The sequence below is a fragment of the Halorubrum sp. GN11_10-6_MGM genome (assembly GCF_005435165.1).
Lineage (GTDB): Archaea > Halobacteriota > Halobacteria > Halobacteriales > Haloferacaceae > Halorubrum.
In genome coordinates this window covers 57,672-108,661 of the sequence record NZ_SGUC01000008.1, presented here as the reverse complement: position 1 = coordinate 108,661, position 50,990 = coordinate 57,672, and the positions used below count along the sequence as shown (strand labels likewise).

Sequence of the window (50,990 nt, the reverse complement as noted above, 5' to 3'; positions counted from 1 at the left end):
CCGCGTCCACGCACGAACAGAAGTGTTCGTTGCGCTGTGCCTACGGCTCGTTATTGCCATCACCAACTACGAGCGCGGAAACCTACCGGGCTGTGAGAAGCTATGAGATGGATTCTATGACACGCTCCGAGACAGTAATCGGGGTGGATAGTGAGGGAAGTTCGTGGAGACGAGTGTCTGGGGAATTCATTGTGCCTAACAGTAAAGCAGTAGTTCTCAGCGACCCTGAGCCTGCTCCTTAACAATTAACCTAATTAACTAAATATAAAAGTATAGTCTTGCCTCGGTCTGAAGAATCTCATCTACATGCGAACAGCCGCTGTGACGACCGAATGAGTCGCTCTGATCTAGCGCTTCCGGACGCTATATATCAGCTTCTCTGTGAGTAAGAGTATGAAAGTACTCGGCGTCGCCGGACCGTCCGACTCCGGAAAGACAACCACTGTCGCAGAGCTCGCGTCTCGCCTCAGTGCTCACGGGGCGGTGGGAACCGTCAAGCGCCTCACTCACGAGCCAGACATCGATACCGATGGGAAAGACACCGCCAGACATCGAGCGGCTGGCTCGATGTATACCGTTGGTCTCACCGACGACGGAGGATGGTTCGGTACCGGCGACCAGCGAACGCTTAGCGACGTGCTCGACGACTTCGCAATCGAGTGTGACTACGCCATCGTCGAGGGGTTTAGCGACAGTCACCTGCCGAAGGTGTCGCTCGGCGATAGACCGGTTACAGCCCCGGAAGTAGTTACGGCAGCCAGCGCTGACGATCTTGACTTCGACGAGGTGACGGACATCATCGAAACCCTCCCCTCCTACGAGACACCGGCGTCCCTCGTGACCGCGCTCCGTGGCTCAGTCGGTACAAGCGCTTCCGGAAGTATCGCGACGAGTACCGTACTGGAGGCTGAACTGGCTTCCACTGATAACGTGGAAACACAGGTCGAAGCGGCGGAACGCCGCCTCCGTTCGACGGACGGCGTCCGTGACGCGCGCGTCCACCGTCAGCAGTCTCTCTTCGACGAACATGACGATCTCGTCTACGTGGTAGCACTGGCCGACGGCCCAACAAGAGCGAACGAGGCGATCGGCGAGGCGCTCGATCAACTGGTTGAGACAGTCTGACTGCCCCACGTCCGCGGCTCTCTCAAGAGAAGAGCAACCCACGGAAAAGCGGTACCTGCGCGGTGGCGACTCGGTCGATAATACCGCCGAGACGCCGTCGAGTTCGTAAGCCGAGTGGCTCAGCTATCCCACCACCTGCCGGGTTGTCGCCGCTAGCGCCTCATAGAACTGTTCAGATGTCTTGTCCTCAACACGCTCCAAAAACGCTTCAGTCCACGTGTTGAGATGTTCGTCACAGAACTGTTCGAGCCGCTCATCGAACCCTTCTTCCGCCAGGTACGCGGCGAACTCTAACTCCGTCGCGATATGGTCTGGAAGGTCAGAATGGTCCTGAGCGGGCTGAACGCCAAACTCTCGATACCAGCGCGCGACCGCCATCGTAGCGGGCCCCTTGACTGGACCGAGTTCGTCGGGGTCGTCGCGGTCGCGGTAGACGCTCTCGTACGGCGGACACGGCGGTCCTGCCGGGCCGATAAACAGCCGCGTGTGTTCGGTTCGAAGGTCCTTGAGGTCTACCGATCCGAGGTCGCCGAACACCGGTTCCAACTCGCCCGCTTCGACGGCCGCGACGAGCCGGGGGCTGGGCTCCCGCCAACACTCGGCGAGGACCGCGTATGTCGCCGCTGCGTCCGACTGGAACGCGTCGCTTTCGTCGGTCCGTTCGGTCGACCGCTCACGTTCGGTCGACGCGGTAGTTTGGTCCGTCATTGGTCTTGTTTTCCGCCGTCAGTCGCGTACGATGGCTCAGCGTCAACTCGCTGAATCGGCACGTACTTCAGGCCGAGCGTGACGATAAACGCCCCGAAGGCGATAATGCCGAGGGTGACAGCGATCTCAACGAGCGTCGGGGTGTAGGCCCCTGCCGTCGCCCAGATATCGGTCGTAATACCGGTGTACTCGCCGCCGAGCGAGATGCCGGGCGCAGAGTCGATGTTGGCGACCTCGTACCCCGTGAACACGAGGCGAATCCCCTCGAACATCGTCCCGACGACCGCGAGCACGCTCGCGGTAAAGATGACTGATACGCGCTTTCGGAGAGGCGGGAGTGCCAGCATAGCGAGTGGGACTGCGCCACCAACGACGGTCCACAGCCAGAAGTACACCGAGTCTCCGATCAGGAAGTTACTCATGATGGCCCAGAACTCGAAGTGATCCGCCCAAGCGTGTGGTAGCCGCTCGGCCGCTAAGAGGTACACCACGTGGAACGCGAGGAAGATCCCGAGGATCTTGCCGAGGCTCGTGAGCTCCTCTCGGTCGACCTCGAAGTTCGTGTACCGGTCCGCGAGGACCGACACGACCAGCAGCAGGCCGAGCCCGGATACGAGCGCTTTCGCGATGAACACCGGGGCGACGAGCGGGCTGAACCAGTCGCCGCGACCGACCTGCGTCGCGAATATCCAGCCCGTCACCGAGTGGAGCGCGACCGCGGTCGGAAGCGCGACTGCTGCCGTCCAGAACATCAGCGTTCGATCGCGCTCACGGCCCGCCTCGGTGTCTTTGAAGCCGAGCGCGAGGGCCGACCCGCGCGCGGCCAGGTCACGTCGGGTCAAGAGCCACAGGTACCAGAGGTTTAAGAGTCCGTACAGCAGGACGATACCGAAGTCCCACACCATCGGTGACCGGAAGTCCGGCGAGGTGAAAAACTGGTATATCCGCCCCGGACGACCGATGTCCGGCAGGATGAGCAGCCCCGCGACGATGATACACGCGAGGCTGACCAGCACTCCGAGCCGGGCGAAGCCCTCGTAGCGGTGCGAATGGAAGAACTTCGGCGCGCTACTGATGATGAGTCCGCCCGCCGACAGCCCCACGAACAGGACGAACATCATGATGTACAGCCCCCACGAGAAGACGTTGCGCATTCCCGTGGCGATCAGCCCCGTCGTGAGCTGGTACCCCCACGCAGCGATCCCAGCGGCCATGAGCGCGACGAGCAGGCCGATCCAGAGCTTGCCCTTTCCGCCGAACGAGGGGATCGCAACGCGCGACGATCCGGTCTTCGCTGCCATCAGTCGTCACCTCCCGATTTCGCAGGCGTAGCGTACGGAATCTCGCCACCCTCAACCGAGTGGCTGCTACCACTCGACTCGCCACCAGCACTGTCGGCTTCCTTCGACGGAACATCGTCGTCACCGTCGGACCACGGCGAGACGTCGTCGAGTTCGCTCTCCATCTTGTCCGACGTCTGCGGGCGTCCCGGACTCATCTCACCGCTGATGTAGTACGTGTTCGGGTCCGTCCCGCGGTCTTCGAGCAGCTGGTCCGTCTCGTACTTGTCGATGTACTTCGAGACGGTGCTGCTCTCGTCGTCGAGGTCACCGAAGATGCGGGCATCGGCCGGACAGTTGACGACGCAGGCCGGATCGAGCCCCTCGTCGACGCGGTGGCTACAGAACGTACACTTCTCGACGACGCCCTGCGGTCGGGCCTCCACGTCACCGGTTCCCTCCTCTGGCATGTGTTCGGGTTCGTCCCAGTTGAACACCCGAGCGTTGTACGGACACGCCGCCATACAGTAGCGACAGCCGATACACTTGTCGTAGTCGATCTCGACGATGCCGTCGTCGCGGGTGTACGTCGCGTTGACCGGACAGACCTTGACGCACGGCGCGTTCTCGCAGTGTTGACACGCCGTCGGCTGGTACTGCATGTCCAGTGACCCACTCCCGCCGTCTTCGGGGTAGCCGCCCGAGGGAGTGTCCATCTTCTCACCGCCCTCGGTGAGAACGCGGTTCCAGAACTGCCCCATCGGAACGTTGTTCTCCTGTTTACACGACACTGCGCACGCTTGACACCCGATACACCGCTCCTGGTCGATTACGAGCCCGTGTTTTGTCATCGTCAGTCACCTCCTGTGGGAGTCGCTTTGGCACCGCTCCCGCGCGGGTTGTCAGATCCGTATTTATCGGTGTCGACGTCGTCGGGTGCGGATTCGACCGCCACCCGCACGTCGTAGAACGCCATCGTCTGGCCGACCTCACTGACCTCGTTGTGCGTGAGGTCTTGGAGGTGACCCTCGACGAAGTCGCGGCTCCACCACCCCTGATCGGTGTTGACCAGACCGGGCTGGAATGCGTCGTTGTACTTCGCTTTCACGACCATCTCGCCCCGGTCGTTGTACACCCGGACGTACTCGCCGTCGTCGATGCCCCGTGCCTTCGCGTCCTTCGGGTGGATGTCAAGCTGCGGTTCGGGATTGATCTCGCGAACCCAGTTCAGCATCTCGTACTGCGAGTGGATGCGGAAGCGACTGTGCTTCTGCATGAACATCAGCGGGTACTCGTCGGCCTGCTCGTAGTCGTCGGCCGTCCGGTCTTCGAGCGGTCGCGGCACGTCGAACGTGACGCCCTCTTCGCTCGGGGCGTCGTCGTCGTACATCTTGATGCGTCCCGTTTCGGTGGGGAACGCATCGGTGTACTTGACGATCGGAACGCTCTCTTTCTTTTGCGTCCCCTGCTCGAACAGCGTGTCGAAGTCGATGTCGTCGTCTCGGCCGGCGAGCTTCCGAAGCATGTCGCGTTTCGTCTCCGGGAAGCGATCGCCGTACCCGAACCGCTCCGCGAGTCCGCGGATGGCGTAGTAGTCGTCTTTGGCCTCCCACATCGGTTCCTGTACCTTGTGGCGGTAGCCGAGATGCGGATGGGACCCCCAGCCCGAGCTGATGTCTTCCTGCTCGAACCAGTGGGGGACCGGGAGGATGATGTCCGCGTGCTGGACCGTATCCGTGTGGTGCATGTCCGCGACCACGTACATCTCGAGGCTTCTGATGGCCTCTCTGAACCGCTGGCGGTCCGGGAACTGGTTCCCCATCATGTTCGACTCGATGGAGTAGACGGCCCTGATTTTGTGCGGGTCACCGTCGATCATCGCGTCGGGATACTCGGGGAAAGTCAGCGACGGTCCGGGGTCGGCGTCGCTCGGACTCGCCCAGTCACCGGCAGCAAGCGTCGCACCGCCCGAGTGGTGGGCGTGGATGTTGCCGTGACGACCGTAGTCGCCGGTCATCCCCATCAACATGGCGTACGCCTGCCCGAAGATGTGTCCGTGTTTGTATCGGCCGAGTGCGTAGCTCGGCGCGATACCGCCAGGACCACGGGTCGCCAGCCACCGGATCGCAGTCCGGATGTTCTCGGCGTCGACACCGGTCGTCTCTGCGACCTTCTCGGGAGCGTAGTCCGCCACGTGGTCTCGAAGCCGCGTCAGTGCCGTCTCGCACTCGACGCCGTCGACGGTGAACTCTCCGAAGAGCGCGTACGCGCCGCCGGTTTCGGGTTCCAGTGCGACCGGGCTACCGCTCCCGCGTTCGACGGCGACGACCTGATTCTCGCCGCCGTCTTCGAAGACATCGCTCGCCTTGAGCAACTCCCCGGTGTCCTTCCGGATCAGCGCCGGAGCAGTCGTCCGTTTCCGGAGGAAGTCCTCGTCGTACGTCTCGTCCTCGAAGACGGTGTGCATCATCGCGAGCGCGAGGTGCACGTCCTTGCCGGGCTCGACGGGGAGCCACAGGTCCGCCTTCGACGCCGTCGTCGTGTACACCGGATCGACGACGACGAGTTTCGCCCCGTTCTCGATCGCGTCGAGGATTTTCGAGGCGTCCATCTGGAACTGACTGGAGAAGATATCCGATCCCCAGACGATGATCGTGTTCGCGTTCTCCCAGTCTTCGGCTTCGTTCGTCGGCGGGAGGAAGGCACCGACACCAGTGACGCGGTTGAAGCCGCGACCGACGTTGGTGTCGATACCCCAGGCGGACTGGGTCGCGCCGAAGAGCGAGGCGAGCCGCTTGAACGATTTCCCCGACTGCCCGTAGTTCCCCGACCCCTCGTGGAAGAGGACGCTCTCGGCGCCGTGGTCGGCTTTTAACGACTGCATCTTGTCGGCGACGAGGTCGAGCGCCTCGTCCCACGAGACGCGCTCGAACTCCGCGTCCGGACCGCGTCCCTGTGGATTGGGCTTGTCAGGCGACCAGTCCGCCCGCTTCATCGGGTACTTCAGTCGCGTCGGGTCGTACACGCGTTGCGTGTGCGACAGCCCGAGCACGCAGGCTCGCTTGTACTGTTCGTCTTCCGGTGGATGTGGTTCGATCTTCTTCACCTGACCGTCGCGAACGTGAACGTCGATCGGACACTTCCCCCGACAGTTGGGCGAACAGACGGTCTGGACGACGTCGTTTTGACCGACAAAGCTCTCGAACCCGGAGGTCGACGGCTGATCTTCCTCGCTCTCGACCAGCGTCTGGAGAAATCCGCTCCCCCCGACTCCGAGGGCGGCAGCGGCTCCACCGGCCTTCAGTACGTCTCGTCTGTACGCTTTCCCGTCAGTCATCCTCGAACCCCTCCGGCTTCGTCGGGCGTTCGTCCTCGCCGAACTCTTCTAGTACTGCTTCGTGGTACTTCTCGTGGAACTCGGCGTCAGTCAGCTCTCCATTTGAGACCCGAATCGCATCACGAGCCATCTGCACACCGAGATCAGTGTCATATTCGACATCATCTAACATCGCTTCAGCTTCATCTTCCCACTCATCAATCGGCGTCAGTCTCGGCTGCTGTGGGTCACTCATGGCTCTAACTGTATGTTGTGAGTAGACCGCGATACGACTCGCGCTGTATACTACAGCATCTTATATACACCGCGAGTTATTGGCGAACAATTATTATATTATAGCACAGATAGAATACTACCTTGGTATTTCACACGCCTTATCGTCGCAGATCGATGACCGTCCCGAGAGCCGGACGGCTTACCTGAAGGCGGCGAGCGCAAGTTTCGACTCCACCGAGCTCAGCCGCTGCGACATCGCCGACTTCGTGATGTCTAGGTCCGCAGCGAGTTCACCGACGCTCGTCTCCCTCGGCGTCTCGTAGTAGCCCGACGAAACCGCCATCGCGGCCGTCTCCCGTTCGGTCTCGGTCAGCGTGGAGAGGTCGAGGGTGACGCGGTTCGACCGGTCGCCGTCGACGGAGTCGACCCGGGTGAGACGGCGCAACGAGAGGTCGTCCGTCGCCTCTCTGAGATCGTCTATCAGCGCGGAGAGGTGGTCGCGGTCCGGGAGGAACGCCTGAATGACAACGGCTTCGTCGGTGACCTCCGTGATCTTCGGAATACAATCGTAGTCAAAGAAAATTGGGCAGAAACATTCTGATGTGATCTCGGTTTTCGAGTGACGGATCTCGGTATCAGTCGGGCCTCCCTCCGTCTCGTCGTCGTGATCGCGCGCTGTTTCCGTGTGACACTCTCCGTCGGAAGACTGCCGGTCGATCCGGTCGGCGTCTCGGCCGTAGACCTCGACGGGACAGGCGACCGCGCCAGACGCAGATAGCTCGAACTCGACGTAGAGGCGACGGGTCTCTTCCGTGTCGCCACTCTCTCCGTTCGACGATCGCTCTGTCAGTCCCATAATCGGTGCGTACGACGAACGAGCATAAGACGTTGTCTCGGGTTATCGGCCTTTAGAACGGCCGAGAAGACGAGACGAGTGAACTGGTTGCTCACTCTGTATCCACAATGTCGTCGATCCACGTTAGCACTGCCACCGCCTTCGGAAACCCGATTGTTGGCACAGCCAGCAGAGCGACGTGTCGTAACGCCTCGGGATCGACACCCTCCTCGAGCGCTCGCCGGACGTGGGAGTGGACAGCTCCCTCCGACCCAGAGCCGGCCGCCAGCGCCAGTTTGACGAGGCGTTTCTCTTCGCCCTCGATCGGGCCGGCTTCCGAACAGGCTTTGCCTAAATCGGAGTACTCGTCCCACACCTCGGGAAATTCAGCGGCGAGTTCACCCGCCGTCGACGGGAGTTCGTCGGTGTCTTCGATGGCATCAGACATACACGGACATCTAGAGAGCACAGATAAAAGCGACCCGAGAATTTCCATGACGTGACGATACTGCCTCGGTCGGTTCGACAGATTCGAGCCGTCACTCCCCTTGACTAGACGCCATTGTCGGATCCAGTACCCGCCCGTGAGTCATCTCTTCGCCTATTTGCCGAACGATTGTCGCCTCAGCGCCGTGGAGGCGTTGTGAAATCGCCGACTTAGACACATTAAACTCCGCTGATAGGTCTGCGAGTGTCGCTTCCCGTGGCTCGGCGTAGTATCCAGCTTCAACCGCTCGAAGCAATGTCCGACGCTGTACCTCTGTCAGCTTCTCGGGGGAAATTGTTACCGTTGAGCGCTCCTTGGCGCGGATATCACGAACTCGTATTCCGTCAATATCGAGATCCGCAATCGTACCTAAGACGGCCGCAATATCGACACTCGGATCGGTCTCTATTAGAACCGTATGCCCACCGTCGCCCGCACCGTTCGTTGCCATTGGTAAACCCGTACGAGTACATTCCGCTGAAAAGAGTAAACTCGCTCCGCTAAATTATGTTAGTCATTATATATTCTTATGAATGACGAGACGGCCAAAACACCACCGTCGTGTGACGGAAGCTGCCGATGATCTCGGTGGATGGATTGTACTCTGCTGTAGAAACTCTCGCCACACAGCGCCTACTCGAATCGCTCGCTCGGACCGGGCGGTACAGCAGTAATTCGTTAGAGCACGCTTGATAGGTTTAAAACCCTGTAATATTCAGGAATACGGCTTGGCCGCTCGAGATATTACACACGAACATGTGCCGAGACCATGGTGACTATAGGGCGCCTGAAGGCTCAGAGGCCTGTCTCGAGTCTATAGCGTTCCACGACTGGCCGGCGCCCATCGAGGGCACCGCCCACGATATTACGGTCGACGACGGCAAAGTGCGGCAATTCGCCCCGCAGCCTAACCACGTGATCTACTAATGGCTACCCTTCAAAACGCGCTCGCACGGGTCGAGGATCCGGCCCTTGATGACGACATTGTTTCGCTCGGTCTCGTCGGAGACATCGAATTCCATGGAGATACCGCCCACGTACCGCTCGCACTCGGTGCCCCGCACTCGCCGGTCGAGACACAGATAACCGAGGACGTTCGAGCCGCCGTTCGGGACGAGGGATACGAACCAGTTCTCTCGGTCGAGATCGACGATACGACGCCCGCCGGCCAGATGGACGGCGCACCGAACGTGATCGCTGTCTCCTCCGGGAAGGGCGGCGTCGGCAAAAGCACCGTTTCGGTGAATCTTGCGACGGCGATGGCCGAGCGGGGGGCCAATGTTGGACTGTTCGACGCCGACGTGTACGGCCCTAACATCCCGCGGATGCTTGGCGTACAGGATGAACCGGGGAGGGCGGAAGACGACGAGACAATCAGACCGGTCGAGAGCCACGGACTCAAGCTGATGAGCATCGGCTTCCTCGTCGGTGACGACGATCCGGTCATCTGGCGGGGCGCCATGGTCAATAAGGTACTCACAGAGCTACTACACGACACTAAGTGGGGAGATCTCGACTACTTCGTCGTCGACTTGCCTCCGGGAACGGGGGACGTACAGCTGACCTTGCTCCAGCAGATAGGGGTCTTGGGTGCGCTCGCCGTGACGACGCCGCAGGACATCTCGCTGGATAACGCCCGAAAGAGCGTTCGGATGTTTGACAAACATGATACGTCGGTACTCGGCGTCGTCGAGAACATGAGCGGGTTCGTCTGTGACGAGTGCGGGACTCGACACGACGTGTTCGCGACCGGCGGGGGCCAGCGACTCGCCGACGAGTTCGATCACCCGCTCCTCGCCGAGATCCCGCTCGACCCCGCGATCCAACAGGGGTGCGAGGTCGGAGAGCCCGTCGTTTCCGACGGTAACTCGGAGCCGGCACGAGCGTTCCGAAAGCTCGCTGAACGGACGATGGACCAAGTCGGTCGAGAGCGGCGACGTTCGCACGCCAACGGTGCCGTCGAAATTGGGCAGAACCAGTAGGCAACGGCACGCTGAAGCTCGCGCTCAGTCGAAGGTCTCCCTTCAGATCTGGCGTCGTAATTAGATATGACCGCGAATAACTTGGAGATTGTCGAAATATAATCTTAAGCAATTACTTCTCACGAAGTAGTAACTTGAGAAGGTTATATTCAACTGGTGTCTGAAGGCTTTCCCATGCAATCGCGATCCCGTCGATCGGTCCTCGCGACACTCGCGGCCGGGGGCGGAGTCGGGGCTGCTGGCTGCCTCGGTGGCGGCAATTCTGTCTCCGTTCTCGCCGCCGGGAGCCTCGCGGTCGTCCTCGACGAACACCTCGGACAGCGGTTCGAAGAGGAGACGGGACTCGCCGTTCGCGGGGAATATTACGGCACCAACGCGGTGATGCGGATGGTCGAGGACGACCGGAAGTACCCTGACGTTGTCGTGAGCGCTGACGCCAGGCTATTACGCGACCGACTCTACGACACTCACTCGGCATGGGACGTGTCATTCGCGTCCAACGCCATCGGGATCGCCTATGCTCCCGACACACGGTTCGGGGAACGACTAAATGCGGGCGATCCGTGGTATGAGGTTGCGCGTGAGGCCGACAGCGGTAATTTCGCGATAAGCGATCCCGATCTTGATCCCCTCGGATACCGCGCCATCCACGCGTTTCGACTCGCCGAGCGGGAACACGGGCTCGACGGCTTCGCCGAGACCGTCACCGAGGCCGCCTATCGGGAGCCGGAGGAACCACAGCTGCTCGCCGGCGTCGAAACGGGGAACCGCGCCGCCGCGGTCGTCTACCGGAACATGGCCGCGGACCACGGGCTTCCGTTTCACTCGTTCCCGGACGCGTACAACTTCTCGAACCCGGAGTATGCCGACCGGTACGCGGAGGTCTCATACACGACGGACGACGGGTACACGGCGACCGGTGCGCCGATCGTGTACAACGCGACGGTGCTCGAAAGTGCGGACTCGCCGAACGCCGGGCGCGAATTCGTCAGATTCCTTGCGAACGCCGATAAGGCTCTCCGTGAGAACGGGTTCGAGACGGAGGAATTCCCGAGAACGCATGGAGAGGCTCCAATCGAGGTGAGCAGCGAATGAGCCTTGTTGATGTAACTCGCTCAGCCACGAAATCACGACGTGTACCCCCGCTGCTGGTCTTTGGAGTTCTCGGAGTGGTTCTGCTCGTGTACTTCGCGCTCCCCTTCGTGGTGTTCCTCGGCCGAACCGGATCGGTTCCCGTCGTTGAGACCCTGCTACAGACGACGAGCCGGACGGCGGTCCGGAACTCGCTCCTCACCGCGCCCGTCGCTACCGCGATTTCGACCGTGTTCGGCGTTCCGCTCGCGTACGTCCTTGCACGCAAGACGTTTCCAGGGAAGCGACTTGTTGAGGCGCTGGTCGTGCTTCCACTCGTCGTCCCGCCGGTCGTTGGCGGGGCGATGCTGCTCAGTGTGGTTGGGCGGTTCACACCGATTGGAGCGGCCGCGGCGCAGGTCGGGCTACCGCTGACGGATAGTCTCGTCGGCATCGTGCTCGCACAGACGTTCGTTGCCGCGCCGTTCGTCGTGATTACCTCCCGCGCTGGATTCGGATCAATTGATGAGCGGCTTGAACAGGCGTCTCGATCACTCGGGTGCGGGCCGATAGCCACGTTCAGACGCGTGACGCTCCCTCTCGCGAGACGAGCGATTGTCGCCGGTGTTATACTCACGTTCTCGCGGGCCATCGGCGAGTTCGGCGCAACGATGATGGTCGCGTACAATCCTCGAACGATACCAACACGTATCTGGGTCGATTTTATCGCCGGCGGTATCGACGCGATTGTTCCACTCGCACTCGCGCTGTTGGCGGTCACGCTCGTTGTGGTCGCTACAGTACAGCGGTTCGCCGGGGTGCCGACCGTGGTGGAGCAAGAAGCCTCGAACTCAATAGAATGACCCACCGGTACAGGTCCGAGTGTACCCTCGAATACGACTCTGCGGCTCTGTTGAAGTCCTTAAGAGCTGATAGAATCGGCGTGCGAGATACAGAGGATACACCTGTCACAGACCGGTTGCGCTCAGTTATATTCCCACGCAGCGTTCAAGGCCGTATGGTCACGTGGCAGCAACGCTCGGTGACGTGGTGGCAGGATATGGGTGCCGGGGTCGTCACGGCGGCGGCGGCACTCGCCGCCTCCCTCCTTTATTTACTCGTGGCGATGGTAATCCCGTTACGGCTGTCGCCAGACGCGCAGTACTGGGTCGGACACGCGCCACAGTTCGCGTTTGTCGCGGGATTTGTGCTGGGCACAATCGTCTGGCGACGGGTCATCTCTCGGGTATCTACTCCGGAAAAGGGAGCGTTCGTGGGTAGCGCGATGGCCCTCGGAATCGTGGCACTCGTCCCAATACTGGCAGGAGTGTACGTACTACTGTTTCCACTCCTCCTCAGTATCGTTACCGGGCAGGGGTTACACTACGCAATACAGCTCTATCCGGAACCGCTGTGGACTGCTGTCGATGTTACTCGAACCGTCGCTACTGCGTGGAGTCCGCTGGTCGGTGCCCTGCTCGTTCCCCTCGGAGCGGTCGCAGGGTGGGCCTCCCAGCGTCGCCGTCGGCTTAGTGGGCACTAACTGTCTCGACTCGTGAACGGGCCGGTGTCCGCGGGCACGTTTGCCACCCAGCCAACCGACTCACGCTCTGGGTTCAGCACGGCTCCGAGAATATATCACCAAATGAGGAATTCAAAAGAGCCTTTCCGTAGAGTTGTAGCCAATTATTTGATTCCCACTAGTGATTTCCACTCAAGCATGACCGGAATCGTGATCCTCCCCGCTGGTCGCGACGACGCGTTCGAGGACTACAAGCAGTTCATCCGAGATGGGCACCCAATTGAGGATATTGAGTCCTACCTCAATACAGGTATGAGATTTGGCGACTAAAGGCCGCCAGAAGCCCTCGAGAAAAGAGTCACTCTTCCTCGTACGTGATGTTCATCAGCCATTGGGAGAAGGCGTCTGCCTGCGGATCGACCTCTTCTTCACCAATGAATGGCGAGAGCATGTCACCCGCCATCAGCAGTGAAAAGTCACGATCAGATGCTGTTGGTTCGAGATAGTAGGTCCGCTGACCTTCGTACACCGTTTCCTCACGCTGGATCAGCTCGGCACTCTCAAGCGCTTCGACTAGTCGGCTTCCTTTTCGCGAAGAGACATCTAGCTCTTTCCAAAAGTCGCTCTGGTGAATCCCACCTGTCTCACGGACCAGTTCAAGACCCGCACGTTCGTCCTCCGAGAGATCGACTTCACCCTGTGACGCACTCATATTCCAACAGCTAACGTGTATTCATTATAATCGTTCTTTCTGTCGCTAACACTCGTTATGAGATTGGCCGTGATTATTGTACCAATTCTCCCACTCGGTAGCACGACAAACCCGCATGGGCGTTTTCGAGTTAACCCACGCAGCGGGGTCGATGCCTTATGTATCAAACTGGTGGGAAAACGTGATGGAATGCTACATAAGGTCATAGCCCAACGACGATCAACGGTTCTGGAGTCCTTGCGTCGTAATTGCCCTCGGCCGTGGCCTGTTCGTTCTTTTCGTCACGTCATCAAACCGACTCACCGGTCGGCATTCGAGCGCGTGTGATACGACTGTCCAGACTTGAATTCGGTCAGTTCCTCGATCCGCGATTCCAGCTCTTCGACTTCGTCGCGAAGCTGGTCGGCATCGTCAGCATCGCTCGCCGCAAGTTGGTCTTTCAGCCCTTGGAGTCGCGTCTCCTTGCGATCTTCGTCCACCTCGGCTTTCCGAACGTACTCGGTTTCGTCAATCTCGTAGACGTCGCTTTCGGCAACATCAGTCACCTCGAGGGCGTCGTCAACCTTCCCGCGATCAACGCTCACCACCCGATCACGGTTGATCCCGGCTGATTCGAGCGTGTCCAGCACCTCCTCGTCGTCTTTGAGCGAGCGGTTCGTCCGAGCCGTCCGCTGGACCGAGCCGTACGATCCCGAGACCGGTCGGTCGTGATGGAGTCGGTCTAAGAGCGTATCCGCGATCTCCTTGCGGAGGTCGTTGGCGTTCCGTTGAACGTCCGAGAGCAAGGTATACAGGTCGATGAGTGTCCCTGTCTCGACACCTTCGAGCGCTGTAACCTCGTGACGTTCCAGCGCGTCGACGAGCAACAGCGCATCCGCGTAGACATCGAGATCAGGTTCTGTCCGTTCGTCGGGAGCAGGCTCAGAGGACGGGTCCTCGTCTAGCAACAATGAGGTGGTTGGCGCTTCGGTCTCGATTATCACACCTCGGTCGTCGTTCACCTCGAATCGTGGATGAAGACTCAATACCGTCGGGTATGGATCCGCATCGGGTGGGAGTCGATCGAGGTCGAACCCATCGGTAGAGTCGGAGACACGTCGATATAGTGTCTCAAACTGGTCTTTTTGAATCGGTCGCGACTCACCGCTATCTGAGAATCTGATGATGACGCGGTGTTCCTGGACGCCAGTTATCTGAAACCGGTCGTTCGAGAGTGGTGTCCGAAGCGTCGCTCCTTCCGGGAGGTCATCTAACCGCTCAAGGAGATTGTGCCAGCTGACCCGAAACGACATATTCGTAGTGAGAGAGCGCGATAGTAAATGTCTAAGGTTGTTCACAGAGATTATCGATAGATTCGTCATCGGGTGGTGGTAGTCACTTTTTCGTTACGGTGACGGAGGTGAAATATAACAGGAAGATACGACTAGGTCCACGGATTCAAGATATTTCACCACGAATCGCCACGCATGACCGATGATTTAGAAACCACACCTTCGTTTCTCTCGTCGCTTCCGAGCCAGCCCATTACCGACGATATCGTGAAGCAGATTGGCGAAACCGACAATCCAAAAGTTCGCGGAGCTATGGGCTTTCCGGGATCGTCTCCTAGTACGATCGAAGCGTTCCTGCTGGATATGGAAGCGAAGACACATGTGATTGTCTTTGATCCAGGCGCGGAACAATGGCACGTTTACAAATCATTCGAAACCGAGGGGATGAGCCATCAACAGATGGTCGATTGTGCGAGCGAACTCGCCAACGAGTGGCTCGCCCAAAGCCTCTCGGACCGCATCGCAGCCGCAGAAAACACTGAGCAGGACACATGATTCTCCGCTACTACGCTGATGCGGAGATCCGAGAATGGCACGACCATACGCTACGACTCTTTCGAACGCTGTATGATACGCACGGCATCGCTGTCGAGATCGACCGGATCGACGAGCAGCACGGGACGATCGCGAACTTCCCAGGCGAAATACGGTCCTCAAGGCCTGAGGATGTCTATGAGCGCGACCTCAAACGTAACCGTGCCCTGAACCAAACTATCGACCAGACACCGTCAGAGGCGTTCAAACGCTACGGGAAACTCGATATCGCTGGGAACGTTGCGGTAGTCGATGATGAGGGAACGGTCCAATGGGCCTCAACACTGCCGGGGTACGCTAACGGCTATCGGCCAGGGGTTGCGTCACAGACTGCGATGGACTTTCTGGAGGATATCGCCACCCGTCCAAGCAATCGTCTCTGCGTTAAGTGCCTCTCTCTGCTGGATGGCGGCGAAACCTTCTGTCCAGACTGTGGCCGCGAATTTCCATAGTATACGCTATTGAATCGGGAGTATCGAACTCTGACTGCATAGGATCACACAGGACACATGAAAGTGAGTAACTCTATCAGCTGTTTTTCACGCCATTGGCGGTTTATATTGACCAGTTAATTGGTTCCTCAGTATAAAACCAGTATACGCAGATGGCCGCTTTTCACGGTTCTTAATAAGAGCGCCTCTAACGCTATAATACTGTGTAGATTTGATCTTACCCCGACGCTGTCTTGCGTTCAACAAGGCGTCATATCTTCATATTTCAATCGAACGCAACTACCGTCACACCGGACTGTCCGCTGTTATCGTCCGACCGATCCATACGAGAGTGTGCCTCCGAGCGGAACGGACACCACGATGTCCGGAGAAACCAACACACGAAAAGAACTACTGATAGTCTTGGAGGGTTGACGTAGATTCCCGCTCAAGCAACTTCTCTATCGACTCGTGGATTCCAACGAGTTCGACAGTATCAGCCATCGCAGAGATGATTAGCTCTGGGTCCATTGACACAGAATACTCGCGGTAGGTTCCACCGCGGCGACCCTCATTGCGCTCGGTGACATCAAGAATCCCGAGCATAATGAGTTCGCTAAGATGATCACGCATCCGGCGTGTAACGAGCGGGTTGATCCCTGCCCGCTCGGCCATACTCGTATATCGGGGTCGAACATCCCGCGAGCGAACCGGAGTCTTCCCCTGCTGATCGAGCGTCAACACGGCATACAACACGAGGTGCCCATGCTGGGTGAGGCCCCCAATTCCTTCACGAATTCGCCCCCGTTCGAGTGATGTCCGGCCCTGACGAACGTGTTCATCGATTACGTGTTCAGCAGAGTCATCGCGAGCGATATCTCCTGCTTTCATCAGTAGGTCGAGTGATTGCCTAGCGTCGCCGGCATCCTTTGCCCCATAGGCAGCGCAGAGGCGGATGACGCCTTCCTCAAGAACGCCCTTGTGAAACGCGACATCGGCTCGTTGCTGGAGAATCTGCTGTAGTTCTGTGGCGTCATAAGCAGGAAAGTGGATCTCCTCCTCACACAGTGAAGATCGTACCTTCGGGGAGAGGTCCTCACGAAATGAAAAGTCGTTCGAGATACCAATAATCCCAGTCTTGGCTGTCTCAAGATTACCATTCGCTCGAGCTCGCGGCAACTGATAGAGGATGGAGTCATCCTCGATGTGATCGACCTCGTCAAGGACGATCAGAATTGTCCCCCCATTAGTGTCTAACTCGTTCCAGAGCATATCGTAGACGGCAGCTCGTGGATACCCGGTCGTGCTGATCTGATCGGTGTCGTCCCGAAACTCGTTAACTAAGCGGGTCGCGATCTGATAGCTCGATGTCAGGCCGTCGCAATTGAGCATAACCACCGAGAGATCAATATCGTCGTACGCGGCCGCATCGGACTGAAGATGATCAAGAAGATATCTCGTTGCGGCTGTCTTCCCGACACCTGTCTTACCGTAGAGAAAGACGTTGTTCGGTTGCTCACCGTTAATAACTGGCTGTAGGGTCGTCTGATATGTGTTGAGTTCCTCGTCTCGACCGACCAGCTGCTCGGGTTGGTAGTCCTCACGAAGGGCGTCCCGGTCACGATAAATATCCGTGTCCCGCTCGAACATTCCCATCGTCGTACGTCTATCAATAAATCGCTTCCATTATAAAACCACCCCGTCCGTAGTGTCCGCCGTTCTCTTCTTATTTATATCATGCTGTCACACCCTCCCCCCACTATGTCCGCTGTTAATAGAAATTTTAATCAAAGCACTCTATACTGGCTCTGAAATATAGATAGATTTATTACTATAGTATTACTACTGGTCCGTAGTATCAAGAATAGACTATATGATTAGTAGGTAGCACAAATAAGTCTCCCACTTGATTCGCATAGAACTGCGGACACTGTGGGGGGAGGGTTCAACAATACTAACTATCCACTCTATTGTTCTCTTTCTCCAGATTAGGTACTTCCACTGATGATCTAGGCCGTACACTACTGGTGGACACCACCGTGTCCGCCGTTCTCTCCCTCACGCTATCGACCACTTAGTGGGTGCCACACCACCGTGTCCGCTGTTCTGTCTAGCCGCTCTCTGAGAACAGCGGACGCTATGGTGTGTAGACACTGGTCCGACCCTCTGAGATACGATCGCTTCATTCACAATAGTACCCGTCTCTCCAAGATTCTGATACGGGACATTTAGATACTCTGTGCTTCCTACACTATTGACATCCGATGACTGAAATTCCTGATTCGTTTCGTTCTCTGTTCAGTGCTCAAATCGAAGAACGTGATGGGTCATATGTCGTGGACATTCCGTCGAATGAAGTCGAACATGACACGCTCGCTGTCGACGAAACGTACCGTATTGCCGTCCTTACATCGGAATCTTCGAAAGAACAGAAGACCCAGAAAGACCAACCCCAATCAATTGTACAAGAGGAAACTCCAACATCGGACGTTCCTCCAGTAAATGAGGGTGAGGTCCGCGATGTGACGATCGAGACGACTGGTGATCAAGGTGACGGCATTGCGAAGGTTGAACGCGGCTACGTCGTGATCGTTCCCGGCGGACAACCAGGTCATGAGCTGTCGGTCGAGATCGAGCAAGTCCAAGCAAACGTCGCGTTTGCCAGCATCGTCGAACCCGACTCACGAGCGCTGTAACGTCGTTTTACTGGCACTGTCTATTTGACTGGGATCGTTGGAACCCCGACTATCCTGATCCACCCTACTCGCTTCCTGGCTTCCCGATGTACTCCGATTTCATCGTCCCGTTTTCACGATAGTAGCGATAGAGATACGGGCCGTGCATATCCGCGGGGTCTCCGCTGGCGCACTTACAGCTATCGTCGCCACAGGTGACCTTCTCTTTGACGACGGTCCCGCTTCCTGCGCCATCGGACTCGTCGACGGGCTCCGCAGTCTCGGGAAGCTCCTCGGTGTCAACCGATTGGTCGCGATACTCGATGAGCGCCTCGACGTAGTTCCGTATCTCGTGGAGTGTCTCCGTATCCTGTTTTGGGAGCCCCTCTGCGAGATACTTCGGGAGCGAGGTGGGTGGTGACGGCTCCTCCATACCTTATGTAACAACTAGTCCCACTTTAGCGCTCGGGTGACACATAAGGAGTTGAACTCGCTTTACCAACTGTGAGCTCTTCAGCAATTACTCGAGATCGTAGGTCGCAATCTCGTGAGAGCTACCCTGTGGGCATTCATCAGTATCGACCGGGTCTGATGAGGAACCGTATACGCATGTCTCCCCCACAAGTAATGTAGATCGAATGAGTTGGGGCGTGTAACGAATGGGAGACTCGACGGATCCAGCCCCTCGTATCACGGATCTTTCGTCGATCGAGCCGGAGAACTTCAAATTCCGGAATACACAATTTCTGAGAGCAGACGGCCATCACTACGACAATCCACACGACGAGTCGTTCCTTGAACAGCGAAAGGAGATCTGGCGAGTGAGAAACGGCGATCTCGAACGGGTTCTCGAGGAGTTCCCAACTGACCGGCCGCTTCCCGAACAGTGCGCGCTCTGGATACACGCGCTCGTAGGGAAACACTTCTTCCCGGATGGGAACCACCGTACTGCGATCGTTACATTGCGAAAGCTGCTCCGTGACAACGGGATCGAACCGGGAGAATGGTCGACGGAGCGGGTCAAACGGGTGCGAGCTGAGTCACACGACGTTCGAAGAGAGATACCTCCGATCCATCTCGACAGATTGTATGAAACGGACGAGCTGTATCGCGTCTGGCTTCAGTTCTTCGGCGAGGTCCTTCCTGAAGAGTATCGCTGATTACTCTTTGTCGTCGTCGGTATCGTCGTCTGCGAGCGCCTCGTACAGTTCCTCGTTCTCCTCGACGTCTTTGGCCATTTCTCGCTCACTATCCCAGTTCATCGTATACCGTTGTCTAAGTGTGCGTACAGTGAAAAGCGTATCTCTCCCGGGATGCTCGTTAGTCGACGTTGACCGACTCACCACTACCCACTTCCCGGCTTCCCGATGTACTCTGATTTCATCGTCCCATTCTCACGATAGTAGCGGTAGAGATACGGGCCGTGCATATCCTGACGATCTCCGCTGGCGCACTTACAGCTGTCGTCGCCACAGGTGATCTTCTCTTTGACGATGGTCCAGTTCCTGAACTGTCGGGCTTGTTGACGGATTCAGCTGTCTCGGGAAGTTCATCGGTGCCGAGTGGCTGGTCGCGATACTCGATGAGTACCCCAACGTAGCTCTGTATCTCGTGGAGCGTCTCCGTATCCTGCTTTGGGAGCCTTTTGCGAGATACTTGGGTAGCGAGGTCGGTGGTGGCGGCTCCTCCATACCTTATGTAATAATTGATGCCATGTTAGCGTTCGGATGCTACATAAGGCATTAAACTTCTCCACCAACTGTGACCACTTCAGCAATTACTTGAGATCGTAGGCCGCAATTTCTTTAGAGCCACACTGTGGACACTCATCAACGTCCTTCTCCACGCTGTACCCACAGTGACGGCACTCGTGGTGCGTTGTCGATGGCAGCTCGAGCCTGGCGATCTGCCGGATGAACTGTTTACTTAGCATCGGTGGGGTCAACGATCTCGCCACAGCTGGGGCATTCGGCCCACACGCCTGTGTCGCCGCCAGCGGTCTCATAGTGGATGATTGCGTGCCGACTCGTGACTGTCTCGCCACAGAACGAGCAGTCGCCACGGACAGTCTCTGGGTCATCAGGAGTCATTCTCACGAGTTCACGGGCTACTTCGAGGGGGAGGGGGAGCGTGTGACACCGTTCTGGAGCTGATCCGGTTGTTGGAACCGGCTCAGTGGTGCCCCCTCTCTTCAAAATTAGAGACTCTGTGACTTATAGTTCGGGCGAGCGGGGCGAAAGTACTGTTCCGGGGACAGCAGCGTGACTATAGGTCATGAGTAGCCATCGTACGCGATGTTATAGATCCCAACTGTGGTCAGGGTTCTTCCGCCTGAAGACAGAGGGAGATGTCAAAAAAGACGGCTACAGGAGATGGCCTGAACTATCGATATTCCGGAGATAACGGCGGAAACGTGGTGTGGGTGTGTTGTTCTGTCTGTGGGGCGCGGACCGCTCAAACTGACCGATTCATCACACTCGCCAGTTTACGGTCAATCTGTTCAACCTGCCGGGTGAGATCCGAGACCATCTCTGTCTGGCTCTCGTTTTCGGCCGCGATCTCTGCGATTTCCTCGCTCACGATGGTCGCCCGTTCGGAGACGTCGTCGACGGCACTCGATATCTCTTCGGTCACGCTTGCCTGTTCGTCTGTTGCCTCCGCGATCTCGGTGATCCCACTCTCAGTTTGCTCAACTGCCGTGAGAATTTGTTTTTGGTTCTCGAGGACGGCTTGATGTCGTCTCTCGCAGACTGTATCACGTCGTTGGCTGCGTCCACTTCGGCGGTGGTTTTGGAAGCCTTCTCCTTGATCCTCGCGACAATGTCTTCGATCTCGTCAGCTTGGTCTTGCGAGCGATTCGCGAGGTTCTTCACCTCGTCGGCGACGACCGCGAAGCCGTCGCTGTTGCTCCGCGCCGCCTCGACGTTGGCGTTCAACGCGAGCATGTTCGTCTGCTCGGCGATGTCGTTGATCACACCGACGAGCTCTTCGACTTCTTCGAACTCGTCTTTGAGGTCCGCGATGTCGTCATTTCCTTCGCCGTCCCCGTCGGTTCGCCGCTCCCGTAGTATCGCTGTCTCGCTGTTGTCGCCTCCGCCCCACCGTCGCGTCACATCTGGTACGGTCACGGTCGCGTCTCCCCGCCCACCCACACCACACCGCTCACATCGCGACCGCGATTCTCGATGTCGTCGACCGCGCCCCACCCCGCACTCTCGCATTGTGATCTGGCCCCCACCTTCTGTCGTTGCCCCGCCGCCGCTGTTCGTCGTCGGGTGTCGTGTCGTCTCGGTGGTCTCCCTCGTCGCCGTTCGCCTCCTGGTCCATCCTCGATGCTGGTCGGTGGTCAAGGTCGCCGTGTCGCTTCCCGGTCGTCGGGCTGGTCGCCACCGGTCGTCGTTGATCCGTGTCCTCTCCGAGTCGGTTCTCGTCGTCGCTCGTCGGATTGGTGCCGCCGGGCCAGTCTCGGTGTTGGTGTCGTCAATTGCCTCTGGGGTGCTATCGATCAGCTGGTGGTCCGTCGTCGACCGTCGGGTCCGCGTTCTCGGTGTATCGATCGTCGGTCAGCCTCGTCGGGTTCGGTCGTCGCTCCGAGTGGTCGGTTGTCTCTCGTCGCCGTCGATGTTGGTGGTGTCCGTCGCCTCTGGTTGTTGGTCGTTACTCGCCTGTCGTTGGTCCCTGTTCATCGCCTCGCATCCCCTGTCCGCTGCGCCGCTCACTCAGGGTTCCATCCACTATCATATCCTTGATAGTCCCCTCCTCGTCCGCCTCCCGTCTCCCCCACTTTCCCCCGCCTGTTTCTTGGCTCCGGCCCGAATCGTTCGCTACGCGACTATCTACTGAACTTCATCTGCCCTGAACCCTAATTGTGTGAATTCGGCTGAACGTATTACACAGCTCCAAGTTCATTAATAGAGTCCCTAAAGCTCTCTCGTCGTATGGCTGAACGTATGTAGACGCTGTCGCCGGTGTAATTCTATATACGAACCCCCGTAATCCCGCCGCCGTCTGGTATTTACAGGAAAAGATAGATAGAATACATAAATTAATATAGGAGGTGTCAATCGCCACGCCGTCTGGTATTACTGGAGAATCTGAATCAAGTTCACCGGCTATATACAGAATGCCGCAATCCCCGTGCCGTCTGGTATTTACGAGAATATATACGAGACGGCCGTATCACGCCACCGTCTGGTATTTATGCTGGTGGTTCGCGTGTCGCACCTCGTGTTCTGAGAGTTAATACACACCCCCGCAATACCGGTGCCGTCTGGTATTTACGAGACTATATACGAGAAGACCATATCATGCCGCCGTCTGGTAAATAGGCAAATGCCAGGTGGTCGTGCGATTGGGACTTGCTAATTAATACGCACCCGCCGAATACCGGTGCCGTCTGGTATTTACGAGACTATATATGGACTACCGCAATCCCGGTGCTGTCTGGTATTTACAGGGCCGGTTGGGCTGTGAAAACCATACTAAATGTGGTAGGAAGCACTGAGTAGTGAGGTGATCGAGCCGGTAGCTATCGCGAAAGGAGTGAGGCTGACTTGGGAGATGTGGGGTGTGAGGACGCTGGCACAAGTTCAGTACCTCACAAAGCATCGTCAGCTAACCTGACTTGAGTCACTTGTTCTGTCGAAATGAATCATCAGTAGCGATTGATCGATGCTGTTCGAAGCCGCAGCTGTCGCTGTCGGCGGCGCTCAGCCGCCGACGCGACAGCGTTGCCACTCACGAGACGGCGTACTCGGTCAGTGACTACCGGTGGAACCGGTCGTCTGGTGGTCGATTCGCGGGGACGGCCCGACGTACCGCGAGGGCCGTCCACGCAGCCCGTCGAACCATATTGACGAATTCCTTGTACGGCCACCACCAGAGGCGACGCCCGCCACGGCGGGGCGTCGCCACATATTCGTAGTGAAGATACCGCCACGCGTTCTGTAACAACAAACTCACCACAACGAACAGCAGTCTCACCATCGCATCTCGTGTCGTTGTCGTCGCTATCGCTTGCTCGGACAACCGATAGCTCGACTCGATACCGAACCGTTTCGCGTAGTGGTATCGAGCGTCGCGTGGTCTCTCGATGAACGGCGCGTCAGCGGCGTAGCCGTGACGCGCCACACCGTGGTCGTCATACTTCCCGTTCAGGTACGTACAATCGATGTAGACGGGAAACTCGACGGTCCAGCTGTGACCGTCGAGTTTCCCTGTCAGATCATGCTGAATGACACGACTCCACCCTTCCGAGAGCTCTTGCTGAATCGTCTTCCCCCACCGGATGATCGGGATTACGTACGCGTAGTTATGTGCTTGAAGCAGCGTGAGGCACTTGCTGTCGTAGAATCCGCGATCAAGATAGACGGCCTTGATATCGGTGTCAAGGCCGTCAAGGACACCGAAGAACTCAGCGAGGACGCTGCTGGCGGTGTCGCCGTCTTCGAGACGGCGCACCGCCAGCGTGTAGCGTTTGTTCTTCACACGCGCGTAGAGTGTGGCGTAGGCGTGGAACGCGGTGGTTCCACGCTTGGCTTCCGAGTGATAGAGGTTCTCCGTGTCGTCTTCATCACCGTAGTAGGGCCGCAGGTGGAGGTCTACACAGACCTCCACCTGCTCGGGAAGCAGTTCGACGATATCTCGTCGAAGGAGCGTGTTAGCGACTCGTTCGAGCCGTTCCGGCTCGAACTTCGTCCGGAGATGGTAGAGGATCGTGTTGGCAGCGGGGGCGTTCTGACTCGACGCACAGAGCGTCGAGATCGAGGTCCCGTCGGCGGTTGCGCCGACGAGGACCTCGTGGATGTCCTCTGTATCGATTTCAGCGTTGTTGGCGAGGTTCAGAGTAACTTCCTCGTCAAGCTGGTTGACGAGGAAGTTAAGGAGTTGGTCTTCGTGGAGTTCACTGTCTGCTTGCTGGGTCGTAGACACACCTTCAGCAAGCAGGCGTTCTAACTAAGCGGCTTTGTGAAGTACTGAAGTTGGTCTTCGATAGCTGAGAGCTAGAGAGTCAGTATTGGTGTGGCTTGCTGAGAATACTTCGCCGAGGGGTTGCGTTCTACTCGTGTGTTAGCCTTGTATTGAGGGTCGGGGGGTCGCGGTCCATTCGTGAGCCATTTTTGTTTCGACAGTCGGGGGGTCGCGCTCTATTCGTGAGTCATTTTTGCGTCGACAGTCGGGGGGTCGTTTTCCATTTCCGCGTTAGGAATCACTGAAGCGGGAAAATCGGTAGCAGAAACTGATCGCATCTCGCTGGGTTGAAACAGTGACTCGATGATATCACTCTCGGAAGTGTGATTCCGAGTTTGAGGGATTCGATGGTGATGAGCGAGTATGGGACACGCTTCTTGTACCTCAACGGCCAGTGGATAGTGAGCCTGAAGAGAGTCGTCCAATAGTTTTGCGTCGAGAGTGAGACAGGCGTGGGTGAGGAGTCGTGTGGGAGATGGCCGGGGGTGCTAGTGTATTTAGGAGTGGGTTAGTGTGGGGCGGGCGTGTTGTTTGTCTGGAACTTCGGCCTGACGGTGTCTACATTAATCGGGCTGAGTGTCTCTTTCACCACGGTCAGTTTCATTCTGAACGTGGTCTGCCATTATATACGGAGGACAGGTGATTCGCGAGTATAGATTATCTTCTGCGACGGTGAGTTACGTTTCAAAGTAATCTGGGGGTGGGTTGTAAGTCGGTTCTTTATTTTAGTCATATATTGATGAATATCACGAAGGTCGACGACATCAATATCAGTTAGACGGTTTACTTTTGCGCGCAGTTCCTTGCTCGTTATCTGGCCATCCTGAATGAGTGTCCATAAGATATCGCGAAAGATGGACTCCAAGACTTGTTGCTCTTCGCTCGTTCCAGATTGACAGACACGTGAAACTACGGTCGAGACATCATCGGTACCGAATTCGATCGAGAGTGATGACGGCTTTGGGAACACTTCATTAGTAGTAGCATCGTGCTGACTACAGTTGGTAACTGAGGACACTAATTCCGCTGGCTCATACGATTCAACCAGATCTTCAGCTGAAACATGAGATGAGTCAACGGCAGCACTGCGGTACAACCCTCGATGTACACGATCAACGTGTCCTTCATTCTGAAGATGTCGTAGTCGTTGACTCACGTATGACTGGTTTCGGTTGAGTTCATCGGCTAAATATCGGGGGGTACATCGCCCCTCTCTGAGCTTTGCTAAAATCAGCTGGTCAGTCTTGTTCAAATCCATCTGAGTACCACCATGTCGTGAACTAATGACTAATTAGATGTTAGATATTGTGGTCTCGTAATGTCATATAACACATTGTTAGAAACGGGATAGAAGACCTAGAAACACCGATAATTTGCTGTGTTGATCCGATAGAAAGCCGCTATATTATGAGCGTGTGAACTAGGACATGGGACGTAAGAGACTGACCGCCACTTTTCGACGGAGCACGTTGTATTGGCTAATCGTACTTCCGAGATTTAACCCTAGTTGAGGTCAACATCGTACCGTAGGCTGATCCGTACTTGCCGCAATTTGGTAACGCCGTCGGACAGATACACCAGTCTCACCGTTTCTGAGGAAGTATTTGAGCAACTGATCGCCATGATGATCGAGTATGACTCTGGAAGTATTGCCGACGTAGTTGGGACTGTGTCAACGGCTGCGCTTGAGCGAGATCCGGCGCTTCTACGTAGAAACACGGAAAGGGGCCGTTGAGTTGTACCCACAGCGAATTAACTACGCCAACTAGGACTCAGATCGCTGGACGGCGGCAGGTGTACAAAATGTAAAATCGTCTTTCCGCAGCTCTACACAAGAGCGACCCAGATTAACCAACATTGTCACTTCACCGCCCGGATTGTAGTTAAGATTGACCGCGTCCCGTCGGGCGTCCTGACAGTTCGGTGCGTCAGACACGTTGCTGGCGGTTTACCTATCGGATCGAACACGCCCGACTGCGTCGACATCGGGTGTCGGTCGCGCCGCCAAAGTGGCTCCACACATCAGTATAACGTGGATCTCCCGACTTCTGGTACTGTCACCTTATGTAGCATCTCGACCTAATTACGGACCTGAGTATACATAAGGTCAATCGCCACCTCGGCGCTCTCGCGGTCGACCGACATCCTCGACCGCACACCCGGTCTCCTCGGGCAGTCTCTCGCCACAGCCAACGCGGAGATTCAGACCGCCGGGAGGGCCCTCCCGGCGTACACCCCGCTTTTGCGTCCGTTGAACCCCGCTTTTGCGCCGAGCAGCGCAACACCGACGCATGGGTTTTGCGCTAGGAATCGACGATCGTCGCCTCACCCCGCTTTTGCGTCGACCTCTTGTTTATTTTTTCATATACTACTAATGCGAATTCAAGAAACTTCTTATAGAGATATATCCGAGATAGGTTATACCGCTCACCATGCTCCGAATTCAACCGTCGCCAGATGCCGAGGAGATTGATCAGCCATGAGTTCGGCACTTGTAAGACACGCCTCCGCCGACGCCCCCAGCCGGGATGAGTTCAAGCGACTACTCCGAGCGGCCGGGCTCGCCGACACTCCCGGCCGCCGGGTGGAGGACAGATTCATCTGCCACGCCAGCGGGCGGCTCACTCTCCGGTCGGGTGAATTGATACATTTCCATGAGGGGTGGGTCGACCGCGACAGGAAGATCATCAAAATCCCCGGGCTCGATGACTGCTCGTGTCGGTACTGTCGCGAGCGCGTCCAAGAACTCGCGGAGACACACGACGACGTCGACGCCGAGGACGCGCTCGAGGTGTACTGGCAGCCGAAATATGAGGCCAGCATCCGCGCGATCCCCTACGGCTACTCCGAGCGCAGTATCGAGATCGTCGAGACGTTCGTCGACGAGGTCGGCCACCTCGACGTCGCTCAGTCGACGATCAATCGCCGGGTGAACACGCTCCAGGAACGCGCCAGCCTAGATCGGCTCTACCCGCATGCGCTCCGAGCCGCTGCGGCGTTCTACTGGGCCGAGCAGGGGATGGAAGCTCACTACCTCCAAGCACTGATGGGATGGGAGGATATGCGGGTCGCGGTCGCCTACATCCAGGCCACCGGCAACCAACTCGCCGACCGGATCAACCAGCTCGCCAGCACCGACACCGAGGAGGACCACACCGTGACGGATGCGGCCGAACTCCCCGATCCGACAGCGGCCGTATACGACGCCACCGATGGGACGAATCCGCGGTCCGGCCCCGAACCGGAGTACCTCCACGACGACGAGGAGAGCCAGCACCCCCCGACGATCGAAGAGACACAGAGCAGCACGCTCGATGACTTCGCTTCGGCGTAAAAGCCGAGGTGCTTGATGTCGACGGTGTTTTTTGTGTATCGAACTCCGTCATAATCGCCCCTTGCTATTTTACAGAGGAGCAGTTCTCACAAGCGTCAGGAGCTCGAAACACTCGGGGTGTCGAAGGGCTGTTGCCGCTGGCGCTCCTCGCCTCAGACACGATGTACCGACCAGGTCACTACGGCGCCTCGCTCGTCGCGTACGCGCCGGTCGGGTTCGTAGCGATCGCCCTCGGCGGCGTCGAGCTCGCCCTCGCCGGCGGCGCCGTCGCCGTCGCCGGTGCCATGGTCCCCGACTGGGATCAGCGCGTGCCGTTCGTGCGCCACCGCGGACCGACACACACCGTGTGGTTCACGCTCCTCGTCGGCGGCGTCCTCGCCGTCGCGGGCGCTCTCCTCGGCAGCGCTGCCGGCTTCGCCGGCGCCGTCGTGCTCGGTGCGTTCGGGTTTGTCGTCGGTGCCACGATCGTCGTCGGCCACCTCCTAGCGGACGTGCTCACACCGATGGGTATCCGCCCGTTCGGGCCGCTCCGAGACGACACGTACACGCTCGACGTCGCGAAGGCGGCGAACCCGATCGCGAACTACGCGCTCCTCGCGCTCGGCGCCGCCGCCTCGGTGGTCGCAGTCGGTGCTGGGGGTGCCGTTGCGGGTGTGCTTGGATTGTGACCAGGCCGCTGGGTTTGTCTTAACCATCATATTGGATACCGAGGTCCACCAAGTCTTCGTGAACTACGTGGCTCCCACTGACCTCTAGTCGAACCAGTTGTTGCGGCAGGGGGTGTAGGCGATTTCAATCATCGTCGAGGTGTACCTCCAGGAGGTCGTCGGGGTAGGCGGTTCGCTTCCAGTATAGCTGGTAGCCGAGCGCACCGACGTCGGCGAGCTCGTCAGGGATGCGGTCGGAGACACCGTTCTCGTACCCGTGCTTGAGGAGGGCCTGCGCGAGTTCCCCGATCTCCTTGACCGTCGCGAGGGCGACCGGCGTGCCGCCGCCGAGGACCGTGCTAGAGTAGTAGTCGGTCTTCCCCTCGGTCATCGCCACCAAGAAGTATCCCATCAGCTCGTCGGGGTCTTCGAGGGCGTCGCGAGCAACGTCGACGTGGTCCGGGAAGTCTTCGTTCGTGTCGGCACCGTACGCGAGGGTGAAAGCTGTCTCGGAGCTTTCTGATAGTGGATTGGACTCATTCAAACAGCAGTGGATTGGTACCACTCTCTATCTCCACTACCTGTCAAACGAAACACCGGATGACGTCATGGTGGATTTTATTCCGACGTTGCGTCGTGAGATCTCGAACGACGAGATCATTGCCGTGATTGAACAGCTCTTAGCAGAGGAGATTCATCCGACCCAGTGGCTGAATTTCAGGCAGACCATGGACCCGATTGAGGTCCCTCAGACTGGATATCAATACACACTTGATATCGATACAGATGAGTCATTCAAGGACTGGCTCAGTCATCAGCAGGATGTCTTGACAGCCAGTATGGGAGGTGGATTTATTGACCAGTCCGGATTCGCGGAGAGGCTTCAGGAAGAAATCCAATCAACTGACCAAGATCCACCTGAGGACGAAGATTCAGCATAAGTCGATCATCCCCTCTGTTTCAAGAATCTGCTATGAATGCGGGACAGTGACGAGAATGGGCATAGTAGCCAGTATATTCTGGCAAATCTGTTTCAGATAGACCTCCTGCGAACGTGACTGACATCAACTACAGGGTACGCATATGTCTCGGTTGTTGAGTCGATTCTGTACGGAATGCCGCTCAACGGCCGAATGCTTATCACGCCGCTCAGGTAACACGGTGATAATGAGCACCGAAACGAGTACGAACGACGACGTCCGGAGTGGGCGAACGATTACGCTCACTCAGGCGGACGACGGCTGGTGGGTCGCCCGTGACGAGGCGACTGGTGTCGCGAGCCAGGGTGAGACACGGCAAGATGCCCTCGACAATCTTGACGAGGCAGTCGCACTTCACAAGGGAGAAACTGGTGACCCGGTCGACAATTGGGAGGAGGAAAAAGAAGTGCTTGAGGAACTTGGTATCGATCCTGATGAAGTCCAGCAGGCTCGCGACGAGCACGATGGCCTCCCCGAGTTCATGCAGTAAGTCGGATGGGAGCGCCTGATTTTTCTGGACGCGATGTCGTCAAAGCACTCTCGAAGAATCGTTTTGCTATCGTTGATCGGACCGGCAGCCACGTCAAGCTTCGATACGAGCACCCGACGAACGACGACGATGTCCGTGTCGTCTCCGTCCCGCAACACGATCGGATCCGAACTGGAACACTCCGTAACATCGCAGACCAGTCCGGAGCGGAAGACTTCGAGAAGTGGTGTCAGTGGATCGACCGGCAGTGCTGATAGGTTACTCAATTTATGAGCACCACTACCTCGGAGATCGTTGTGTGGGTCCACTGCTCGGGATAGCCTCGTTAATCTCGGAATCTAGGCATATAACCACCGAAAACGTGGTGTCTGGCGCGTTCACACCCGTGAGGAGGTGGATCCTCTTGTTTCGAAGCCGGGGTAAACACGGCTCGATCCGGGATCAATCGCGGACAACGCCCCACGATCGAAGTGTAATGTATCGCATATCGCTATAGAAAGTTCGCAGCTATTGCTCATCGAGGCCCAGCTCTTCCTCGATCGACGACTCTCCCAGCGCAGCCCGGACCGCTGCCGGGTAGAACTCCTCGTTCTTCGGCATGTCCTCGCCGTGGCGGCGTCGCCACTCGACATTTAGCTCCGAGTAACGGAGCTGGAGATCATCGACAAGCGTCTCGGGGAGGTACATGTTCACGTTCTTCCGCTCCCGAACAGTCCCGCTGCTCTCCTCGCTCTCTGTCGTCGTTGAACTCTTAGACATCTTTGATGTTTCTTTGCTCTTTGAGGTCTTTGACGTATTTGATGCTTCTGATGTCTCTACCGTTTCCGAGGTTAACGTGTCGTCTTCGTGGCCGGCGTCTTCGTCTTCGTGGTCATATCGATCGTCCCAGGGGTTCCGGTCCCGCTTCTCGTTGCCATCAGGCATTGGGGTAGTCCTCCAAGTGGCGGGCGACGTCGAGGTACACCTCTTCCATGTCGCTGTCCTCATCGTGCTCGAAGATGGAGACGCCGGCGTTCCACGCACGCTGTAGTGCGACGCGTTTTCTGATCTCAAAGACCTCACAATTCTCTCTGTCCTCAAAGACGTCTTTGAACCATTCCATCATCTCCTCGGCCTCGCCGTCGACGCCGACCTCATTCGCAACGAGTCCAACCTCATCCACGTCGCCGAACGCAGACTCGATACTCCGGAGCTGCTTGAACAGGAGCTCGATTGCGCGGATGCTCGTCGACTTCGCCTGCGCGGGGATCAAGACGTTCCCGGTCGCGACGATCGCGTTGTCGGTGAGCACACCGAGGTTCGGGGGACAGTCGACAAGGATGTAGTCCCAGCGCTGGTCGGCGTCGCTCTCGTCAAAGAGCATGTCGAGGCGTTCCTCGCGCTTCATCACGTTCGCGAGCTCGTCCTCGGCGTTGATCATCCGCTCGTGGCTGGGGACGACATCGACCTCCTGATGCTCGACGGCCAACTGCTCGAGGTCGCCCATCCGGTCGAGATCAGGGAGGACATCGAACAGCGAGTCACGGTCGGGATCGTCGTACAGATCTTCGAAGCCGAGCCCCTCAGTGGCATGTCCCTGTGGGTCGAGGTCGATGACAAGAACATCATGGCCACGCTGGTTCAGTGCGCCGGCGACGTTCAGTGTCGTGGTCGTCTTCCCGGCACCGCCTTTCTGGTTGGTAACTCCGAGTCTCATACGTGTCTTTGTCCTCAAAGAGAGCAAAGATATCGGAGAGTCTTAAGAGTGCGTCAGACGCTCATAGAATGTTGGGGGCCACAGACAAGCCAGATCTTCGAACGGGTGCCTACGCGGAACCGTCGCGGAACCGTTCGATCGGGATGTCGGAGACGTCGTCATAATCGTCGTCACCGCCAGCTAAGAGCGTCGCATCGACGTGTTCAGCTGTTGCCAGCGCAAACGAGTCGCCAAGCGCAGGATTATACTTGAGCGTATACTCCGAGGCGTCCGTCCAAGTATCGCCGGCATCTACCGTTTTGATACCGAGATCGGTCAGCCAGTCGAGATACTCGTCGGCTGTGTCGCGGTCGTACTTCCGGGCGATTGTGTACCGGATCTCAGCAAGATTCACATAGCTGGCGTAGCCGACGGTGTCCTCGACTGCGACCGCGTCGAGATACTCTTCTACAACCTCGCTGCCTAGTTCATCGTCGGCGTGTGCTATCAGTGGCTCGGCGTCGAAGACAACGCGGTCAGGAACCGACATTACTCTTCAGTTGTGAACTGCGAGTCGCGTTCTTTCCGGTCTTGGTCGCGTTTCTCTTTGAGGATCTCGGACGCAGGCTTGTCCGTACTCGCTTCGCTACGGGCGGCAAAGCCGCGCATTTCGCTCGGTGAGCGGACCTGTTCAACGATCACCTCTCCAGCTTCGGTTTCCCGGAACAACACCTTCCCAGGCGCTTCGATCCCGAGCTTTTCGCGGAACCGTTTTGGGATGGTCGCCTGGCCGTGCTTAGTGACGGCGACAATCTCTTTTTCAGAGTTGTTTGATTGTTCTGTCTTGCTCATAGTTCATAATTAGATCTCGATCATAATCAAATTTTCTTCTTATTGACAAACAGTTGTTGCTCCTCTGTCGGGTGTTTAGTCGAGTTCGAAGTTTGGTTCGGCTTTCGAGAGACGCGAAGTACTAGAGTCAAACAGTCCTCGGACACAGCGGTTCGATTACCCGTCGTGGTCAATATATCCAGCTTCCCATTCAGTCCGAGCTTCGATTTCTCTAGTGCCCCGGCGAGTAGCGCTGTACTCGTTGGTCCGTCGGTCGCGCTGACTTTTTTCGATGAGCCCCTTCTCAACGAGCGTATCAAGATTTGGATAGAGCCGACCATGATGGATTTCCTTCTCGTAGTAGTCCTCGAGCTCGTCTTTGATCGCGAGTCCGTGGGGGTCATCAAGTCCGGCAACTACGTACAGCAGATCGCGCTGAAAGCCAGTAAGATCGTACATGTCGCAATTTTCGTAGTCGAGTTTTGAAATACTATTGATCTGGTGACTGCGTGTTATAGAATACGTTTCACACCCTCTATACAGTGATTTTGACTGCTTCATCTCACGCTTGAGTTGGAGAAGCACCGTATTCCCGTCTCGATAGTCGGTGGCTGTCGTGGGGCAGATGCTACAGCGGAGACTGGATCTCGGTGGAGAGTGTTTTCAGGTTTGCTGTCGCGAGCTCGTCGGTTGCGATAAGCCGAAGTCGGGGGCGACCGATGTCTAGTGGGACTTTTTCAGTCTCGATGAGGCCAGCATCTTCGAGTGCTGATTTGGCCCGTGAGAAGGTTGCTTTCGAAGCGATACCTGTATCCTCTCCCCATTTCGAGATGTCGTAGAGGAGGACCTCGTTGCGGGCTGCGAGGATAAGCATGATCTCGACGATACTGAGGTATTCGTTGCTGTTGGAAATTTCTTCAGCGTGTGCGAGGACTTCGTCGAGCTCGGCTGCGATATCGTCGCCGATCTCTTCTCGGAGCGTCTGTTTCACTACTGAGAGGGCAGGTGTCCGGAGGTGATACTGCTCGGCAGCCTCGAATCTGGAGTCGAACTCACCGTAGACTGATGAGACCAGCTCGGGATCTGAACTCGAGATACTGTGCTTGTCCATCACAGGAACTACAGCCTCAGACTCGGTTGTGAAGATGGTATTCTGGACTGGCTCCGTGAGTGTTCGGAGGCTGAGTTGCTCCCGGTGGATGAGTTCGGCGATCTTTGAGGCCGTGAGGAAACTGTGGAGGGCGTCTTTGATTTCATCTAAGTCTGCGAGCAGTCGGACCTTGGGCTGGTCCTCAACCGCTACTGCTTCCTCTGCGAAGGCTGCGATTTGTTCAGAGCGAGGATTGATATACAATGCTGGCTCGTCTCGTTCGGGAATCATCTGAGTGGAAATGTATTGTTTGGTCATATTTTGTAATTTTATCGATATGTGCTTAACAGATATGATATCTGAGGATTGGACTAGTTTGTCGGTTACAAACCGTAACCATCCCAAACCAGCGGTGCGGGGCCGTGGGAATCTTCGCCCTTCAGGGCGGAGAGGATGTCAAGGGATAGAGCTGACTATCCGTTTCGAGTACGCTCATAGGAAGCAGATTGTTGGTCGCAGTAGTGACCCTCGATCTGGGGTAGTAGAATCCATGGTGGTTGTACAACCGTCATACCACCCAGCCTGTAGATGGGTGACAGACTCGCGCAGTGTATTCAGCAGCACCCACGAGATCTTCTCAGTTTCTGTCAGTAGTGAGATGCGAGATACAGAGGTTGTACTCAGCAAACAGACATCGCTACTGAATATCGACAGGGATTAAATTCGCCCCCTGGGGATATCGATTGTGTCCTCCATTGAGACGAGACTCCAACTGTGTGGCATCGCATTCGTACTGGCTGGTGGGTTTCACGACCTGCAGATGTACACACGTGGGTTTACTACACCTGGTGACATGACTTTGGGTTCTATACTAGTCGCCATTGGCATGGTGATGGCAGTGACCGGGCTCGTCCTTCCGTCAGTGGCCTCAATAGCGGAGTGACCGTTCCAGAGAGATGACGCTCTCTACCGAGGACCTGCCTGTGAAAGGCGTCTCCTCTGTACTGAGCACTTCGTTTGCCTGAAATCGAGACGTCACTCCGTGCAAGACTCGCGCACTGTATTCAACAATGCCCACGAGATCTTCTCAGTTTCTGTCAGTAGTGAGGTGCGAGATACAGAGAGTGTAGATAGCACGGAAACTCCGTTTTTCTCCATCTAAATCCAGAACTAACCGATAGAACGTGTATGCTGACTCGCTAGTATTCCGTCCCGCTAACCAAGCAGATATACATCTTCTAGAGGGGTTCAGTTCCACTTCCGCGATTTTTAAGTTGTAAAATGGTCATAGAGGTATTGTGTACGAATTGGTCCACCGCTATGCCCCCCACAGCCCCGCTGGTCGAACTGCGATTGCTATCATCGGCGGTTTGCTCGGTGTCCCCGCGTTTGTGCTCGGACTTATCGGACTGAGTGGAAACGTTGCGGCAGGCCTCTTGTTTCTCTTGGTCAGTACAGTAATACTCGGAATATCAGGACAATTAACACTAGGCGTCGTCCGTCAGGCGAATGCGGCTCCAGCATCCAGTCCACAGGACGACCAGCAGATAGACGACGCAAATGAGACACCGATTGAAACGCTTCGACGACGATACGCGGAGGGCGAAATTGACGACGAAGCATTTGAGCGACGTCTCGATCAACTCATCGAAACGGAAGAACCAGAACAGCGAAAGACCGAGAGTGAACGTGTGTTAGAGTAGGTATTTGTATTGACCGCAACGGAGGGAATATGTTCTTTGTGAGGGTTCTAACCGAACCGGTCACTCCGGCTCGGTGTACGCGCGCCGCCACAACAACCACGTCGGCCAGACGAGGAACGGCAACAGAACGATACCCTGCACAAGACCACTCGACGATCGCCACGGCCCCACGAGCCACGCAACCGCACTGACACCGACAGCGCTCCCGACACCGACCGCGACCACGGCGATTCGCCGATCCATCGGCGGTAGATCGGTGGATCGAACCGGTAGATCGAACGTGGAGACGAGCGCCTCGCCATCAGCGACTGGGCCGACGGACCGCTCCGTCTCGTCGTCACCAAACCCGGTGGTCAGCTCGATAGTCCGCGTGCCGAACGCCCGGTCCGGGAGCCGGGTGTGGACCACGCGCGCATCGCGGAGGCGGTCGACGGAGGCCGCCCACTGCGGCTCGTCAAGCCACGTGTCGTACGCAATCAGCCGGTCCCCGTACCGCCGGTACTCGACCGGTGCATAGGTGAGCGCAAACCCCGCCGCGTTCACGGTGAGCGCGCCGAGGTAGATCGCAAACACGGCGACCCCGGACCCAACGACGACTGCGCCGGGAGCGTCGCCAACGAACAGCCCAAGCCCGGCGATCCACACGACAAAGAAGCCAGTCGCGTAGACCGGAGCGACACTGGTGAGCGTTTTGAGGACCGCGGTGACGACGGTGGTCCGACGATGAGCCGGAACTTGGGCATCGGGTTCGGCGTCGGGAACCCTGATCGGTTCCGGTTGGTCTGGGGAGTCGGCTGGGCCGGCGAGCCAGCTGGAGACCCGGCCGCTGCTGGAGGCATCATCGCCGTGTGTCGCCCGAAACGACGACCACTCGACGAGCAGCTTGACGACGACGAACGCAGCGAGCACGGCGACCCCGCCCCCCGCCGCGTTGAGGGGCGGGAGCGCGAACAGGGCGAACACGAGGAAGAACGCCCGCCTCATCGGAGTCTCAACGACCGCATACGGCGAGGTCTCTGCGTACCGTTGCCGGCCGACATAGTCCCGGGCGATATCGATCGTCTGGCCTGCGACCAGCGCAAGCGCTGACGCGAGCACCGCCGGACGAGAGAACAGGGCCGGCACGTTGAACTCCTGCGAGAACGCGACGCCGACGACTAACGTGATCCACGCGGCCGCGCCGCAGACCGCCGCTGTGAACGGGATGTTCCGAAGGTGAATGGGGGGCAGCCACGTAACTGGACGGACCGCACCGCGCTTGCTCGCCAGCGGCGCTTCGGTGACGCTTATCACGCCCGACTCACGGTCTTCGGGCGGCGGTCGGGCCGCGAACAGTGCCTTTACGCCCGCTAGCGGGATCGAAAGCACAACTTCGACCGCGTACACCACGGCGAGCGTCGCAGGGTCCCAGCCGAGGCGGAGCACACCGACGAGCGGGATCAGGTTGACGATCAGGATAGGGAGGAACCCGGTGACTCCGGAAGAAGTCCGTCGACTGTGGTGAGCGATGGAGGGCATCCGTCTTCGTTTCCTGAAACGCTCGGCCGTGTTCATAAGCACTGGTAAGGGCGGGTCGACCCACTCTGTGAGAGCATCGCTGCGTTCCGCCCGACAGACGACTGTCACGTCGATCATCGTGGCCGATGTCTCGCTGCTCGTCTACTGTACACGATCGATATCCTACTGCTTCAACGCTTTGTAAGGCGTTTAGACGGCTTGATATGGCTGTATGGCGTGTTATATTGACTCTCTCAACGACACTACTTCCGACGAGCGGCGTTGTTGGAGTTGATGCGTCAGGGTTCGACCGCCGTCATGCTTCGAAGCACTACACGAAACGCGCTGAACTCACGATTCAGCAGCTCAAGGTGACGTTACTGGTCGATGCGAAGGTAAACGCGATCCTCGATTTACATGTGACGACGACACGAAAACACGATAGCCAGATCGCTCCGTCGTTGATCAAGCGCAATCCTAAGAGTATCGATATTCTGCTCGCTGACAAGGGCTACGACGACCAGAAGATCAGGCGACTTGCCCGGCAACACGAGGTTCGGCCACTGATTAAGCATCGTGAGTTCACATCCGGCGATCGTCCCACGCCACGAGGTGCGAATACTCGCCGGCTTCGAGCTCGCCGACACATTCCTGAACGCGCTCGTTCTGGTCAAGGAGGCCCGCCGGATCGTCTCGGGTCATCGACGAGAAGCCAGTGTGGATCCCGAGGTCGAGAACTTCCACCTGGCCGGCGACGTCCCTCGCGAGACCTCGGACCAGTCCACGCTGGACTTCGAGTCCGACGTCGTCATCGTCACCCTTCGACTTCCGGATCCACGCGAGCGCTTTACTCATCGACCACTGTCACCTCCAGGGAGCTCCCTGATTTAACCTTCCAGTCGAGACGCTTGCCGTCGAGGTCCATCGCTTCGGCGAGCCCCTTCGGCACCGTCACTTTGTACTGGCCGTTCGCCCCCTGACTGACTCGCGTTTTCGCCATCGTTGTATAGGCCTACTGTTAGGGCTAATATTAGTTCTAATGCTGGTGTTCAGAAAACCCCCGTTTTCTGTACGGTCGCTCTTCTGTAGGAGATTGTTGGTACAGTCGTCGCTAGTTGAGCGGGGGAACTAATCGACCTTCTAAGCATCTCTACCGTGAACTCCCAATTTGATTCACACACCGCAAACCGAAAGACCGCAGTCCATCAACAATGTGCTACGCAAAGGTAACAGAGTCAGCGAGTGTCAGCTGTACCATCGAGTTTCCGCCGCTATCCCAGTGAAACGCCGCGTGTCAGCGACCCTCCGAATTTCTGTCTTGAGAAATGCTTGAATAGTGTTATTATCCAGCCATGGCTGTATTGGTTCATGAACAGTGAAGCAAGCATCCATGTGCTTCATGTCGACGATGAACCAGACTTCGCTGAGTTAACTGCGGAGTTTCTGAAACGCGAGGATGATAACTTCACCGTCACGACAGCGACGAGCGCCAGTGAGGGGCTAGAACACCTCTCTTCTGGCGACTTTGACTGTATCGTCTCTGATTATGATATGCCTTCACAGAACGGTATTGAATTTCTCAAATCTGTCCGAAAAAACTTCCCTGACCTGCCATTCGTGCTGTTTACTGGCAAGGGCTCTGAGGAGGTTGCTGGTGAAGCTATCTCCGCTGGCGTGACTGATTATCTCCAGAAAAAGCGTGTAGCTGACCAGTATACTGTATTGGCGAACCGACTGCGAAACGCCGTCGAACGATATCGTGCAGACAAAGAGCGCAAACGGCAGCGCAAAGCCATTGAAACGGCGCAAGAAGGCATCAGCATCCTTAATGAGGACGATGAGTTTATCTACGTCAATCAGGCCTACGCAGACATCTACGGATATGACCCCAACGAGATGGAGGGGGAACACTGGGAACTGATCTACCCCGACAGCGACACAGCGATCGTACGAGACGTTATCTTGCCGACGGTCGCCGAGGACGGCTACTGGAGCGGAGAGACGACTGGGCTCCGGGCCGATGGGACGACCTTCGTCGAAGATCATACCGTTGCGCAGACGGACGCCAGTGAGCTAGTCTGTTCGGTACGGGATCGCTCTGTGGAACAGGAACAGGAGATGGCACTCACTCAATTTCGAACACTCGTCGAGACTCTCAACGACCCGGTCTACGTACTTGATGAAACAGGACACTTCGAATACGTGAACGACGCGTTCATCGAACTGGTTGGGTACGAGCGTGAGAGAATTATTGGAGCGTCACCAACACTAATCAAATCATCGGAGGTGGTCGACCGCTCGAAAAATCACCTTGGGCGGATTCTCTCGTCGGACGGTCCCGACAGCATACAGTTTGAGATCGAGATTCTGCCCAATCAAGGTGAGCCAATTCCCTGTGAGGATCACATGGGCGTCTTACCCTACGAAGGGGAGTCTTTCGAGGGGTCAGTTGGGATTTTGCGTGATATCAGCGAGCGTAAAGAGCGCAAACAAGAGCTTGAGCAGACAAATACTGTTCTTCGCACAATCGTCGAAAATCTGCCGATGGGCGTACTCGTTGAAGACGCTGAACGTGACGTACTCATGGCAAACGGCCAGTTGGGCGAAACACTTGGCGTTCCGATCGACAGTGAGGAAGTAATTGGACGCGACTGCGCCACAGCAGCTGAAGAATTTAAATCCCGATTCACCGACCCAGAGGCGTTCATCGAAGTGATTTCCGAGCGACTTGAACACCGGGAGCTGGTTCAAAACGAGGAACTCCAACTCACAGATGGTCGCGTGTTGGAACGTGATTACGTGCCATATACCCTGTCCGAAGGTGAAGCGAACATATGGTTATATCGTGATGTCACGACTCGTAAGCAGCAAAATCAAGAACTTGAGCAGGCCAACGAGTTCCTTTCACAGACCCAGACCGTCGCAAACGTCGGTGGCTGGGAGCTTGACCGCCGAACAGAGTCACTCCGATGGACCGATGAAGTCTACCAGATTCACGGCGTCAACATGGACTTCGAACCAACAGTCGAGAACACAGTCGGGCTCTATCATCCCGAAGATCAGACAACGATTCAGGATGCCGTCGAGCGAGTGTTAACTGACGGGGAACCATACGACTTGGAGTTACGCATCGTCACAGCTGACGATGAGGTGCGATGGGTTCGTACCCGCGGCGAGCCTTGGCGTGAGGATGGCAAAATCGTTGGTGTGCGCGGCACGTTTCAAGATATTACTCAGCGGATAGAACGCCAACAGAGACTAGAAGAGTTCGCCAGCGTTGTGTCTCACGATCTTCGGAACCCGCTGAACGTTGCTACCGGGCATCTTGACTTGGTGGCCGACGAGTGTGACAACGACCATCTCGACAGTGTCCGCCGAGCACTAGAGCGGATGGAGGCGCTGATTGAAGATCTTCTCATTTTGGCTCGGGATAATAAAGAGGTGAGTGACACTCAGCCGGTTGATCTCGCGACGATAGCTGACAGGTGTCGGGAGAACGTTCAGATGGAGCAGGGACGCGTAATTACTACCGTCGACCGAACCGTGTGGGCAGACAGCAGTCGTCTCAAGCAAGTATTTGAGAACCTGTTTCGAAACGCGGTTGAACACGGTGGGCCAGAAGTGACAGTGACGGTCGGAGAACTAACCGACGGGTTCTATGTTGAAGACGATGGGGCAGGCATTCCGCCCGACGAACGCAACGCTGTCTTTGAGCTCGGCTACTCGCAGTCGGCAAATGGAACTGGGTTCGGACTGAATATTGTCAAACAGATTGTCGATGCTCACGACTGGCAGATTCGCGTTACGGACGGGACGGACGGTGGAGCACGGTTTGAGATCACGAACGTTAATTTCGTGAATAAATAGACGTTTAAATCTTGTGTAACACATTGCTGATGGACTGTAGTCTGGCGATTTGCGGGTGCGTGAATCAAATTGGGGGTCCACCAGTAGTTGAGACTGGCTCTTTCAATACATAGAGCCCAAGCCAGTTGCTCGATTTGCCGACAAGCCGTATGATACTCAGGACCCCCCGCGCACGAACTCAGAAGTCACACGGAGGAAAAGTACGACTGACCGAAGCGGAGCAGGTCTCGGTCAAATTCGTCCGGGTCGTCGACTCGAAAGTGGAAGAGCTGATTTCGCATATCCCCGATTTCAAGCACTAACTCGCGGATCACGTCCTGTTGATCATCAAAGAGCGACTCAAATTCCCCCCAATGAATCGAGATGAATTGGGCATAGTGTGCGTAACTGCAATGCTCGATCGACGCTGGCGTTGGCAGTGGGTGTTCCTCGTCGAACGTTTCGGCTAGCTGCTCCGACAGCGCATCACCGAACACTCGCGTGAAAATCTTGCGCAACTGCATCTCGATGGACTCGATCAACAGAAACGGCTCAAGCATCTGTTTCAGTCGTGTCAGGAGGTCGTAGTCGGTTAGAATCCGCCACTCGTCGTCTCGATCGACCACGATGTACGTGTATTCTGCGAGTGCATCGAATATGGCCAGAAGGTTCTCATCCTCGCTGATGGTGTGTGCATCTTCGACTGCTGCGCCGACCGAAATCTTATCGAGCGTTTTGTGTCCGACCTCCAGTTGATGGAATGCAAGGAGAGTCCGGACGACTGATCTGTAGGTGACAATCCCGACCAACTCGCCGTCGCGTTCGACACCGATCTGTGTGTAGCTGTACTCAGACATCTGACGGAGTGCCGATTCGAGCCCGAGATCGTATTCAACCGTCTGGAGTGTATTCCCGATAGGTAGGTCAGCGATTGTGTACACGGATGCTTAGAAGGTTGGCCCGTAGCTAACTATGTGTTTCCGTCTGTATCCAAATGACCGCTGTGTCCACGTAGTATTTGATGTCTCTAGGTGTTGGTCGGTAAGATGCGTCTCGGCTTCTGTTCACAGATATGGAGACAAACATTGCTATTAGCGGGCTATTCAGTAGTCCGAGAGACTTGATTGTTCATGTGGCTGTCTGCCGGTGAGAACGTACGATGCAATAGTTCTAAAGAACTCTGCGAGGAGGACAAGCAGTATTGGGCCAAGAAAAATCCCGTAGAACCCGAACGCGATCGGTCCGAGAATATAGGCAAACATCAGTAGGCCCACATGTGTCCGGTTGCCGCTCACATACGGGCGGATTAGAAAGTCAGGAATCGTATCAACGACTACGAACGCCAAAACGAGAAACAGGATCACGAAGCCGAACGCGCTTGCCTGACCACTGGTGACAGCAGCTATCGCGAGAATTGCTCCGACAGGGAGGTACACAATTTTCATTCCCACAACTGGTATTAAACTTCCTGCTCCTGTGAGTGCGCCGACTAGGGGCGCAAATGGAACGTTTACTGCTCCTGGTGCAACGAGATTATATCCAGAAAAGACAAGAATTCCGATGATACCGGTCACAAATGCGTTTAAGATATTACCGAAGAGGATGGAAGACAGTTCATCATCAACAGCTACCGCGTATGACCCGACAACACCTGATTCATCAAAATTGTCGAGAAACCAGTCTACAAGTCGTGAGCCGTCAGTAAGCATATAATATGTCCCGGCCAGAAGAATGAATCCATGGAGTGCTGCGTTTGCGATGAACCCGACTGAACCGGTCAGCGTAGCAACCATTTGTTCGACCCATGTCTGAACTGCGGGGTCGTTGAGGATTGCTACGACTTCCTCAGGACTCAGCACAAGTATGTCACTGATTTCTAGCCCTACGAGTGGACCCGGAAGTCCACTTCCTTGTGCCGACTGTAGTGCAGACAGATATGCTACACCAGGACCATCCCCTCCAGCGAGCCGTTGGATTTCGGGTACTACCAGTACAAGGGTGTATGTGAGCAAAAAGAGAAACGGCAGTAGGAAAATAGCAATTGTAACCATGGCAAGAACTTGACGGCGATAGGGAACGCGATGGCCTTGGAGTCGCGACGGAAGCGAGAGGTTCTCGAGTTTACGATAAATTGGGCGGCTTGCGTAGTAGAGAAAGATTGCAAATATGAGCGTTGCCTGAAACTGGATTAAAACAAAAATGACAGCAGCTACTAATCCTAACCCTCCAATTCCGAAGATGATCCGCCGTCGTAGTCCTGAGCTATATTCCATTTACCTACTAATTGCCACATTACAAGAAAGGTATGTTGGTGTGGCGTGGGTGACTTTTTGTTTGTCAGGACTCAAGATTCTATTCCTCTAGCAAGAACTTATGACCAGAGTGAATCCAATTGATCTCGTGTTACGTAAGATCTCGCTCAAGATGGTGGCTTCACAGCGTCAGAATTGTCTGAGAATCCCGATACGTAATTACGTGATAGAACTGTGACTGACACAGCAAAATCCGTTTCAATTAGTTATATAAAATCCACGAAAGGAATCGTACAGTTAGTTGCTGTACTTTCTGTTCTGTCAATAGTAACAGGTGTGGCGACGCTAACAGGTGCCGCAAAAATTAATTTTATTGCCGATCAGTTGCCATTAAGTGCGACAGAGTCTGCCGGCTTTACAGGGTCGCTAACTGGGTTCCTTCTTTTTCTCACCAGTTACGGTCTTCGGCGACGATGGCGGGCTGCGTGGTACGTATCTCTCTTTCTCGTTCCCACGGTAACGATTCAGGGAGTTCTTCAGTCAAGCGTATTTTCGACACCGCTTGTACTGCTCTCTCTCGTCGTATTTGTGATATTATTATCTAAAGAAGGGGTATTCGATCGAAACGTCACACTGACAGACACGCAAATTGCTGCGGGCTTGGCTTTGGTCGGCGCGCAGGCGTACGGTACGATTGGAACGTATTCACTTCGGAATGAGTTCCGGGGAATTGACACTCTACTAGATGCATTTTATTTTACGATTGTAACTGGAAGCACGGTTGGATACGGCGATGCCACGCCCATTCCGGAAAGTGGATTTGCCCGCTTATACGCGCTGTCTGTCTTAATCGTTAGCACGGCTACGTTTGCTGTCGCACTTGGTACACTCTTAACTCCCGCTATTGAGAACCGGTTTACCGAGGCATTAGGTATGACAGACGACGCTGAACTTGACCAACTTTCAGATCATATCATTGTCGCTGGAAATGATCAATTGACCGCCCCAATTATTGATAATTTACAGAGAGATTGCTCAATATTGGTTATTTCTGATACGGATGCGCCCCAAAGCTTCACTGAATCAGATGTTTTAGAATTACATGGTTCTCGGACATCGAATGAGACATTTGAACGAGCTCGGCTAGATACGGCGCGTGCCGTCGTTATTGCTACAGAAGACGACGCAGAAGACATTATGACGGCAATCACCGTGAGAAAACAAGACGACGATATCTGGATTGTTGCTGCAGCGACAAATAATGAGAATATTGAGAAATTCCGCTTTGTAGGAGCCAATACGATAATTAGTCCGGCGCTCGTGGGCGGAGAATTATTGGCAGAATCTGCTCGGACCCAACAAGACACAGCAACTGAGGTCGTCCAACATTTACAAAAGAAGCAAGAAGACAATCGTAATCACTAGAACTATACTCCAAGGCGATCGGTACGGGACACCCACAGCGACCCAAGTGAGATATCCTTTGTTGAAATCCCCCTAGGCGATATATTCTGATCAGATGTCGATTAGTACTGAGGTCATACCAAGCGAATCGGTGGCGAATTTTTTCAGCAATCAAGCGTGTGAATATTCACTAGCGTCGATAATTCATGGCTGAAAGATAGACGTGACGGGCAAAAGTGCGCCTGTCTGGCGTGTTGTAAAGGCAATCCATATCTGAGGGGCGGACCGAATATGAGTATGAATTCCGACGAATCCGCTTCGGAAGCCACAGATGGAAACTCTGGGGCTGAGATTGACGGAGTCGATCCGTCTGATTCCGAACTTGACGTTCTGGAAGGAGACGCTATTGAGGGCCGACTGGGGCGGTTGCTCCGTAGCGGGCGGACGAACGCGTTGGTCGCGTGGGCGATGGTGACGGTGCTCGCGGGAGTGTTCGTCGAGAGCCTGTTCGAATTCGACCTCCTCCCGATGGCTATCATCGCCGCGATGATCGTCGTTGTGGCCGCACCGGCGGTCGCGGCGCGAGACCCGAAAGTGATGCTCCCATGGGAGGTGCTCGGGCTCGCGCTGTTGCCGGTTCTGGTGCGTGCGCTCTTCGGGGGAGAAATGGGAACGTTCGCAGCGTATCTCGCGATCGCCGCGTTCGCGCTGATCATCACTGTGGAACTTCAGATGTTCACCACGCTACGCGTGACACACTGGTTCGCCGTGGTCTTCGTCGTGATGACGACGCTGGCAACGGCGGCGGCGTGGACGGTCCTACGGTGGAACGCCGATCGGATGCTCGGTACCAACTTGCTGACGACCAACGAGGCGCTGATGATCGAGTGGCTCTACGTTACGCTGGCCGGACTCGTCGCCGGGATCCTCTTCGACGCGTACTTCCGGCGGCGCGAAGCATATCTTCGCCGAGTGATAGGGTGGGTGGTGCGCCGATGAGTGTTCGAGGCACCCTCCGGGATCACTCGTCGCTTCGGACGCAGCGGCGGATTACGAGGGTGATGCAGGTTCTCTTGGTCGCTATCGTTGGCTACGGCGTGGTGTTCGGCCAGCCGAAGGCGATCACTAATGGTGGGATCGGTCTGTTCGTCACGTTCATTCCGGCGCTGCTTGAACGCAACTACAACATTCCCCCCAATCCATGGCTTGGCGTGTGGATTACGTCGGCGGTGTTCCTCCACACGCTTGGATCGGCATGGTTCTATGCGCTGATCCCGTGGTGGGATCACCTCACGCACGCTCTCTCGGCGTCGCTGGTCGCCGGCGCAGGATACACGACGCTGCGAGCGATTGACCTCCACAGCGATCAAGTCGAGATCCCAGCGCGCTTCGCGTTTGTGTTCATCTTTGTGGTGGTGCTCGCGTTCGGCGTCGTCTGGGAACTGTTCGAGTTCGCGCTTGACATCGTCTCCGCCAAGACCGGGATCTCGATGCCGCTCGCTCAGCATGGGCTTGATGACACGGTTCTCGACCAGATGTACAACTCTGTAGGGGCGTTGATCGTGGCGACATTCGGACAGGCGCACCTCACTGGAGTCGCGGCGCGGATCCAAAAAGGGCTCTACGGGGCGTTAGACGAGGATTTGTGAACTACCTCGGGGACAAGCTTCGAGGCTTCACTGTTTTGAGCTCGCATCGCCACTAGTAGGTTAATTTGGCTGTGTTGAATCGCCATACGGAGGCGAGGTAGGCCGCTAAATCAAAGGAGTTGAAGCGGGAGAGTTCCGTTGACCATGACGCAAATCTCCCGCTTCATCGGGGAGGTTGTACCGGTTGCTCAAAGAGTTACTGGCGATGGAGGCGAATCCGCCGCCCCGGAAGGTGGCGGCGGATTCGCCGACTACGCACTCGTTTCCCTTCACTGTCTGCGGATTTACCTCGATTCGTCGTACCGCATGACGATCGACCTGCTCAAAGAGATGCCACAAATAACCGGGGAGATCGGCCTCAACGCGGCCGATCTCTCTGCGCCGTCCACGTTGTGTAAAGCGTTCGACCGGATCAGCATGAGCGTCTGTCGAGTGCTGCTGCGCCAGTCGGCGCAGCTTTCGCTCTTCGTCGTCGATGAATTGGACCTATCCACCTAGTGATCTCGATCTTCTCGCCCTCTGCCAAGATTCCATCTCCGAATTCTCTCGGCAGCGGTCCTGAACCGAGTACAGGAGGACCCGATCCCGACGCCTTCTGCGGATTCAACAGAGTAGCTGGATTCATCCCACAAAGACACAGATGTTCTCCTCTGTTCTCGATAAATTCGTCAAGAGGTGTCCGGTTCCCCGTATTCTTCCTACCTCTGAGACGGGGGTAGAAAATATATTGTTGAGATGTCAGCCTGAGACTGACAGATTAATCCCACTCCATACGCCTTGGTAGCGTTCCCACAACAACACTGCTGGGGGGAGTGCTATCACGGTAAACACGAAGGAGTACACCACGCTCAGCGCCATCAAGAGGCCGAAGTCCCCAAGCACGGGTGTGATGGCGAGCGCGAGCGCACCCGTCCCGAGCGAAGTGGTGAGCATGCTTCCGAGCAGGGCGCCGCCCGTCCCCGAGAGCGTGATAATCATCGACTCGTAAGCGTCGGCGCCGGCGTTGTACTCATCGATGAACCGATGAGTGGCGTGTACTGAGTACGCAATTCCGAGCCCAATGGAAATCGATAGAATTGTTCCAGTCAGCGCGTTCAGTGATATCCCGAGGTATCGCATTGTCCCAAGTAGGAATGCGATTGCGATTAAGATCGGGAAGAGATTCGCTATTCCGAGGAGCGGCTTGCTCTCCAATACGGCGTAGGCAATAACGAGGAACAATCCTGTTAACCCCATCGCGATGATCAGTCCCTGAATTGAAGAATTGAAGATGATATCAGTCACCGCGTCGAAAACGACGATCTGACCGGTGGCGGTCGTCTTGTACCGGAACTCTTCAGCGAACTCCCGAGTGTCGGCCGCGGCCTCAGCCTGCGAGGCCCCGGAGTCGATCGCGTAGTCGACCTGCGCACTCCGTCGATCCGGCGTGAGGTACTGCTCAGCCCGATCGCCGGACGACGAGGCGAACAGCACGTCGTAGATACGGTCGAGATTTTGGTCGGGAATTCCGTTTCCGTCGATATCGTTGCGGGCGACCAGTTTGGCGAACTCCGGATTTTGTTCGGCATGAGATTGAATCACAGTCACAATACTGGTTGGCTGGGCGCTCCCGCCGTCACCGACTGCGAGTGAGCCTGATGCATCGTCGTTCGGGTCTGCGAGAGCCTCAAGCGCATGGCCCTCCTCAAAGTTCCCTTCGACGTACAACTTCACTGTTTGATCCTGGTTAGTTGAGAAGCGGTCTTCAAGCAGGTTCAACGTCTCAGTGACAGTGTACTCACTCGGTGCGAACGGCTCAGGGAGGCTGGTCACATAGTCCGGTTGCTCCTCCGGGGGAAGGAAGTCCTCAGTCTCGAAAGAGGTGTCGACGCCGCTGCCGTACGCCGCGGCCATCCCCCCTGTCACGAGCAGCACGACCACGAACGCGATTGGCGCGTACCGGCTAACCTGTGCCGGAAACGTCAGGAACTTCCCAAGCGTCGAGTCCTCGGAGGAGATCGGGGCCGAGTTGAACTCTGGGACTCCGTACTGCTCTCGCAGCCTGTCGACGACCAGTTTTGCTGCCGGCAGGAACAGCCCGAATATCAGGAAGGTGAAGGTGATCCCGACCGCCGAGGCGATTCCCATGTTTCGGATCGGCGTGAGGTCAGAGATCACGTTCGCCCCGAATCCGAACACAGTGGTTACAGTGACGATGATGAAGGCGATCATTAGCTGGTTGTTCGCTTCGCGCATCGCCTCTGTCGCCTCATAGCCGTCGACGACCTCCTCGCGATAGCGGTTGATGATGTGGATCCCGAAGTCGACCCCGACCGCAAGCAACAGCACGGGAACGGTAATCATCTGTTGATTAAATGGGATTCCAGAGAACCCGAGGAACCCAAACGTCCAGATGATGGTCATCAGAAGCGACAGCAGCCCGAGCGCGAGGTCGATCGGGTCGCGGTAGGCGACGACCAGGAACAAAAGCAGCAACAGCACAACGACAGGCATTACGATGGTGAGCGAGTCACCGATGACGTTGGCCGTCTCGGCGTTCGTCACGCCGCTGCCGAACGCCGTGAGATCCCCTGGCTGATCAGCCGCAATCGATCGGATCGTCGTTTGAACCTCTTGGAGGTCCCCATCCGAGAACTCTCCCGGCACGTCGTGTGAGATGACCGTAATCGACGCGCTTGCGCTCACGCTCGTCGGATTGAAATCTGTCGCAACCGCCCCCGTAAACCGCGGATTTTCTGAGAGGCTGCGAACGACCTGTCTGACTCGGGTCGCACTCGTCGACTCCAAGACGCGCCGCTGTTCGGCTGCCGTGGTCGCCGACGGGTCGATTGTCTGTGCGACGACCGTGGCTGGGCCGTTGGCCGAGGCTACCCGGAGGTCGTCTCGCGACTCAACCTCCTCTAAGACCCGGAGGTCTCTGAGTAACGCCTCTTTCGTCAAAACGTTACTTCCCGAGTGGATGAGTTGTGTGGACTCATCATCGGATTCGAATGGATCTTCGAATTCTTCGTTAACCGCGTCAAGTGCCTGCTGTTCCTCGAGACCATCGGTGAACGAATCGGTGGCCTCAGTGTCCGTGCTGACAAGGCCTATCCCGCCGGTAAACACCAGCGTGAGAACAAGGAATATGATGATGACTCGGCGCGGGCTGTCGACGATGGCGTCGTTAAGTCGCCGTGTCCACGCCTCGATCCGCTCGCCGAGAGACATCGGTTACTGCCGCCTCCGGTAGACGACAAGCGCCCCCGTCCCAACGACAAGCAGCGCGACAATGATAACTGGCAGCGGCAGTCCGCCGCCCTCACTCTCGATCACGTCTATCGGGACACGGTAGGTGTCTGTCAGTTGGCTGTCTCCGTCCGCGTCATCGTACCGGAAGTCAAGCGAGATTGGGTACGTGCTACCCGGCGTTGCAGAGCCTGTAGTAGTCAACTCGAAAGTCATCGTGGTGGTTTCCCCGGAGTCGAGTGATTGGACGTATCCCGTGTCGGTATCACCTGTATCGAGCGGATCGTCGGCGAACAACCGTGCCTCGACGTCGCTGGCAGTCTCGTTGAGGTTATTCGTTACGGTGACATCAACGGTACGAGCCCCGTCTGACTGGATAGTGCGGTTCTCGACCGCAACGTCGAAACGGTCGCGCTCAGGGGCAATCTCAGCGTCGACGACGAGGTCTTCGAAGGCCCGCAACTCATCTTCACCGTTTCGGTACTGGACTGCCATATCGAGCGAGCGCAGGCCGGACTCGGCCTCGCCACTAATCGAGATTGGCAGTGTGAAGTTCGCGGATTCACCGGAATCAAGCGTCCCTACAGCGGTCGACCGCTCTGCCGGGATCACGCTCTGGGAATTGCCGGCGTACTGAACAACAACGCTACGGGCCGGAACAGGGCCGTCGTTGCGAACGGTGCCGACCAGTTCGCCGTCCTCGGCGACGCGAAGCTGTGACTCCACGTTAGTGAATGCGAACTCCTGTTCGGCAAGCGGGAGGATCCCGAGTGAGAGCCCATCATCGGTGCGGGTGATCCCGTCAGGGTCTTCGAACTGCACGGAACCGGCAAGCGTGTACTGCTGGACTGGTAGATCGGACGCGACGCCCACCTCGTATGCGACAGATGTCGTCTCGCCGGGTTCGATCTCCTCGATCCGGACGGTGTCGGACTGACCGTCACTCACTGTGACGCTGCTACTTTGCGTCCCGAAAGTCACGTCAGCATTGTGGGCCGTCTCCGCGCCGACATTCTCGATCGTCGCCTCAACGGTGCCGCTGTCACCGATCTGCGCGTCGCTGTCGATGTCAACGACTTGGAACCGGGCGTCGTCACGCACGCGCACCTCCACGTCGCGGGAGACCGTTACGGTTCGGCTCTCGCCGGAGGAGATGTAGCCGTAGGTGAGATCTAGATCCAGCGAGTATGTTCCGGGCTCGACGCCCTGCGGCACGTTCAGACTCACCGGTAGTTCGCCGGGGGCGCCTGTCGTCACGCTGCCGATCGACGTCTCGCCCGACTCGACAGATAGTGGCCCACTCGCCTCGACCTCAGCGCGGACGTTGCGCGCGGTAGTGACAATATCACTGTTCGCAGCGTTCCCGAACCGGAGGTTGCCGTCGTTGGCGATCTGGAGGGTGATCTGGTTGGTCCGGCCGGGGACAAGGTTCGGGTTCGGCGCGAACACGTCGAGATCAGGAGACCCACCGATATTCGAGGCCTGTGCGGGCGCTCCAACGCCGACACCGGACGCGGCGTTGGAGCCGGTTAGCTCGGCGCCGACAGCACCGATGCCGAGACCACTAGTGAGGAGAAGCACACTCACAAGCACAACGGATAGGGGGCGAGTCCGCATGCGCTACCGCACCTCGATAGTCGTGGTGATTGTACTCCGGGATCGGGGGAATTCCGTTGCGGGACTATTCGGCGAGAAGTGGCAAGCTCGTTGCACACTCACTACTCCCCCCGAGAACCAATAAACATTTTGTTCTTGGGCTCTCGCATCTCGGTATGGAGCAAAAAAACGAAGCCGTCGCAGCTGACACGAGGAAGCAATAATGGCGCGCTTTACCGATGAAGATCGCGAGCGTATCCGCAAAGAGTTGATCGAGGCGGGCCACAAACTTTTCGCGCAGTTCGGTTTCGATCGAACGCGTGTGAGTGATATTACGGAAGAGGTGGGAATCGGTACTAGTACGTTCTACCAGTTTTTTGACTCGAAAGAGCAACTGTATCTTGTTGTGCTGGTCTCTGAGCGCGATCAGTTATTTGAACAACTCGAAGCAGTCGTCGGTGAGGTGGAGACACCACAGGCGGAAGCTGAAATGATCCTGCGGACGACGCTTAAGCAAGTCCGATCGAACCCTCTTATTCGGAGGCTGTTTGT

Annotated in this window: 52 protein-coding genes and 4 pseudogenes (1 of these 56 only partly in view); 24 read left to right on the top strand and 32 right to left on the bottom strand. The window is 56.7% G+C overall.

Features of this window, described 5'->3' with window-relative positions; genetic code table 11:
* Both EXE46_RS06420 and mobB read left to right on the top strand, forming a co-directional pair.
* Positions 1-106, top strand: a pseudogene (locus EXE46_RS06420) (IS5/IS1182 family transposase); the annotation flags it as partial.
* A gap of 287 nt (positions 107-393) precedes the next feature.
* Entirely contained in the window at positions 394-1,125 is a 732-nt protein-coding gene (gene mobB / locus EXE46_RS06415) for a molybdopterin-guanine dinucleotide biosynthesis protein B (RefSeq protein WP_137687597.1), read from the top strand.
* A gap of 123 nt (positions 1,126-1,248) precedes the next feature.
* On the opposite strand, the gene EXE46_RS06410 is transcribed toward mobB, so the two are convergent.
* The 8 genes from EXE46_RS06410 to EXE46_RS06375 form a co-directional block, all read right to left on the bottom strand.
* Positions 1,249-1,833 (bottom strand): molecular chaperone, encoded by a 585-nt coding sequence (locus tag EXE46_RS06410; RefSeq protein ID WP_004597856.1) that lies wholly within the window; start codon positions 1,831-1,833, stop codon positions 1,249-1,251.
* A complete protein-coding gene (gene nrfD, locus EXE46_RS06405; RefSeq protein WP_121564859.1) occupies positions 1,830-3,134 on the bottom strand; it encodes an NrfD/PsrC family molybdoenzyme membrane anchor subunit in 1,305 nt (434 codons plus the stop codon). Before nrfD ends, EXE46_RS06410 begins: the two co-directional genes overlap by 4 nt.
* A complete protein-coding gene (gene dsrO, locus EXE46_RS06400; protein ID WP_004597860.1) occupies positions 3,134-3,964 on the bottom strand; it encodes a sulfate reduction electron transfer complex DsrMKJOP subunit DsrO in 831 nt (276 codons plus the stop codon). Before dsrO ends, nrfD begins: the two co-directional genes overlap by 1 nt.
* A 2-nt stretch (positions 3,965-3,966) precedes the next feature.
* Positions 3,967-6,450, bottom strand: a complete 2,484-nt coding sequence (locus EXE46_RS06395) for a molybdopterin-dependent oxidoreductase (RefSeq protein WP_137687596.1) — start codon at positions 6,448-6,450, stop codon at positions 3,967-3,969.
* Positions 6,443-6,685, bottom strand: a complete 243-nt coding sequence (locus tag EXE46_RS06390) for a 4Fe-4S ferredoxin N-terminal domain-containing protein (protein ID WP_004597865.1) — start codon at positions 6,683-6,685, stop codon at positions 6,443-6,445. The genes EXE46_RS06395 and EXE46_RS06390 overlap by 8 nt, the downstream gene beginning before the upstream one ends.
* Positions 6,686-6,865: 180 nt before the next feature.
* Entirely contained in the window at positions 6,866-7,522 is a 657-nt protein-coding gene (locus EXE46_RS06385; protein ID WP_137687595.1) for a helix-turn-helix domain-containing protein, read from the bottom strand.
* A 91-nt stretch (positions 7,523-7,613) separates the two neighbouring features.
* Positions 7,614-7,949 carry a carboxymuconolactone decarboxylase family protein gene (locus EXE46_RS06380; RefSeq protein ID WP_137687594.1) on the bottom strand — a complete coding sequence of 112 codons (336 nt, stop codon included), beginning with the start codon at positions 7,947-7,949 and terminating at the stop codon, positions 7,614-7,616.
* A gap of 91 nt (positions 7,950-8,040) precedes the next feature.
* A complete protein-coding gene (locus EXE46_RS06375; protein WP_137687593.1) occupies positions 8,041-8,439 on the bottom strand; it encodes a helix-turn-helix domain-containing protein in 399 nt (132 codons plus the stop codon).
* Between the two features lie 475 nt (positions 8,440-8,914).
* On the opposite strand from EXE46_RS06375, the gene EXE46_RS06370 reads away from it, so the two are divergent.
* From EXE46_RS06370 to EXE46_RS17600, 5 genes are all read left to right on the top strand, one after another.
* Entirely contained in the window at positions 8,915-9,970 is a 1,056-nt protein-coding gene (locus EXE46_RS06370; protein WP_137687592.1) for an Mrp/NBP35 family ATP-binding protein, read from the top strand.
* 174 nt (positions 9,971-10,144) lie between these two features.
* Positions 10,145-11,065 (top strand): extracellular solute-binding protein, encoded by a 921-nt coding sequence (locus tag EXE46_RS06365; RefSeq protein ID WP_137687591.1) that lies wholly within the window; start codon positions 10,145-10,147, stop codon positions 11,063-11,065.
* Positions 11,062-11,904 (top strand): ABC transporter permease, encoded by an 843-nt coding sequence (locus tag EXE46_RS06360; protein WP_137687590.1) that lies wholly within the window; start codon positions 11,062-11,064, stop codon positions 11,902-11,904. The genes EXE46_RS06365 and EXE46_RS06360 overlap by 4 nt, the downstream gene beginning before the upstream one ends.
* Positions 11,905-12,059: 155 nt before the next feature.
* A complete protein-coding gene (locus EXE46_RS06355) occupies positions 12,060-12,584 on the top strand; it encodes a hypothetical protein (protein WP_137687589.1) in 525 nt (174 codons plus the stop codon).
* Between the two features lie 177 nt (positions 12,585-12,761).
* Positions 12,762-12,893 (top strand): hypothetical protein, encoded by a 132-nt coding sequence (locus tag EXE46_RS17600; protein WP_255509484.1) that lies wholly within the window; start codon positions 12,762-12,764, stop codon positions 12,891-12,893.
* A gap of 28 nt (positions 12,894-12,921) precedes the next feature.
* On the opposite strand, the gene EXE46_RS06345 is transcribed toward EXE46_RS17600, so the two are convergent.
* Positions 12,922-13,275, bottom strand: coding sequence for a MarR family transcriptional regulator (locus EXE46_RS06345; RefSeq protein WP_094519341.1), 354 nt, complete (start codon positions 13,273-13,275; stop codon positions 12,922-12,924).
* 299 nt (positions 13,276-13,574) lie between these two features.
* Positions 13,575-14,567, bottom strand: a complete 993-nt coding sequence (locus tag EXE46_RS06340) for a hypothetical protein (RefSeq protein WP_137687588.1) — start codon at positions 14,565-14,567, stop codon at positions 13,575-13,577.
* A gap of 174 nt (positions 14,568-14,741) precedes the next feature.
* Here EXE46_RS06340 and EXE46_RS06335 point away from each other — a divergent pair, with 174 nt between their 5' ends.
* Together EXE46_RS06335 and EXE46_RS06330 are read left to right on the top strand one after the other, a co-directional pair.
* A complete protein-coding gene (locus tag EXE46_RS06335) occupies positions 14,742-15,101 on the top strand; it encodes a hypothetical protein (RefSeq protein WP_094519343.1) in 360 nt (119 codons plus the stop codon).
* Complete coding sequence (locus EXE46_RS06330) at positions 15,098-15,592, top strand: zinc ribbon domain-containing protein (RefSeq protein WP_094519344.1); 495 nt, start codon at positions 15,098-15,100, stop codon at positions 15,590-15,592. The genes EXE46_RS06335 and EXE46_RS06330 overlap by 4 nt, the downstream gene beginning before the upstream one ends.
* Positions 15,593-15,982: 390 nt before the next feature.
* Here EXE46_RS06330 and EXE46_RS06325 read toward each other — a convergent pair whose 3' ends face one another.
* A complete protein-coding gene (locus EXE46_RS06325; RefSeq protein ID WP_094519345.1) occupies positions 15,983-17,227 on the bottom strand; it encodes an orc1/cdc6 family replication initiation protein in 1,245 nt (414 codons plus the stop codon).
* Positions 17,228-17,835: 608 nt separating this feature from the next.
* Between EXE46_RS06325 and EXE46_RS06320 the strand changes: the two genes are divergently transcribed.
* The gene (locus EXE46_RS06320) at positions 17,836-18,267 is read left to right on the top strand and encodes a TRAM domain-containing protein (protein WP_094519346.1); all 432 of its coding nucleotides are present in this window, start codon (positions 17,836-17,838) and stop codon (positions 18,265-18,267) included.
* Positions 18,268-18,331: 64 nt separating this feature from the next.
* On the opposite strand, the gene EXE46_RS06315 is transcribed toward EXE46_RS06320, so the two are convergent.
* The gene (locus EXE46_RS06315) at positions 18,332-18,679 is read right to left on the bottom strand and encodes a DUF6788 family protein (RefSeq protein WP_094583171.1); all 348 of its coding nucleotides are present in this window, start codon (positions 18,677-18,679) and stop codon (positions 18,332-18,334) included.
* A 226-nt stretch (positions 18,680-18,905) separates the two neighbouring features.
* Between EXE46_RS06315 and EXE46_RS06310 the strand changes: the two genes are divergently transcribed.
* Positions 18,906-19,406 (top strand): hypothetical protein, encoded by a 501-nt coding sequence (locus EXE46_RS06310; RefSeq protein WP_007992836.1) that lies wholly within the window; start codon positions 18,906-18,908, stop codon positions 19,404-19,406.
* A gap of 185 nt (positions 19,407-19,591) precedes the next feature.
* Here the strand turns inward: EXE46_RS06310 and EXE46_RS17380 are convergent.
* The 6 genes and pseudogenes from EXE46_RS17380 to EXE46_RS17685 all read right to left on the bottom strand — a co-directional run bounded on the left by EXE46_RS17380 (position 19,592) and on the right by EXE46_RS17685 (position 25,474).
* Positions 19,592-19,937: pseudogene (locus EXE46_RS17380) on the bottom strand (DUF6788 family protein).
* Between the two features lie 763 nt (positions 19,938-20,700).
* Positions 20,701-20,880: a hypothetical protein gene (locus EXE46_RS17375; RefSeq protein WP_238992731.1), complete on the bottom strand. Its 180-nt coding sequence runs from the start codon at positions 20,878-20,880 to the stop codon at positions 20,701-20,703.
* Positions 20,877-21,374 carry a methyl-accepting chemotaxis protein gene (locus EXE46_RS17370; RefSeq protein WP_241981505.1) on the bottom strand — a complete coding sequence of 166 codons (498 nt, stop codon included), beginning with the start codon at positions 21,372-21,374 and terminating at the stop codon, positions 20,877-20,879. The genes EXE46_RS17375 and EXE46_RS17370 overlap by 4 nt, the downstream gene beginning before the upstream one ends.
* A 34-nt stretch (positions 21,375-21,408) precedes the next feature.
* Positions 21,409-21,573 (bottom strand): hypothetical protein, encoded by a 165-nt coding sequence (locus EXE46_RS16785; protein WP_158413928.1) that lies wholly within the window; start codon positions 21,571-21,573, stop codon positions 21,409-21,411.
* A 1,437-nt stretch (positions 21,574-23,010) separates the two neighbouring features.
* Positions 23,011-24,177: an ISH3 family transposase gene (locus EXE46_RS06295; RefSeq protein ID WP_137687587.1), complete on the bottom strand. Its 1,167-nt coding sequence runs from the start codon at positions 24,175-24,177 to the stop codon at positions 23,011-23,013.
* A 661-nt stretch (positions 24,178-24,838) separates the two neighbouring features.
* Positions 24,839-25,474 (bottom strand): helix-turn-helix domain-containing protein, encoded by a 636-nt coding sequence (locus EXE46_RS17685; RefSeq protein ID WP_342765018.1) that lies wholly within the window; start codon positions 25,472-25,474, stop codon positions 24,839-24,841.
* A 1,221-nt stretch (positions 25,475-26,695) separates the two neighbouring features.
* Between EXE46_RS17685 and EXE46_RS06285 the strand changes: the two genes are divergently transcribed.
* On the top strand, positions 26,696-27,550 hold the full coding sequence (locus EXE46_RS06285; protein WP_137687586.1) for a site-specific integrase: 855 nt from the start codon (positions 26,696-26,698) through the stop codon (positions 27,548-27,550).
* A gap of 161 nt (positions 27,551-27,711) precedes the next feature.
* Positions 27,712-28,218, top strand: a complete 507-nt coding sequence (locus EXE46_RS06280) for a metal-dependent hydrolase (protein ID WP_099288823.1) — start codon at positions 27,712-27,714, stop codon at positions 28,216-28,218.
* A gap of 124 nt (positions 28,219-28,342) precedes the next feature.
* On the opposite strand, the gene EXE46_RS06275 is transcribed toward EXE46_RS06280, so the two are convergent.
* Positions 28,343-28,762: a hypothetical protein gene (locus EXE46_RS06275; protein WP_137687585.1), complete on the bottom strand. Its 420-nt coding sequence runs from the start codon at positions 28,760-28,762 to the stop codon at positions 28,343-28,345.
* Between the two features lie 100 nt (positions 28,763-28,862).
* On the opposite strand from EXE46_RS06275, the gene EXE46_RS06270 reads away from it, so the two are divergent.
* The 3 genes from EXE46_RS06270 (at position 28,863) to EXE46_RS06260 (ending at position 29,921) form a co-directional block, all read left to right on the top strand.
* Positions 28,863-29,138: a hypothetical protein gene (locus EXE46_RS06270; protein ID WP_137687584.1), complete on the top strand. Its 276-nt coding sequence runs from the start codon at positions 28,863-28,865 to the stop codon at positions 29,136-29,138.
* Positions 29,139-29,364: 226 nt separating this feature from the next.
* Complete coding sequence (locus EXE46_RS06265; protein ID WP_137687583.1) at positions 29,365-29,667, top strand: type II toxin-antitoxin system HicB family antitoxin; 303 nt, start codon at positions 29,365-29,367, stop codon at positions 29,665-29,667.
* Positions 29,668-29,672: 5 nt separating this feature from the next.
* Complete coding sequence (locus tag EXE46_RS06260) at positions 29,673-29,921, top strand: type II toxin-antitoxin system HicA family toxin (protein WP_080508782.1); 249 nt, start codon at positions 29,673-29,675, stop codon at positions 29,919-29,921.
* A 253-nt stretch (positions 29,922-30,174) separates the two neighbouring features.
* On the opposite strand, the gene EXE46_RS17055 is transcribed toward EXE46_RS06260, so the two are convergent.
* The 6 genes from EXE46_RS17055 to EXE46_RS06230 all read right to left on the bottom strand — a co-directional run bounded on the left by EXE46_RS17055 (position 30,175) and on the right by EXE46_RS06230 (position 33,581).
* Positions 30,175-30,591 (bottom strand): hypothetical protein, encoded by a 417-nt coding sequence (locus EXE46_RS17055; protein ID WP_199234116.1) that lies wholly within the window; start codon positions 30,589-30,591, stop codon positions 30,175-30,177.
* Positions 30,584-31,363: a ParA family protein gene (locus tag EXE46_RS06250; protein ID WP_089309238.1), complete on the bottom strand. Its 780-nt coding sequence runs from the start codon at positions 31,361-31,363 to the stop codon at positions 30,584-30,586. The genes EXE46_RS17055 and EXE46_RS06250 overlap by 8 nt, the downstream gene beginning before the upstream one ends.
* Before the next feature lie 109 nt (positions 31,364-31,472).
* Positions 31,473-31,892 carry a PIN domain-containing protein gene (locus EXE46_RS06245; protein ID WP_089309237.1) on the bottom strand — a complete coding sequence of 140 codons (420 nt, stop codon included), beginning with the start codon at positions 31,890-31,892 and terminating at the stop codon, positions 31,473-31,475.
* Positions 31,892-32,194, bottom strand: a complete 303-nt coding sequence (locus EXE46_RS06240) for an AbrB/MazE/SpoVT family DNA-binding domain-containing protein (RefSeq protein ID WP_089309236.1) — start codon at positions 32,192-32,194, stop codon at positions 31,892-31,894. Before EXE46_RS06240 ends, EXE46_RS06245 begins: the two co-directional genes overlap by 1 nt.
* A gap of 156 nt (positions 32,195-32,350) precedes the next feature.
* The gene (locus tag EXE46_RS06235) at positions 32,351-32,632 is read right to left on the bottom strand and encodes a helix-turn-helix transcriptional regulator (protein ID WP_089309235.1); all 282 of its coding nucleotides are present in this window, start codon (positions 32,630-32,632) and stop codon (positions 32,351-32,353) included.
* Positions 32,633-32,801: 169 nt separating this feature from the next.
* Positions 32,802-33,581, bottom strand: coding sequence for a DUF5821 family protein (locus EXE46_RS06230; RefSeq protein WP_089309234.1), 780 nt, complete (start codon positions 33,579-33,581; stop codon positions 32,802-32,804).
* A 980-nt stretch (positions 33,582-34,561) separates the two neighbouring features.
* On the opposite strand from EXE46_RS06230, the gene EXE46_RS06225 reads away from it, so the two are divergent.
* Entirely contained in the window at positions 34,562-34,966 is a 405-nt protein-coding gene (locus EXE46_RS06225) for an SHOCT domain-containing protein (protein ID WP_080508641.1), read from the top strand.
* Positions 34,967-35,026: 60 nt separating this feature from the next.
* On the opposite strand, the gene EXE46_RS06220 is transcribed toward EXE46_RS06225, so the two are convergent.
* Positions 35,027-36,601 (bottom strand): DUF6498-containing protein, encoded by a 1,575-nt coding sequence (locus EXE46_RS06220; protein ID WP_241981504.1) that lies wholly within the window; start codon positions 36,599-36,601, stop codon positions 35,027-35,029.
* 44 nt (positions 36,602-36,645) lie between these two features.
* Here EXE46_RS06220 and EXE46_RS06215 point away from each other — a divergent pair.
* Positions 36,646-37,053, top strand: a pseudogene (locus EXE46_RS06215) (transposase); the annotation flags it as partial.
* Here the strand turns inward: EXE46_RS06215 and EXE46_RS17050 are convergent.
* Positions 37,046-37,318 carry a hypothetical protein gene (locus EXE46_RS17050; protein ID WP_238992148.1) on the bottom strand — a complete coding sequence of 91 codons (273 nt, stop codon included), beginning with the start codon at positions 37,316-37,318 and terminating at the stop codon, positions 37,046-37,048. The pseudogene EXE46_RS06215 and the gene EXE46_RS17050 sit on opposite strands and share 8 nt — an antisense overlap.
* A complete protein-coding gene (locus EXE46_RS17045; protein ID WP_007998983.1) occupies positions 37,311-37,463 on the bottom strand; it encodes a hypothetical protein in 153 nt (50 codons plus the stop codon). Before EXE46_RS17045 ends, EXE46_RS17050 begins: the two co-directional genes overlap by 8 nt.
* A 368-nt stretch (positions 37,464-37,831) precedes the next feature.
* Here EXE46_RS17045 and EXE46_RS06205 point away from each other — a divergent pair, with 368 nt between their 5' ends.
* Positions 37,832-40,330 carry a PAS domain S-box protein gene (locus tag EXE46_RS06205; protein ID WP_137687582.1) on the top strand — a complete coding sequence of 833 codons (2,499 nt, stop codon included), beginning with the start codon at positions 37,832-37,834 and terminating at the stop codon, positions 40,328-40,330.
* Positions 40,331-40,515: 185 nt separating this feature from the next.
* Here the strand turns inward: EXE46_RS06205 and EXE46_RS06200 are convergent, their stop codons facing one another.
* Complete coding sequence (locus EXE46_RS06200; RefSeq protein WP_089309438.1) at positions 40,516-41,250, bottom strand: CBS domain-containing protein; 735 nt, start codon at positions 41,248-41,250, stop codon at positions 40,516-40,518.
* A gap of 162 nt (positions 41,251-41,412) precedes the next feature.
* Positions 41,413-42,582 (bottom strand): AI-2E family transporter, encoded by a 1,170-nt coding sequence (locus EXE46_RS06195; RefSeq protein WP_089309437.1) that lies wholly within the window; start codon positions 42,580-42,582, stop codon positions 41,413-41,415.
* A gap of 213 nt (positions 42,583-42,795) precedes the next feature.
* On the opposite strand from EXE46_RS06195, the gene EXE46_RS06190 reads away from it, so the two are divergent.
* The 4 genes and pseudogenes from EXE46_RS06190 to EXE46_RS06175 all read left to right on the top strand — a co-directional run.
* Complete coding sequence (locus EXE46_RS06190; protein ID WP_089309436.1) at positions 42,796-43,986, top strand: NAD-binding protein; 1,191 nt, start codon at positions 42,796-42,798, stop codon at positions 43,984-43,986.
* Between the two features lie 276 nt (positions 43,987-44,262).
* Positions 44,263-44,964, top strand: a complete 702-nt coding sequence (locus EXE46_RS06185) for a hypothetical protein (RefSeq protein WP_241981503.1) — start codon at positions 44,263-44,265, stop codon at positions 44,962-44,964.
* The gene (locus EXE46_RS06180) at positions 44,961-45,614 is read left to right on the top strand and encodes a hypothetical protein (RefSeq protein WP_089309435.1); all 654 of its coding nucleotides are present in this window, start codon (positions 44,961-44,963) and stop codon (positions 45,612-45,614) included. The genes EXE46_RS06185 and EXE46_RS06180 overlap by 4 nt, the downstream gene beginning before the upstream one ends.
* Before the next feature lie 144 nt (positions 45,615-45,758).
* A pseudogene (locus EXE46_RS06175) lies at positions 45,759-46,073 on the top strand (IS5/IS1182 family transposase); the annotation flags it as partial.
* A gap of 279 nt (positions 46,074-46,352) precedes the next feature.
* On the opposite strand, the gene EXE46_RS06170 reads toward EXE46_RS06175, so the two are convergent.
* Together EXE46_RS06170 and EXE46_RS06165 are read right to left on the bottom strand one after the other, a co-directional pair.
* Positions 46,353-48,824 (bottom strand): RND family transporter, encoded by a 2,472-nt coding sequence (locus EXE46_RS06170; RefSeq protein ID WP_137687581.1) that lies wholly within the window; start codon positions 48,822-48,824, stop codon positions 46,353-46,355.
* Positions 48,825-48,827: 3 nt separating this feature from the next.
* Complete coding sequence (locus EXE46_RS06165) at positions 48,828-50,459, bottom strand: COG1361 S-layer family protein (protein WP_394348184.1); 1,632 nt, start codon at positions 50,457-50,459, stop codon at positions 48,828-48,830.
* 202 nt (positions 50,460-50,661) lie between these two features.
* Here EXE46_RS06165 and EXE46_RS06160 point away from each other — a divergent pair, with 202 nt between their 5' ends.
* On the top strand, positions 50,662-50,990 hold the 5' portion of the coding sequence (locus EXE46_RS06160; protein ID WP_137687580.1) for a TetR/AcrR family transcriptional regulator. It continues 364 nt past the right edge of the window; 329 of the gene's 693 nt are visible here — the first part of the coding sequence; it begins with the start codon at positions 50,662-50,664; its stop codon lies off the right edge, out of view.

What these genes read in the sequence shown, in the direction of transcription:
- EXE46_RS06360 (WP_137687590.1), top strand. Translation starts at nt 11,062, where the DNA reads ATGAGCCTTGTTGATGTAACTCGCTCAGCCACGAAATCACGACGTGTA.
- EXE46_RS06245 (WP_089309237.1), bottom strand. Translation starts at nt 31,892, where the DNA reads ATGTCGGTTCCTGACCGCGTTGTCTTCGACGCCGAGCCACTGATAGCA.
- EXE46_RS06340 (WP_137687588.1), bottom strand. Translation starts at nt 14,567, where the DNA reads ATGTCGTTTCGGGTCAGCTGGCACAATCTCCTTGAGCGGTTAGATGAC.
- EXE46_RS06220 (WP_241981504.1), bottom strand. Translation starts at nt 36,601, where the DNA reads ATGATCGACGTGACAGTCGTCTGTCGGGCGGAACGCAGCGATGCTCTC.
- EXE46_RS17685 (WP_342765018.1), bottom strand. Translation starts at nt 25,474, where the DNA reads ATGGATTTGAACAAGACTGACCAGCTGATTTTAGCAAAGCTCAGAGAG.
- EXE46_RS06185 (WP_241981503.1), top strand. Translation starts at nt 44,263, where the DNA reads ATGAATTCCGACGAATCCGCTTCGGAAGCCACAGATGGAAACTCTGGG.
- EXE46_RS06385 (WP_137687595.1), bottom strand. Translation starts at nt 7,522, where the DNA reads ATGGGACTGACAGAGCGATCGTCGAACGGAGAGAGTGGCGACACGGAA.
- EXE46_RS06285 (WP_137687586.1), top strand. Translation starts at nt 26,696, where the DNA reads ATGAGTTCGGCACTTGTAAGACACGCCTCCGCCGACGCCCCCAGCCGG.
- EXE46_RS06265 (WP_137687583.1), top strand. Translation starts at nt 29,365, where the DNA reads ATGAGCACCGAAACGAGTACGAACGACGACGTCCGGAGTGGGCGAACG.
- EXE46_RS17600 (WP_255509484.1), top strand. Translation starts at nt 12,762, where the DNA reads ATGACCGGAATCGTGATCCTCCCCGCTGGTCGCGACGACGCGTTCGAG.
- nrfD (WP_121564859.1), bottom strand. Translation starts at nt 3,134, where the DNA reads ATGGCAGCGAAGACCGGATCGTCGCGCGTTGCGATCCCCTCGTTCGGC.
- EXE46_RS06320 (WP_094519346.1), top strand. Translation starts at nt 17,836, where the DNA reads ATGACTGAAATTCCTGATTCGTTTCGTTCTCTGTTCAGTGCTCAAATC.
- EXE46_RS06375 (WP_137687593.1), bottom strand. Translation starts at nt 8,439, where the DNA reads ATGGCAACGAACGGTGCGGGCGACGGTGGGCATACGGTTCTAATAGAG.
- EXE46_RS06235 (WP_089309235.1), bottom strand. Translation starts at nt 32,632, where the DNA reads ATGTACGATCTTACTGGCTTTCAGCGCGATCTGCTGTACGTAGTTGCC.
- EXE46_RS06195 (WP_089309437.1), bottom strand. Translation starts at nt 42,582, where the DNA reads ATGGAATATAGCTCAGGACTACGACGGCGGATCATCTTCGGAATTGGA.
- EXE46_RS06365 (WP_137687591.1), top strand. Translation starts at nt 10,145, where the DNA reads ATGCAATCGCGATCCCGTCGATCGGTCCTCGCGACACTCGCGGCCGGG.
- EXE46_RS06335 (WP_094519343.1), top strand. Translation starts at nt 14,742, where the DNA reads ATGACCGATGATTTAGAAACCACACCTTCGTTTCTCTCGTCGCTTCCG.
- EXE46_RS06205 (WP_137687582.1), top strand. Translation starts at nt 37,832, where the DNA reads ATGAACAGTGAAGCAAGCATCCATGTGCTTCATGTCGACGATGAACCA.
- EXE46_RS06330 (WP_094519344.1), top strand. Translation starts at nt 15,098, where the DNA reads ATGATTCTCCGCTACTACGCTGATGCGGAGATCCGAGAATGGCACGAC.
- EXE46_RS06325 (WP_094519345.1), bottom strand. Translation starts at nt 17,227, where the DNA reads ATGGGAATGTTCGAGCGGGACACGGATATTTATCGTGACCGGGACGCC.
- EXE46_RS06345 (WP_094519341.1), bottom strand. Translation starts at nt 13,275, where the DNA reads ATGAGTGCGTCACAGGGTGAAGTCGATCTCTCGGAGGACGAACGTGCG.
- EXE46_RS06260 (WP_080508782.1), top strand. Translation starts at nt 29,673, where the DNA reads ATGGGAGCGCCTGATTTTTCTGGACGCGATGTCGTCAAAGCACTCTCG.
- EXE46_RS06315 (WP_094583171.1), bottom strand. Translation starts at nt 18,679, where the DNA reads ATGGAGGAGCCGTCACCACCCACCTCGCTCCCGAAGTATCTCGCAGAG.
- EXE46_RS06170 (WP_137687581.1), bottom strand. Translation starts at nt 48,824, where the DNA reads ATGTCTCTCGGCGAGCGGATCGAGGCGTGGACACGGCGACTTAACGAC.
- EXE46_RS06165 (WP_394348184.1), bottom strand. Translation starts at nt 50,459, where the DNA reads ATGCGGACTCGCCCCCTATCCGTTGTGCTTGTGAGTGTGCTTCTCCTC.
- EXE46_RS17050 (WP_238992148.1), bottom strand. Translation starts at nt 37,318, where the DNA reads ATGAGTAAAGCGCTCGCGTGGATCCGGAAGTCGAAGGGTGACGATGAC.
- EXE46_RS17055 (WP_199234116.1), bottom strand. Translation starts at nt 30,591, where the DNA reads ATGCCTGATGGCAACGAGAAGCGGGACCGGAACCCCTGGGACGATCGA.
- EXE46_RS17045 (WP_007998983.1), bottom strand. Translation starts at nt 37,463, where the DNA reads ATGGCGAAAACGCGAGTCAGTCAGGGGGCGAACGGCCAGTACAAAGTG.
- dsrO (WP_004597860.1), bottom strand. Translation starts at nt 3,964, where the DNA reads ATGACAAAACACGGGCTCGTAATCGACCAGGAGCGGTGTATCGGGTGT.
- EXE46_RS06250 (WP_089309238.1), bottom strand. Translation starts at nt 31,363, where the DNA reads ATGAGACTCGGAGTTACCAACCAGAAAGGCGGTGCCGGGAAGACGACC.
- EXE46_RS06390 (WP_004597865.1), bottom strand. Translation starts at nt 6,685, where the DNA reads ATGAGTGACCCACAGCAGCCGAGACTGACGCCGATTGATGAGTGGGAA.
- EXE46_RS06370 (WP_137687592.1), top strand. Translation starts at nt 8,915, where the DNA reads ATGGCTACCCTTCAAAACGCGCTCGCACGGGTCGAGGATCCGGCCCTT.
- EXE46_RS06380 (WP_137687594.1), bottom strand. Translation starts at nt 7,949, where the DNA reads ATGTCTGATGCCATCGAAGACACCGACGAACTCCCGTCGACGGCGGGT.
- EXE46_RS06410 (WP_004597856.1), bottom strand. Translation starts at nt 1,833, where the DNA reads ATGACGGACCAAACTACCGCGTCGACCGAACGTGAGCGGTCGACCGAA.
- EXE46_RS06395 (WP_137687596.1), bottom strand. Translation starts at nt 6,450, where the DNA reads ATGACTGACGGGAAAGCGTACAGACGAGACGTACTGAAGGCCGGTGGA.
- EXE46_RS06240 (WP_089309236.1), bottom strand. Translation starts at nt 32,194, where the DNA reads ATGAGCAAGACAGAACAATCAAACAACTCTGAAAAAGAGATTGTCGCC.
- EXE46_RS06180 (WP_089309435.1), top strand. Translation starts at nt 44,961, where the DNA reads ATGAGTGTTCGAGGCACCCTCCGGGATCACTCGTCGCTTCGGACGCAG.
- EXE46_RS06230 (WP_089309234.1), bottom strand. Translation starts at nt 33,581, where the DNA reads ATGACCAAACAATACATTTCCACTCAGATGATTCCCGAACGAGACGAG.
- EXE46_RS06310 (WP_007992836.1), top strand. Translation starts at nt 18,906, where the DNA reads ATGGGAGACTCGACGGATCCAGCCCCTCGTATCACGGATCTTTCGTCG.
- EXE46_RS06355 (WP_137687589.1), top strand. Translation starts at nt 12,060, where the DNA reads ATGGTCACGTGGCAGCAACGCTCGGTGACGTGGTGGCAGGATATGGGT.
- EXE46_RS16785 (WP_158413928.1), bottom strand. Translation starts at nt 21,573, where the DNA reads ATGGACCAGGAGGCGAACGGCGACGAGGGAGACCACCGAGACGACACG.
- mobB (WP_137687597.1), top strand. Translation starts at nt 394, where the DNA reads ATGAAAGTACTCGGCGTCGCCGGACCGTCCGACTCCGGAAAGACAACC.
- EXE46_RS06280 (WP_099288823.1), top strand. Translation starts at nt 27,712, where the DNA reads ATGTACCGACCAGGTCACTACGGCGCCTCGCTCGTCGCGTACGCGCCG.